Genomic DNA, 57,122 nt, shown 5'->3' on the forward strand with positions numbered 1-57,122 from the left:
GTCAAGGCGGCGGACCATCGGGACACGTTTCTCCTCGCTGGGTGGTTCGTGTTCGTCGCTCGCCCTCGGTCGGCATCAGCCGTTCAGGAGAGCACGGGCTGCGCGCAGCAGAACGCGGGGGCGGGCGAGGTCTCGTCGAGGGTGCCGTCGCATGTGGGCGATGTCCATGTAGAGGCGGTTGAGATCCCGGTCTCGGAGAGATGCCTCCGTGATCCTGTCCCCTGCCCATCGCAGGAGAGTGTAGCCGCGGGGTCGGGGGCCGGTTACATGAGGCTGGGCGAGGTCGGCTGTAGTGGAGAGCTGCCAGGCGGCGTCGACGACGGCTCGATCGAGCGCGGCGGAAGTAGCTCCAGGCCGGTTCACGAGGAGAGATGCCCGAGCGCAGATGCACGGCCAGGCAGGACGCCTGCAGTGTCGCGAGCGTCAAACCCTGCCCGTAGATGGAGTGGTTGCTCCATCTGCTCATCGTGCCTTGCTCCGAGGCCAGCCGCACTCAGGTATTCGAGCACGCAGCTCGCTCGAAGCCAGCCCCGGCTCATGTGTCGTAGTGGCGGACGTCGTCGAGGTATTCGCGCGCCCGCGCCTGGACCAGCGGGGGCAGTTCACCGGCGGCCAGATCGGCGAAGGTGGTCTTCTCCAGCACCTGCCGCAGACTCGCCCGCACCGCGCGCCACACGTCCGGGAGGACGGCCGCCGCTCCCGGGTACTCCAGACCGCTGAGGCTCACGTCCCGTACGTTGGCCAGCGGGCCGTCCATCGCGCGGATCGCGTCGGCGAGGGTGATCTCCTCCGCCGGACGCGCCAGCAGGTATCCCCCCTCCGGGCCCCGCACACTGCGCACCAGGTGTGCCAGGCGCAGCTCTCGCAGGATGCCGAAGAGGAAACGCAGCGGGATGTCCTGTCGGGTCGCCACCTGCTCGGCGGTCAGGGGGGCGCCCTCCGCGGCCGCCAGTTCGGCCATCGCCCGCACGGCGTATTCCGACTTGGCTGTGATCCGCACCCGGGCAACGTATCACGCACGTCCGTGTCATGAGCCGGGGCACAATACCACCGACTCGGGCGCGGGACCCGGCGTCGGCGAGCGCTCCCTGCTGTTTTCCCACCAGTTCAGTTTGTTCATTGAATCGGTGAACTTCCCTGAGTACGGTACCGCCTGCATGGGCGTCACATCGGCTCCGGGGGAGCCAGGAGGTATCGCATGGAATCGCCAGGGCCGTGTACACCGTCAGGGTCGGGTAAGTCAGGTACGTCGGGTGAGTCGGGTGAGAGGACCGTCGCCGTCGTGGGGGCGGGTGCCGCCGGTGCGCTGGTGGCGATCCAGCTCTGCGAGACCGCGGCACGCCGCCGTGTCCCGTTCGACCTCCTGCTGATCGACCCGGCACCGGAGGCGGGCCGTGGCACCGCCTATTCCACCCATGACCCGCGCCACCGCCTCAATGTCCCGGCGGGGAACATGAGCTGTTACCCCGACGATCCGGCACACTTCGTGCGGTGGCTGTGCCGCCATGGTGAACCGGGCGTGCGGAGCACCGACTTCGCGCAGCGCCACCGCTACGGCGCCTACCTCGCCGACACCCTCGGACGGGCGATCGTGGCGGCGCAGGGCGTCGTCACCGTGCGGCGACTGCGCACCCGGGCCACCGGCTGCCGCTGGACCACCCTGCCCGGCGGGGACACGTCGGCCCGGCTGGAACTCGCCGACGGCCGCACCGCCTACGCCCACCGCGTGGTGCTGGCGACCGGGCCGTTCCCCGCGAGCTCCCCGTGGGCGTCGGCCGCCCTGCGCGGCAACGACCGCTTCATCGCCGACCCTTGGACACCGGGCGCCCTGGACGCCACGCTCCGCCCGGGGAGCAAGGAGGACGTGCTCCTTGTCGGCACGGGGCTGACCTCGGTGGACATCGCCCTGCTGCTCGACCGTCCCGGCCGCACGGTGCACGCCGTGTCCCGTGGCGGAAGGCTGCCGCAGGCGCACGCGGTGGACCCGCTGCCCGCCGCCGCGTGCGCGACGCCGCTCCGCGGCTTGTCGCTGGCCGGGCTGCGAGCCGCGGTACGCCGGCACATCGGCCGGGTCATGCGTACCCACGGCGACTGGCGGCCCGCGGTGGACGGGCTGCGTCCGGTCACGGCGGAGATCTGGGCATCGATGTCCGCCATGGAGCGCACCGAGTTCGTGGAGCGGGACGGCTCCTTGTGGAACGCCCACCGCCACCGCATGCCCCCGGCCACCGCGGAGGCGGTGGGGCGACTGCGCCGCACCCGGCGGATGCGGACGTACCAGGGGCGGCTCGCCTCCGCCTCGACGCGGCCCGACGGGTCCTTGACGGTCTCCCTCACCACCGGCGACGGCCCGCGAACACTGTCCGTGGGCTGGGTGGTGGACTGTACGGGTCCTGGCCTGCGGCTGTCCGACACGGCCGACCCGCTGTGGCGAAGCCTGCTCGACCAAGGCGCCGCGGTGCACGGCCCGCTGAGCATGGGGGTCTCCACCGACGACGGACGGCTGCGCGGTGCCGACGGCCGCACCACGCGCGCGCTGTGGACTCTCGGCGCTCCCCGCCGCGGCGAGTTGTGGGAGACGACCGCCATCCCGGAGATCCGCGCACAGGCCGCCACCGTCGCCGAGTCCGTCCTCGATCCATGGGCCGCCACCGCGCCCCGCGTGAGCGATGGCTGACCCACCAGGGCCGGGGCGGGACACCCACCGCGCCCCCTTCTCCTGGGCGGGCGCTGCCCGTCACACCTCGGCGCCGGGGAAACCGGGGGTGCGCCAGACCTCGCCCGTCGTGGTGACGCCCAGCGCCTCGTAGCCGTTCAGCGCCTCGGCCCAGGCGCGGGCCCCGGTGCCCATGGCGAACGCGGCCGTGGCGTAGGCGTCGGTCCGGGTGAGGCCGCGACCGGTCAGGGTGAGGGAGGCCAGGGCGGTGACGGCCTCGCCGGTGTTCGGGTCCAGGATGTGCGGTCCGCGTTCGGCCGTGCCGGAGGTGGCGACGGCCAGGTCGCGCCCAGTGACAACGGCGACCAGTTCCCCGGGGCGGGTGGGGTGGGCGATGCCGATCCGCCAGGGTGTACCGGGGGCGACCTCGCCGCGCAGCTGGATGTCGCCGCCACCGTTCACACAGCTGTGGTGGGCGCCTGCCGCGTAGAGGAGGTCCGAGGCCCGTTCGATCGCCCAGCCCTTCACCATTCCGGACGGGTCGACCCGGCCGCTCGGGGTGTGGCTGAACCAGCCACCGGTGGCGGCCGCCGCCTCCTCGCACAGCGCGAACACCTCGGCCACCTCCGGCCCGTACCGCTCCGGCACCGGCTCGCCACGGCCGAGGCGGCTGACCGCGCTGTCCGGACGGTAGGTCGAGAACACCTCGTCGACATGGTGCAGCCAGGCCACGGCCTCCTTCAGGGCCCGGTGGACGGGCGGGGTGACCGGGTCGCGGAGGTCGAAGGAGAACACCGTGCCCATGGCGTGCTCGACGTGGCGCAGTCCGTGCGCGGGCGCGGACGCCTCAGACACCGGCCTCGTCCAGTGCGCTCTGCAGGGACCGGGTGTACCCCTCGCTGGTGTAGGTGGCTCCGGAGACCGCGTCGATGTGTGCGCTCTGGGCGCTCAGCACCTCCCGGGTGAGCTGCGGCACGGCGGAGGCGGCGATCTGCTGGGAGCGGGGGCGGTCGGACGGTGTGCGGAGCGCCTTGACCGTGGTGATCCTGCCGTGCGACAGCGTGACGGACACCTGGACCGGCCCGTACGAGGTGTTGATCACGCTGCCGGTGAAGGTGCCGGAGGTGCCGCCCGGGGCGTGGGTGGCGGACGGGGAGGACGACGCGGCTCCGGTACCGGACGAGGCCGCCGGTGACGGCGCCGCCGTGGCCGGGGCCGGGTTCTGGTGCGGTTTGAGGGAGAGCAGAAGGATCACTCCGGCCGCGGTGGCGGCGGTGGTCACGGCGGTCTTGCGCACGGCCTGGCTCCTGTTCGTGGGGGCGCGGGTCAGAACGAGAACGACTCGTGGTGGATGTGCCGGCGCGGCACCCCGGCTCCGCGCAGCGCCTCCTTCGCGGCTTCCGTCATGCCGGGCGGCCCGCACAGATAGACGTCACGTTCGGCGAGGTCGGGCACCAGGTGGCGGAGGGCGTCGGGGGTCAGCGGTGAGAAGTACGCGGCGGGCTCGTCGACGACGTAGTGGACGCGTGCCCCGCGCGTGGCGGCCAGCGCGTCCAGTTCGGCGCGCAGGGCCAGGTCCTCGGGGCGCCGGGCCCGGTAGATCAGGGTCACCTCTCCGGGCAGCGTCTCGAAGAGCGTGCGCAGCGGGGTGATGCCGACGCCGCCGCCGAGCAGCAGGGTTTTGCGGGTGCGCCGGCGGCGGGCGATGAGGGCGCCGTACGGGCCTTCGGCCAGCACCCGAGTGCCGGGCTTGAGCCGAGCGAGCTCCGAGCTGTGGCCGCCGGAGGCCTTCACGGTGATGCGCAGGTACGCCGGGTGCGGGGCCGCCGACAGGGAGTAAGGGTTGGCGGCCCACCACAGGCCGCGGGTCAGGAAGCGCCAGCGGAAGAACTGGCCCGGCTCGGCGCGCAGTTGCTCCAGCCCGCTGCCCGACAGGTACACCGACACCACCCCCGGCGCCTCGGGGCGGACCTCGGCGACGTACAGCCGGTGGCGCAGCGCCCGGCGTGCCGGGACGGCGAACCGGTACCAGGCCAGCAGCGCCGCCACCGTGATGTAGAGCGTGTACCAGGCGAGCCGGGCGGGGCGGTTTCCGGTGAAGTCGGCGCCGTTGGAGAGCTGGTGCCCGAAGGCCAGGAAGACCGCCAGGTAGGTCGCGAAGTGCAGGAAGTGCCAGGTCTCGTAGGCCACCCGGCGGCGCACCGCACGTGCGGAGATGACCGCGGTCATGAGGAACAGCAGGTAGCCGATGGTGCCCTTGAGCAGGTCCGGGTAGTGGAGGACCAGGGTGGTGGTCTGGTCCACGACGCCGGTGTGTGATTCCAGCGAGTAGCCCCAGATGATCAGCAGGACGTGGGCGGACGCGAGCGAGATCGTGTAGCGGCCGCCCATGGCGTGCCAGCGGGCCAGCCGGTCGGTGCCGACGGTGTGGTCCAGCAGGGGTACGCGCGCCATCAGCAGCAGGAGGACCGCACAGGCGTATCCGGCCAGCAGTCCGGTGATCCGTCCGGCGCCGGTGAGCCAGTCGGCGGCCCCGGTCACGGAGGCGGTGTCGCGCCACCACAGTGCCAGGACGGCGGCGGCCCCTCCCCAGATCAGCAGATGTGCCAGGGCCGGGACGGGGCTGGGCGGGCGCGGTGCCGACCGGGAGGGGCGGGTCGTGGCCGGGACCTGCGGAATCGTGCTGGTCATGGGGGTCTGGTCCTCTCGGTGTGCGGCCCGGCCAGCGTCACCGGCGAAGTTCTGAGGACCCTATGAACCGGGCCGGGCGCCTTCGGATTCAGAGGAAACTCAGAGGAAAGGCCTGACTCGGCACGGCGCGCCGAGAGGGATGCTGGATTCATCATGGATACGCACACCACCGGCCGTTTTCTGCTGCGGCCCGACGGCGCTCGGGTCCGCGTCCTCGTCGTCGACGACGAGCCCGATCTGACCGAGGTGCTGTCCGGGGCGCTGCGCTACGAGGGCTGGGAGGTCCGCACCGCCGCCGACGGCGCGGGCGCGCTGGCCACGGCGCGGGCGTTCCACCCGGACGCCGTACTGCTCGACTGGATGCTGCCGGACACCGACGGGCTCGCGGTGCTGCGCGCGCTGCGGGCCGAGCTGCCGGATGTGTGCGTGCTGTTCCTGACCGCGCGGGACGCGGTGGAGGACCGGATCGCGGGGATCACGGCGGGTGGCGACGACTATGTGACCAAGCCGTTCAGCCTGGAGGAGGTACTGGCCCGGCTGCGCGGGCTGCTGCGCCGGGCCGGGATGGCCCGGGAGCCCGGGGATGACCGGCTGGTGGTCGGGGACCTGGTGATGGACGAGCAGGCGCGTGAGGTGACCCGCGGGGGCGTGGCGGTGGAGCTGTCCCGTACCGAGTTCGAACTGCTGCGGTTCCTGATGCGCAATCCCCGGCGGGTGCTGTCCAAGACGCAGATCCTGGACCGGGTGTGGAGCTACGACTTCGGCGGCCGGGCCCATGTGGTCGAGCTGTACATCAGCTATCTACGCAAGAAGATCGACGCGGGGCGGGCGCCGCTGATCCACACCGTGCGCGGGGTCGGCTACGTCCTCAAGGCGGAGGCTCCGTGAGACGCCCACTCCTCGGAGGGCTGGCCCGGCGGCTTCCCCGTACGCTGCGCGCCCGGCTGACCGCCGGGCTGGTGGTCCTGCTGGCGGTGGCCAGTCTGGCGGTGGGGCTGACCACGGTGTTCGCGCTGGAGGGGTTTTTGGTGAGCCGTCTGGACCAGCAGCTCACGGCGACCGGCGGCCGGTTCCCGGCCAGTCTGGAGCACGGGGAGCGGCACCCGGACGCCGACAACCGGCCCGACACCCGCGGCCAGTCGGACCGCACCTTCGGAGCCCGGCTACTGCACGGCACCACCACCGACGCGGCCGTGGTGCGCGACCAGACCGACGCAGCCGTACCGCTGACCGGCGCCGACCGGCGGGTCCTGGCGGGGGTGCCGGTGGATGGCGACGGCCACAGCCTGCACCTGTCCACGCTCGGCGGCTACCGGGTGGTCGCGGTCCCGGGGGACGACGGCGACGTCCTGGTCACCGGGCTGCCGCTGCGTCCGGTGGAGGAGACCGTGCACCGGCTGGAGCTCGTGGAGGCGGTGGTCTTCGGGAGCGCGCTGCTGGTCACCGGGGTGGCCGGGGCGCTGTGGGTGCGGCTGTCGCTGCGGCCGCTGCGGCGGGTGACCACGACCGCCGCCGGAGTGGCCGAGCTACCGCTCGCCAGCGGAGAGGTGGCCATGCCCCCGCCTGTGCCGGATACCGATCCACGCACCGAGGTGGGGCAGATGGGCAACGCGCTCAACCGGATGCTCGGCCACGTCGGGGACGCGCTGGCCCGGCGTCAGGCGAGCGAGGAACGGCTGCGGCACTTCGCCGCGGACGCCAGCCACGAGCTGCGCACCCCGGTGGCCTCCGTACGCGGCCACGCCGAACTGGCGCTGCGCCACCCGGGTCCGGTGCCGGAGGAGGTGCGGCACGCGCTGGAGCGCATCCAGGCCGAGTCGGAACGCATGTCCACGCTTGTCGACGATCTGCTGCTGCTCGCCCGGCTCGACGCGGGCCGTCCCCTGGCGCGCCGGCCGGTGGACCTGACCCGGCTGGTTCTGGACGCGACGGGCGACGCGCGGGCCGCGGCGCCCGGCCACCGCTGGACGCTGGACCTGGCCGAGGAGCCGATCACGGTCACCGGCGACGAGTACCGGCTGCAGCAGGTGATCGGCAATCTGCTGGCCAACGCCCGTACCCACACGCCCGCCGGCACGCACGTCACCGTACGGCTCGCGGCGGACGGCGAGGACTGGGCGGAACTGACGGTGTCGGACGACGGCCCCGGTGTTCCCGGGGAGATCCAGGGCGAGGTGTTCGAGCGGTTCGCACGCGCCGACCCCGGACGGTCGCGGACGGCCGGTGGCACGGGGCTGGGTCTGGCGATCGTCCGCGCCGTGGTCGCTGCCCATGGCGGCACGATCACACTGGCCAGCAGGCCGGGCACCACGACGTTCCGGGCCAGGCTCCCGCTGGCGGTCCGCGCCCGTTGAGCACTACTCGCCGCGGCGGGGGCGACAGAGGCGTACTCGCCTTCCACTGGGTACGACGGCCAGGGGCGGGCGTAGGACGGCGGCTGGGCTCCGGGTGCGTCGAGGGCGGCGACCGGCATCCGCCGTGCGGCCTGTGCGAGTGCCGCGCCGGTGGTGTTGGCGTTGTGTCCGTGGGTCTGGACGGAGGCGCACCCGGCGTAGAAGGCGATCGGGATGGCCTGATGCCCGGTGAGCAGACAGGGCGGCCGTACGCCCAGGCGGTGCAGGTCGGCAGCGGCGCGAGCCCAGTCCCGATGGGCGGTGGTGGTGCGGTCCACGGTGTGCTCCAGCACCGCGTACTGCACCGCCAGATGCCCGGCGAGACCCGCCGAGACCAGTGCCACGGCCGCTGGTCGCCACCATCCTCTCGACGCGGTGACCAGGTGAGTGAGTGCGCAGGCGATCGGAATCGCCAGCAGCCCGTAGGCGGGCAGCAGGAAGCGTGGCGCGGCGTACCCGATCAGGAACAGGTACGGGAGCGCCGCTGTCGTGGCACAGGCCACGGTCAGGAGCGTGTCGGCCACGCGCCGGGCCCTGGCCGCGATCACCAGACCGAGGGCCGCCAGCAGAGGGAGGGCGAACCACCATGCGGTGATCACCGGGGACGGCATCGGTGTGGTGCAGGGGCGGCACAGGACGCGCCCGCCCAGGCTCCGCAGCTGGTCACCGACGGCGATGTGCCAGCCCAGTCCGCCCTGGACCCGGGAAGCGTCGGCGAGCCGTGCGCCCAGGCCGCCGTAGCCGACGTACGCCTCGACGATCCATTCCGCCGCCCCGGCCGCCAGCCCGACGCCGAGCGCGCCCCACAGCACGGGCCGCCGCCATCGGCGTACGCACACCAGGGCGGCGAACAGAGGCAGTGTCACCCAGACCGCGTCGGTGGGCCGCATCAACGCCATCAGGGCCGCACTCGCCGCCAGCCCCCACACCGCCGCCCGGTCGAGGCGATCCGCCTGGGCGCGCAGGAAGTTTCCCACGGCCGCGAGAGCGCCGATCGCGACCCAGAAGTTGGGCATCGCCTGCGGCCCGTAGAACACGGTCACCCACAGCGTCGCGAACAGCGCGCCGGCCAGCCCCAGCACATGTGCCGGGAACAGCCCCCGCCAGCTGCGCAGCGCCAGGAACAGGGCTAGTCCGGCCAGCACCGCCAGATAGATCCGCAGCAGCGGCGTGGACGACGACCACGAGGCGACCGGTGCCACCAGCAGCGAGATGCCGCGGGCGCGGGGCGCGCTGAAGAACGCCGCCGGAGCGTGGGAGCTGACCTGGCTGACGTACACCGTCTCGTCCCAGCCCAGCCCCATCCCGGGTTGTACGAGCGCCAGTTGGGCCAGCACGAACCCGCCTGCCACCACCGCGAGAACGTTCCTGCCCCGTGCGCCCCACGCCGCGCGAGTGCCCGGTGGCGGCGTGTGCCGCGTGGCGCTGGGCGGTGTGGTGTGCGGGCTCGGGGTCATTATCCACTCCTTAGCCCTACGGGATGTAGGGTCTCCCTTGTCCTACAGAGCGTAGGGTTAGCGGAGGAAGCGTGGGATAAAGGTGGATAAAACATTCTCTTTTGCCCGGGAATGCAGTGCGGAGGTCGAGCAGGTCTGGCCGCGCGACGGGCACGTAACCCTGCGCTTTGCGCTGGTCGGGGCCGAGGCTCGGCAGGCCACCGTCGTCCTGAGGGTCCGGGGCGAGGACGGCGGCGAACTGCGTCTGCCGGCCGACAGTACGGGCCAGGGGTACGAAGTCCGCATCCCGCTGCGCCTCCTGGCCGCCCGCCGAACCGCCGACGAGTGGTACTGGGATCTCTACCTCGACGTCGGCGCCGGAGGCGAGCCCTTGCGTCTGGGCACACATCTGGACGACATCACCGGCAAGAAGAAGATCTTCGTCTATCCGGCCCAGCACACGGCCGGCTTCCGGGCGGCGCCGTATTACACGATCAAGGACAACCTCTCCATCCGCTGCCGCCGGGAGGAGGGCCAGTGAACATCCGCTTCCTGCTCCTCAACGCCTACGCCGTCGGCGGCACCGTCCGCACCGTCGTCAATCAGGCCAACGCGCTCGCCGGCGCCGGCCACCGGGTGGAGATCATCAGCGTCCACCGGCACCGCGCCACCCCGGTCTTCCAGCTCCACCCGGACGTCCACCTGCGGGCCCTCGTGGACGCCACGTCCACCGCGCCCTGGGGGCTGCGCCACGTCGAGGCGTGGCAGGCGGCGCGGCCCAGCGCACTCGTGGAGCCCACAGAGGTGAGATACGACCGCTTCAACCGGCTCACCGACCGCCGCATCGTCCGGTACCTGCGCTCCCTCGACGGCGGCATCCTCGTCACCACCCGGCCCGCCCTCAATCTGCTCTCGGCCCGCTTCACCCCCGCGAACGTCGTCACGATCGGCCAGGAACACCTGCATTACACCCACCACAAGGCCGCCCTGGCCGCGCAGATAGACCACTGGTACCAGCGACTGGACGCCGTCACGACGCTGACCGAGGCCGACCGGCGGACGTACGCCTCGCGCCTGGGCCTCAGCACCGTCCGCGTCGAGCACATCCCCAACCCGCTGCCGGCCGCCACCGCCGATCGCTCCACGCTGGACCGGCCGCTGGTGCTCGGCGCCGGACGCCTCGTGAAATCCAAGGGCTTCGACACCCTCATCGAAGCGTTCGCGCCCATCGTCCGGGATCACCCCGACTGGCGGCTGCGGATATACGGCTCAGGTCCCGAACGCGACGGGCTGCGTGCCCTCATCCACGAACGACACCTGTACAACCACGTCTACCTCATGGGCAGTACGCCGCACCTGGAGGAGGAACTCGCCAAAGCGTCCGTCTTCGCGCTCGCCTCCCGCCACGAAGGGTTCGGCATGGTGTTGTCCGAGGCGATGAGCCACGGCGTCCCCCCGGTCAGCTTCGACTGCCCGCACGGGCCCCGCGAGATCATCACCGGCGACGACGGCCTGCTCATCACCCCTGGCGACACGGCCGCCCTGACCAAGGGCCTCACCTTGCTGATCGAACGGCCCGACGTACGCAGAGCGATGGGCGAGCATGCCCTGACCTCGTCCTCGCGGTACGCACCGGATCGCATCCGTACCCGCTGGGAAGCCCTGTTCGCCGAGCTGACGGCCGCCAAACAATGACTGGCTCCCGCCGCCCCTCGCACTCGCCCCTACGCGCTGTAAGGTGGCGAGCATGTCAGGAGAGGACCCCCGCAGGACGGTACGACGCAGCGCCGGTGAGCTGGAGAGCGAAGTCCTGGCCACGCTGTGGGCCACGGACCAGGCACTGACGCCCGCGGAGATCCAGCGGGAGATCGGCGGCGGCCTCGCCTACAACACCGTGCACACCATCCTCAAGCGCCTGTACGACAAGGGCCTGGTCCTGCGCGACGTGGACGGACGGCGCGGCGCGTACGGGCCCGTCAAGAACGCCGCCGAGCTCACCGCCGAAGCCATGCGCCAGGCGCTCGACCGCGGGCCCGACCCGATCGCCACCCTCCAGCAGTTCGTCACCGGTCTCAGCCCCGACGAGGAGCAGGCCCTGCGTGACTTCCTCGGAGGGGGCGCTCCATGAGAGTCGACGTCTACCTTCCCCTGGTCCTGGCGCTGCTGCTCGCGGCCGTCACCCCGCACGTGGGCCGCAGGATCTCACCGGCGCTGGCCGCCCGCGCCCTCACCACGGCCGCCGTTCTCACCTCGGCCGCCTCCACCTGGGCGCTGGTCCTGCTCGGCGCCACCCTGATCGACGAGGACCCTTCGGTGGCCTCCGAGGCCCGCGAGGGCGGGCGGCACCTGCCCGAGCCCGTCCCCGACGCGATCGCCATCGCGTCCCTCGTGCTGCTGGGGGTGATCGTCTACCGGGTCTGCCGGGCCGTCCGCAGCCACCAGGCCTCCCGCCGTGCGCTGCGCGGTCTGTGTGACGGACACCCGCCGGACAGCGAGCTGATCGTCGCGGCTTCCCCGATCCCCCGCGCCTTCGCCATTCCCGGCAGCCCCGGCAGCCCCGGGAGGATTCTGGTCACGGCGTCCATGCTCAGTGCCCTCGGGCCCGCGGAGCGCCGTGTCCTCCTCGCTCACGAGCGGGCCCATCTCACCCACCGCCATTCCGTGCTGTCGACCGCCGTCGGCCTCGCCGCGGCGGCCAACCCTCTTCTCGTACCGGTGCGTTCCACCGTGACGTTCCTCCTGGAGCGCTGGGCCGATGAGGACGCGGCGGGTGTCGTCGGCGACCGCCGGGTCACCGCATACGCTCTCGCCCGGGCCGCCCTCGTCTCCCAACGCACCCGGTCCCGGTGCGCCCTGCATTTCTCCGAGCACGCCGTGGCCCGCCGTATCGCCGCGCTCCAGACCCTGCCTCCCCCGCGGCTGTGGCCCATCGCCGTCGCCGTGCTCGGGCTCGGTGCCATCCCGGCCCTCGGGGCCGTCGACGCCACCGGCGACCTCCTCCACCTTCTCGCGGGTCCCCTGCTGGGGTGACTCTGCTGGGGTGACTCTGCTGGGGTGACTCTGCTGGGGTGACAGGGCCCGGTCAGGGCCTGCTTCCGTCCTGGCGGGGACGGTGCAGACGGCCGCGGGCGACGAGTTCGACCGTCACCCCGACCGCGACGGACTGGACCGCCATGAGGGCGATCAGGACGAACAGCTGTACCGCCGCGGCCATGACGGGGGTGGCTCCGCCCAGGAGCATGCCGACGAACGCGCCGGGGAGCGTGACAAGGCCGACGGTACGGGTCTGGTCGAGGCCGGGCAGCAGCGCGTCGGAGGCGGCGGGCCGGACGATTTCCAAGCGTGCGTCCCGGTCCGGGAACCCCAGTGCCATCGCGGCTTCCACCTCGCCGTGGCGCAGCGAGAGCGCGTCGAGGGAGCGGCGTCCGGCGAGTACGGTCGCGGTGAGCGCGCCGCCGATGAGGATGCCCGTGATCGGGATCAGGGTGATGCCTTTGAGCGGGACGAGCCCTGTCAGTTCGAGCGCCACGACGACAGGAACCACACCGGCGACGATGGGCGCGGCGGCCAGCCACCAGGACTCATCGCTGGTGATCCGCCGTCCGGCGGTTCTCACGGCGACCGTGAACATGACGGTCAGGAACACCACAAGGCCCAGCGGGGAGGTGACCGCCCAGGTGATCACGAGCGACACCAGAACGAGCTGGACCGCGGCCCGCACCCCGGCCGTCAGGACCTCCCGCCACCTGTTGGTCCGGGTGTCCGGTGCGAGGTGGAACCACGCGACAGCGCCCGCCGCCGATATCAGCAGGACGGCGAGCAGGACGCCCAGGGTGGCGTTGACCGGTACGAGAGATGCCGCGCTCAGATTCATGTGTCTCATCATGAGAACCGTCGGCCGACGATCCGGCTAGCCTCCCGCGCTCTCCCCCTGGGCGATCTCCACGCCGCGGTGGAGGTCGACCGCGCCGGTCATCGCTCCCAGCGCGGACGTGGTGGTGCACAGGAGCAGCAGTACGGCGACGGCTGGTGCGACGCGGTGGCGGCTCGGGGGCGTGCGCAGGAGGGCCGCGACGCGTCGCGGGACGGGGCCGGTCGTGGCGCCGGGCGCGAAGAACGGCCGTCCGGCGGCTGTGTCCTGGGAGGCGAGAGCGGCACGGCCGATCGCCAGGGCCGTCAGCCGCCGGTCACCGCTGGCCGCCGCCGCGGCCTCGTCGGCGGCACGTTCGGCGGCCAGCTGGATCGCAGGGCGGAGCTGCCGCAGGGCCGGATGGCAGTGGGCCGCGAGATCGGCGGCGGCGAGGAAGTAGTGATGGCGCCCGGCCAGATGGGCGCGCTCGTGTGCGAAGAGCACTTCGCGTTCCGCGGGGGCGAGGGCGCGCAGCATCCCGGTGGTGACCACGATCCTGCCCGGTTTCCCCGGCAGGGCGTAGGCATCGGCCTGAAGATCGTCGATGACGCTGAGGTCGCCCGCGACAGGACGGGCGTCCGCCCGCAGGCGCGCCGAGCGGAGCTGCCGGAGCCGTCGCAGGCCGGTACGCGACAGTGTCCAGGCGCAGACGGTGAGTGCGACCGCGGAGAGGGCCGCCGCCGGGTAGAGGAGGGCGCCGGGAGCCACGTGCAACGGGTGGATCAGCTCCCCCAGTCTGGCCAGGACGGGCAGCCTCAAGGCCCCGGCCAGCAGCAGCGCGCTCAGCGACGCCAGGGAGCCGAGCGCGAGCGCGACGGCTGCCGCCGTCAGTGCCCACAGGGCGACGACGGGGTTGCGCCGCTCCACCGTGCGGTGCGCGAGCAGCGGCACGGCGAACGGCACGAGCAGCGGGACGAGGAGCATCGTGATCATTGGCCACCGGCCTCCAGTACCTGCCGCAGCACCTGCTCGTCCTCGGCGCTGAGCTGGGATACGAAGCGGGCCAGGACCGTTTCGCGGTCGCTGTCCCTGTCCAGTTCGTGGTGCATGCGCAGGGCGGTCAGCCCGTGCGCGTCCTGGGTGGCGGAGTAGGCGTATCCGCGGCCCGACCGTTCCCGGCTGACGGTGCCCTTCTCGTGCAGACGGGAGAGGATCGTCGTCACCGTGGTCCGGGCCAGCGGCGCGGACAGGCTCTGCTGCACCTGACCGGCGGTCTGTGGAGTTCCGGCCGCCCAGAGCGCCGCCAGGACGCTCGCTTCCAGCTCTCCGGCCGGTCGGCGCTCGGCATTCGGCTCGGCCACGGAACTCTCCTCACGCCGCGATCGTCTACAGTGCGGTAGACCGTCTACGTGATTGTAGTCGAATGGGGGGTGTTTCCCGTACCCCGTTCTCTGATGAAAGGGCTCCCGACCATGGCGGCATCCAGGGTGTGGGCGGGCGCGCGCTGCCCACACGACGTGCTCGCCGGGCGCCGTCCCCCGTCCGGGCGCTCAGGTGGCGTAAAGGCGAGCCGTGCCAGCCTCGCGCCATGACGACAACAACGCAGCGTTCCGGTGCCGTGTCACAGCACCGCCAGATGCTGAACAAGGTTCCGGAAGTCACGGTCTACTTCTGGATCATCAAGATCCTCTGCACCACCGTGGGCGAGACCGCGGCGGACTACCTGATCGACAAGCTGGGCTGGGGCCTGACCAACACGACCTACGTCATGGGCGCGCTGCTGATCGCCACGCTGTGCTTCCAGTTCGCGGTCAAGAAGTACGTACCGGGGGTCTACTGGCTCTCGGTCGTCCTCATCAGCGTCGTCGGCACGCTCGTCACGGACAACCTGACGGACAACCTCGGCGTCGCCCTGGAGACCACCACCACCGTCTTCACGGTCGTGCTGGCAGCGACCTTCGCCGTCTGGTACTTGAGCGAGAAGACTCTCTCGATTCACACCATCCACACCGTCCGGCGGGAGGCCTTCTACTGGGCGGCCATCCTGTTCACCTTCGCCCTGGGCACCGCGGCGGGCGACCTCACGGCAGAGCGGCTGGCGCTGGGCTACTGGGTGTCGGCGCTCATGTTCGCCGTGCTGATCGCGGCCGTGGCCTTCGCGCACGTCGCGCTCAAGCTGAACGCCGTCCTGGCGTTCTGGATCGCCTACGTTCTCACCCGGCCGCTCGGCGCCTCGCTCGGCGACTACCTGTCGCAGCCCCGCGCCCACGGAGGGCTGGCGCTCGGCACGGTCGGGACCAGCGCACTCTTCCTGGTCACGATCCTGGGCCTGGTCGCCTACCTGACCGTTAGCAGGAAGGACGAGACCACCTGAACACGATCGCCACACACCGCATACTGGTCGTCGAGGACGATCACGGACTGCGCTCCGTGCTCGCCCGTGGCCTGCGGGAGGAGAGCTTCGATGTGCTGACCGCAGCCGACGGCGCGGCCGCCCTCCGTGCGGTCAGCGACCCGCGGCGGGTGGACGCCGTCGTACTGGACGTGGGCCTGCCGGACTCCGACGGCCGTGACGTGTGCCAGGCGATGCGCGCCCGAGGGCTGGACGCCCCGGTGCTGTTCCTCACGGCGCACGATGGCCTCGTCGACCGGCTGTCGGGCTTCTCCTCCGGCGGGGACGACTATCTGCCCAAGCCGTTCCACCTGGTGGAACTGGCCGCCCGGCTGCGAGCGGCACTGCGCCGGACGGGACGCCGGGCGGTGGCCGAAGTCGGCGGGGTCCAACTGGACCCGACCCGCCACCTGCTGGAGTGCGCGGGGCGCACCGCGTCGCTCACCCCGACCGAATTCCGGCTGCTCGCCTGCCTCATGGCCGAGCCGGGAGCCGTCGTACGGCGGCAGGCACTGGTGCGGGCGGCGTGGCCGGAGGGCGCGCTGGTGACGGACAACACGCTGGACCAGTACCTGATGCGGCTGCGCCGCAAGCTGCGCGACGTGGAAGGCGACCGCGTCATCGGCACCGTCCGCGGAGTGGGTTACCGATTCCAGTGAAGACCCTGCTCAGGGGGTGGCACGCGATCCGGCGCCAGAGTTGGCACCGGATACGCCCCGGCACCCTGCGCGGCCGTCTGGCGCTGCTCGCCCTGTTCACCACCGCGGTCTGGGTCGTCCTTCTCACCGTCGTCTTCAACGTGGCGCTCGCCGGACGGCTGCACGCCGAGGCCGACGACCTGCTGCGCACCCGGGCGACGGCGGTCGCGGCCACCGTGCAGGTACGCCCGGACCGGGCGCTCACCATCCGCGAACCGGCGGACGACCGCGCTCTGGACACCGGCATCTGGATCTATCAGGGGCGGCACGCCCTGGAGCGGCCCACCGCGCCCGGGCCCGCGCAGCACCTGGCCGACCGGCTGGCCGGACGGGCCGAGGTCTTCGACGAGACCGGCGGGAACGCCGCCACGCGCCTGTACGCCCTGCCGATCCGCCACGGCGGCCGCCAGGTGGGCACCGTGGTGACCGCGGTGGCGCTCGACCCGTACCGGCGCACGGCCGAATCGGCCCTGACGGGCTCGGTCGGCCTGGCACTGCTGCTGCTCGGCGGCGTCTACCTGGTGGCCCGGACCGTGATCGGCCGCGCGCTGCGGCCCGTCACCGCCATGAGCCGACAGGCGGCGCGATGGAGTGGCCACGACATCGGCCGCCGCTTCGGCACGGCGCAGCGGCCGGCGGAGTTGGAGGGGCTCGCCGCCAACCTCGACGAGCTGCTCGACCGGCTCGCCGCCGTACTCCGCCACGAACAGCAGCTGAGCGCGGAGCTCTCCCACGAGCTGCGGACCCCGCTGGCCCGGATCATCGCCGAGCTGGACTGGGCGCTGGCCCGGCCACGCGGGCCGGAGGAGCGGACCGCGGCCCTCGAAGCGATCGCCCAGGGAGCTGACCGGATGTGGACGATCTGCGAAACGCTGCTGACGGAGGCCCGCGCCCGCGGTTCCGAGGCCCCCGGCAGATGCGCGCTCGGCGCGCTCGTACGGGACGTGGCCACCCGCAGCGCACACGACCATCCTGCGGCGCCGCCGATCGATGTCCGCCTGGACGACGAGGAGTCCGCCCTGGTGGCGGGGGTCTCCCCGGCGGTCGCCGAGCGGATTCTCGCCCCCTTGCTGGACAACGCCCGTCGCTATGCCGTCGACGCCATCACCCTGGAGTGCGCGGCGCGGCCCGAGGGCGTGCGTGTGGTGGTGGCGGACGACGGGCCCGGCGTACCGGACCGCGACCGGGACGCCATCTTCGACCCGGGACACCGGGCGCACCCCACGGACGGCCACCACGGAGCGGGCCTGGGCCTGCCCCTGGCCCGCCGCCTGGCCCGGACATCGGGCGGCGACCTCACCCTCGGGCCCACCACATCCGGAGCCCGCTTCGTGGTCTCCCTCCCGGCAGGCTGAACGACCAGCGCGGATGAAGCGCGGCAATCACCGCCGTAGTTCCGGGGCAGCGTGGCCCGGGCCGTGCGCGGGTTGAGGCTGCCGAAGTCTCGTTTCCAGGAACGGCAACACGCCCCGTTCCAGCAGCGCTCGCTGCCATGCGTCGCGCGCCCGGGCCACCTTCTCGGCGTCCCCGGGTGGGTGGCCGTGCCGTGTCGTGGGGCGGTTGCGTGCCGCGGCGGCCAGCATCCAGCTCAGACCCGCCAGCGTAGACACGGCCGCGACGACTGCGGCGATCCAGCCCGCGACGATCAACTCGTCCGCGAGGCGTGGCAGGGAGTGGATGAACCGCAGGACGTACCCCAGGGCCAGGAAGATGGCCGCCGCCATGGATGCCAGGCCCGGCACCAGGACTCCCAGTGCCGCCAGCACACCCCGACCGCGCCCGGTACCGGCACCCTCGACGGGCTCCCGGACGGCGGGTGAACCGGGCCGGTCGGTCCGCAGGCGGAGGTAGGCGCGGTATTCGGCGGCCGCCGCAGCCGTGATGTCGTCGCTCGCCCGGAGAGCCTGCGCGAGTAGTTGCTCGGTGGTGATGTCTCCGGTGCTCTTCTGTATCGCCCGCGCGGCGTCCGGGGACCGGAGAGCCCTGCGCACCACGCGCTCAAAATCGGGCACATCCTCCGCCCGCAACTGGTCATGCCCGGTCATGTGCGCCCCCCTTCCCGGAGGGAGCGCGGACAGCCGCTGTTCTTTCTCGTATCCCCGTCGCACCACGAACGCATCAACCGATGTTCACGCCGTAATCGGCGGCGATACCGGCCAGGCCGGAGGCGTATCCCTGACCGACGGCACGGAACTTCCACTCCCCACCACGCCGGTACAGGGCACCGAAGACCATCGCGGTCTCCCCCACGGCGTCGTAGGACAGTTCGTAGCGGCACATCTCGCGACCGGTGAGATTGTCCATGACGCGGATATAAGCGTCGTCGACCTGGCCGAAATTCTGACCGCGGCGCTCGGCGTCGTGGATGGAGACCGTGAAGACGACCTGTCCGACCTTGTCGCCCAGGCGGTCGAGGTCGATCAGGAGCTGCTCGTCGTCGCCGTCGCCGTCGCCTGTGAGGTTGTCTCCGGTGTGCCGCACCGCTCCGTCGGGGCTGGTGAGGTTGTTGTAGAAGACGAAGTGCTGGTCGGAGACGACTTTCTGCCCGGGACCACAGATGACCGCGGAGGCGTCGAGGTCGACGTCCGCGCCGGCCGTCGGCAGGGCATCCCAGCCCAGCCCGACGGTGACGTCCGCGAGCGGGGCGCCGTCCTGATTCAAAACGACGTTCTGGCCCTTGCTGAGGCTGACGCCCATGTGCACTGGTTCCCCTCCTTGTGATGCGGCCGGATGCGGGCGCGCCCCGGCCGTCCTGACGTGGTGTCGGCAGGTGTATCCGGCTAAGCCGGTGACCTTGCCTACCGCGACACTTGCCATATTGCGCAACTGTACAACCAGTGGTCGCGCCCGGTCGCCCTCCCCCTGAAAAGCCGCGCGAGCAAGGGACGTCAATGACAGCAAGTCACAGGGCGACAGAGCCCTATACCGGGAGGAGCGGGCGTCGGCAGGATCAGGCCGTGTCGCCGGGGCGCCACACGGCGGCCCCGAGGACCGAGTCCGCCATGCCGTAGTAGAGGAACCAGGCGCCGCGGAAATGCACCAGCCCCTCGCTGAAGACGACGCGGTTGACCTGGCCGCCCTGCTCGTCGTCCGAGGTCGGGACGAGGAACGGCCGCTCCAGCCGGGCGACCGCCTTCGTCGGGTCGGCCGGGTCGATGAGGAGCTGCCCGCCCGAGTACTGGCCCTTGGGGTAGCCGCCCTTGCCATCCGAGCGGCCGTTGTACACCAGCAGGATGAGCCCGTCGTCGGTGAACAGCGGCGGCGGGCCCGGTTCGATCAGGGACCCTTCCCAGGGGAGCAGCGGCTTCGCCACCGGGTCGTCGTTGCCGACGGTCGTCCAGTGGATGAGGTCCTTGGACGTGGCCCAGAAGATATTCGACTCCCCGAAGTACATCCAGTACTTGCCGTCGATGGGCGTGGTGAGGATGGCGCCCGCCTTGTTCCAGGGCTTGTCGCCGTGGATCGGGTCGTGCAGCTCGGGGAAGAGGGGCCCGTGCTTCTTCCAGTGCACCAGATCCGTCGAGGTCGCCAGGCAGAGCAGCGCGCTCGTGCGGTCGTATGCGGTGTAGGTGAGGTAGTAGGTGTCGCCGACCCGCACCACGCGCGGGTCCTCGCAGCCGCCGGGTTTCTCGTAGGGCTCGGTCGGTGTGAGCACCGGCTCGGGCCTGCGCCGGAAGGTGATGCCGTCGTCGCTCCAGGCGAGCCCGATGCTGGAGGTCTTCTTCTCGTCCTGCGCCCGGTAGAGCAGCGCGACCCGGTTGCCCACGACGAGGGCGCACGGGTTGTAGAGGTACGCCGACTCCCACTCGTGCGCGAGGTCGGGGCGCAGGATCGGGTTCGCCTTGCTCTTGGTGAAGGGCCCTATGGGGAAGCGTGCGGCCCTGGGTGGCCGCCAATGCCCTGCCCCGGCGGGGGCGACGGACCCCGGGGCGGCCGCGGCGGCGGCCGGGGCGAGAGAGCCCGCGAGCGCCGTGCCGACCGCCACCGAGGCCTTGAGTATTCCGCGGCGCTTGGGCGCCTGCGGATCGTTGTACCGCATGTCTGGACATCCTTCCGAAGGATCGGGGCGTCTCTCAGCACACGGAGATCCGTACCACCCCGTCGTCCGCGTGCGGTGTGCCGTGCACCGTCACCGCGACATAGCGCGGGGAACCTGTGCGTATGAGCCGGCGTACGCGTTTGTTGCCGTCCAAGGCGCCCGCACGCCGGTAGCGCACGCCGTCCTCGCTGAACTCCACGTGCGCGGCCGGGGCCGCCTCGGTGGTCCACTCGACCTCCACCCACCGCACCGACCGCAGCCCCCCGAGGTCGACTACCATGCGGCCGTCGAGCCCCGGGCGCCACGCGGTGTCCGGGTGGCCATCCACGGCGGCCTCCGGCCGGGACATCCCGGGCGGCAGTGGAGCGGTGGGGAAGGTGTTCCGGCCCAGGGCATGGTCCTGGTGCGGGTAGGGCTGCGCGCCGTGCAGCGTGACACGTGTCCCGCGCCCGTTTCGTACGGTCGTCACGGTGCCGCGGCCCTGGGACTCGATCCGCAGTCGGCAACTGGGACCGGACAGGTGCAGGGTGGCTCCGTCTGTCACCCGCACCCGCAGTCCCGGCGGCAGCGTCCGGCCCGACAGCGAGGTGAGGGTGAACCGGGGAGGGAGCAGCAGCGCGGCAGCGGCGTCGAGGTCCGCCGTGTAGCCGAGGCCGTCCCGGGTCACCGTCTGCTCGCCCTCGTAGACGTGCCGGCGCCTGCCCTGCTGCGGCACCTCGACACGCGTGCCGACCGCCTGTGCGGACAGGTTGAACAGACTCAGGTACCCGTCCGTGAGCGCCGCACGGACCCGGTCGTCCGCGGCGACGGGTACGGGGTGACGTGCCAGTGCGCGCAGCATGGCGGGGGACGCGCCGCAATGGCCCTCGACCACGAGCGGCGCCTGCGCCCCGTCGGCCGGCACGATCATGTCGCCGTACACGGCCAGGGGGCGCCCGCTGTCGCGCACGACCAACCCCGCGCGACCGTCGATGTCGAGCCAGCCGCCGCGGGTGCGCACCGCCGGTGCCGGTCCGGTCACCAGGTCGGTCCACTGCTCGCCGTCGGACGACCCCTGCACACGGTAGACGCGCCCGGCGGCCGCCTCCCAGCGCAGTGTGACCCGGTCGAGCTCGTGCGGGGCACCGAGATCTACCGCCCACCAGCTGTCCGCCCGCTGCCTGTCGGCACGGGAGACGGCCCAGCGGGTCCCGGCGTCGCCGTCCACCGCCCGCCCCGGCGTCATATCCGGTGCGTGGGAGGAAGCGGTCGCGGTACGGCCTTGCGCCAGGTCCGGAGCACCGGTCCCGTCGCGGGCCTCGACGGCGTACAGCGAGTAGCCGTAACTCGGGTCGGGCCGCACGCCCAGCATCCGGATGTGTCGCACCGTCACCCGCGCGAAGGTCAGCTCGTCGACGCGCCCCGCGCTCTGGGAATCGGCGTCCTGCGCGCGGACCGTGGCGGAGCCCTCCGCGAAGCGGTAGGTACGGCTGCCGTCCAAGCCCGCCATACCCGGCATGGTGAGGTTGTGCACCTCGAGCCGCGTGCCGCCCGCCCCCGGCCCGTCGGAGGCGTAGACCACCGCGCCCGAGGGGAGCGTCGTGTAACCGGCGAAGCCGTCCCCCAGACGCAGCAACGTCGCACTGCCGTCGAATCCGTCCCGCACGGCCGTGTGCACGCGCACCGTCCGGCCGGTGATCTTGGCAGCGGTCGAGGGCAGGAACATCGGAGTGCTGCCGCTGACCCGGAACAGCCAGTCGTCGTGCCCGGGCTGCCAGGCGAACTTGACGAAGCCGGGTTTCGTCACCACGCCCGCCCAGGCCGCGGGGGACTGGTGGGAGACCAGACCGGGACCGGTCCCGAAATCGGTGACACCCGCCGCGTACGAGAACAGCTCCGCGCGCGACATCGGCCGCACGCGGCGGCCGGCGGTCGGCCACACGTGCAGCAGATAGCTGATGGCGAGTTCCGCGCGCGCCTCCGGCTCGTACTTGGGCTCGCCCGAGAACTTCGCGAGCCGGTACTCCGGCGGGTACTTCTGGTACGCCTCAAGACGCGCGGCGAGCTCCAGCTCCGCGCGGACCGCGGCCCGGTCCCCGGCCACCCGGGAGAGGAAGGCCAGCGGGATCACGTCCCTGCCGTACAAGTGCTCGCGGTCGTTCACCATGGGCATCAGCGGTTCGCCCGCGTCGGACATGACACCCAACAGCGTGCGCCACAACGGTCCCGCGTTGGGCTGCTCGGACAGGACCTGGGGCAGCGGCTGGCCGGCCGCGAGGAAGTGCGCCGCGTTGCGGCCCGAGGTACGCCATAACTCGGCTTGGTAGTGCGGCCCGAACGAGCCGTGATTCTCGACGATGAAGGTGTCATACGCGTTATGCGCGGTATTGCGCGAGATGGGCACGCCGTCCACCCGCGTGGGGTTGGCCAGGTCGGCGGACGGCAGGCCGGCCTCGTTGCGCGACCACGCCCCGTAGGCGGTGGCCCAGCCGGGGCGGCGCCGGTCGTCCGGTGCCCAGGCCAGCGCGGGGGCGAGGGTCTGCGCGTAAAGGCCCATCTCCTCCAGCTTGGTATCACCGACGTATCCGCCGTTTTGGCCGTTAGGAGTCCAGTCCCCGGAATCCGGATCATCGCCTGTACCCAGGGCGTGGGTGTACGCCGCCTGTTCGCGGGTGATGGTGTCGACCGCGGAGCGCGTACCGGCGTCCAGCTCGTCCCACAGCAGGCGCGCGGCGAGGATGAAGTACGACTGGAACGTGGTGTCGAAGAACAGCTTGCGGCCCCACTGGGTGCCGCCGGTGAGCCGGTTCGAGGAGGCGTAGTGGCGCAAGGTCGCGAGAGTCCGGCTCCTGAGCGTCTCCCGGTCGATGCCGGCCTGGCTCTCGTCGAAGCTCCCGTGCGTCAGCAGCACGGCGTGCCCGAGGACGACGGCGAAGCCGAAGTCCTTGTCTGTGTAAATACCCTTCGCCCTGTCCCACTGCGTCTCGGACCAGCGGGTGTGCCGAAGGAGTACCTGGTAGTACGTCGCGGCGACTTCGTCGGCCCGGTCCCCGGTCCGGCCGGAGGCAGCGGCTGCGGGGAAGCCCAGTGCCGACGGGAGGGCTGCCGCGGCCCCGCTCGCGCCGAGGAGTCGCAGAAGGCGCCGACGGCCGACAAGGAAGGACATAGGCCGCACTTGGTTCCCCTCACCCGAAGACAACGTTGTCACTCGCGGGCTCATTTTTGAACGGCCCTGAGGGTGTGTCAACGACAGTGCGTCTATCAATATGCGCCGAAGCGGCGCACCTCTGCGGACACCGGCCGGAAGCAGTGCGCGGTCCGGTGGGTGCGCGGCGCGGACCGCGAGCCCGTGGTGACGGGACCGCTGCTGCCGCGCAAGAGGGCGGTCGTCCCGCTCCGGTAGTCCGGAGAGCAGCGGAACCGTGTCCGCGCTCCGTCACCTCCGGTCGGTCGACCACGCCCCCCAGCAACGAACCGTGGGACCTGCCGAGAACGGTGTTCGGCGGCCCGCGCAGTCGGTGCCGTCGGGGCGGATGAGGATCAGTCCCGCCTCGGTGGCGGCGTCGAAACCGTCGTCGACGGCGACCACGTCGCGACCGGCGGCGTCCAGCAGGGAGGCGGCGATCGCCGCGCGCATGCCGGCGGCGCAGTGCACCCACACCGTCCCGGGCGGTACCTCGCCGATGCGGCCGTACAGCTCGTGGATCGGGATGTGGACCGAGCCGTCGATGAAGCCGCCCGCGCGCTCGGAGTCCCGGCGCACGTCCAGGACGACCACGTCGTCGCCGCGCTCACGGACGTCGGCGAGGTCGGCAAAGCGGGCGCGGGGGAAGGAAGCGAGCTGTTCGCCGGCGCGGACCCAGGTGGCCGGGTCGCCGGTGGCGGCGGCGGCCGGGCGGTCGATGCCCACCCGGGTCAGCTCTCGCTGTGCGTCGGTGATCTGCTCAGGGGTGTCGGCGAGCAGGGTGACGGGCTTGCCCCACGGGATCAGCCAGGCCACATAGGTGGCGAGCTTGCCCTCGCCCTCGAAGTTGAACGACCCGGTTACGTGCTCCTCGGCGAAGGCCATTCTGCTGCGCAGGTCCACCACCCACTCACCGGCGGCCAGCCGGGAGGCGATCTCCTCGGCGTCCGCACGCCCCGGCGGGGTGAGGTCGACCGGCGAGGGTCCCGCGGCGTTGGTCGGGCCCATGTGCGCGTAGTAGGCGGGCACGTCGTCCAGCCCTGCGATCATCTGTGCGATGAAGGTGTCCACGTCCAGGGTCAGCGCGTCGTTGGTGGCGCGTTCCCGGCCGATCGTGGTCGTGTCCCCTTCGGCTTGCGAGGAGGAGCAGAAGCTGCCGAAGCCGTGGGTGGGCAGCACCGGCACCTCGTCGTCCAGCTCATCGGCGAGGCGGTGGGCGGAGGCGTGCTGGGCACGGGCCAGCTGCTCGGTCAGCCGCGGCTCGACCAGATCGGGGCGGCCCACCGCGCCGATCAGCAGCGATCCGCCGGTGAACGCCGCCACGCCGCGCCCGTCCTCGGCGAGGACGTAGGAGGTGTGGTGCGGGGTGTGCCCGGGGGTGGCAAGCGCGCGCAGCACCAGACCCTCCTCCACCGTCACGGTGTCGCCGTCGGCCACCGGGGTTCGGGCGAAGGACACGTGCGCTGCGGCCGGCACCAGGTAGCGGGCCCCGGTCACCCGAGCCAGCTCCAGGCCGCCGGTGACGTAGTCGTTGTGCACGTGGGTCTCGGCCACGAAAGCAATGCGCACCCCGCGCCGGGCCGCTGCGGCGATGACCTGATCGATGTCACGCGGCGGATCGATGACCACCGCCGAACGGGGTCCTCCGACCAGGTAGCTGCGGTTGCCCAGGCCCTCGAATTCCAGGATGTCGACGAAGAACACGACTATGACTCCTCTTGAACGGTGTGCCCCGGGGGGTATTTCAGGGTCAACGGGCGTGACCGGGCGGCCTGGACGCTTGGTCCCGGAGCGCGTGAGGCGCGTTTGCCAGAAGCGGCGCTGCCGCCTGTCAGCGGGTCGGCACAGACGAGGTTGCGGTCTCCTCGCATATGGCAGGGCCCGGGGCGGTGCTGCTTCCGGGGCCCTGCCTCAGCCCGCCGACCGGCTGCTTGGCGGGAGCGGCCGCGATCAGGGCTGGTCGGGCGATCCGGACGACGGCATGGCTTCGTTGAGCGGTACGACGTTGAAGTATTCCTCGATGCGGTCGATGAGGCCGCCGTCGAACCGGAAGTACATCGCCGCGTGTACGTCACTGCGGGACCCGTCGGTCATGGTCAGGTGGAGTACTTGCTGCTGGAGCACTTCGTCGCCGTTCTGGAACTGGCGCACGATGTCGTACCGAAGTGTGTCGACGTCGGCGGCCAACTGCTTCAGCAGTTCCATGTTCTCGTCGATCGGCTGGTCGCCGCTTCCGTCGTTGTGCCACACGGTGGCGGTGTCGGTGCACAGGGATCGCATCGTGGTGTAGTCCCGCACCTCCCACTGCCGGAGGTAGTGCACCGCTGCCGCGCGAAGGTCCTGGTCGGGTGTCATTGTTTCTTCCTTTCGGGGTGCGCCGGTTGCGGCGGATGTCAGACGGCGGGGCCGGTGGTGGTGCCGACGGCCGCGTTCTCTTCGAAGACGGGGGCGCGCTCCCCCGCTTCGATGCGCAGGGGGAGGTGGTTCTCCCGGGGAGGCAGGGGGCAGGGGAAAGCCGCCGAGAAGATGTGGTGGGGAACAACGGCCTGGTTGAAGTCGATACGGGCCGTACCCGTGGCGTCCTTGGGGCGGGACAGGATCAGCCAACGGCCCATGCCGGGCGTGTCCGTGCCGCTGGTGGCGTCGGTGAATGTGATCAGCAGGGTGTCGCCGCCCACACCGAACGCCCGGAGCGTGTACCGCTCGCCTCGCAGATCGAAGACGAAGTCACCAGGGGCCGGGAGGGTGTCCCGCGTACTCGGGCTGGTCAGCCGGGTCACTTCCAGGAGACGTCCGGCATCCGCCGGACGGTATTCCGCCTCGACGATCCAGGCCGGGTCCCACTGCCACACCTCGATCCCGCGCAGGCCGACAAGAGTGGGCGCGGCCGCATCCCACACGGCCAGGACATGGGCTCCCCGCAGTTCCTCGATGGTGCCGCGCCGCCCGCCGGGGAAGGACAGGCGGCTGGCGCTGGTCAGTTCCACCGCGCCGTCCACGGCCCGGCCATCGACGGACACGCCCTCCCCATGGGTCGCGGTCAGCGTCAGGCTCCCCGAGAAGCCGGTGGACGTCCACCGTCCCGGAACCTCGGGGACTTCCTGACCCGGCTCCGTGATCAGCCGATAGGCGATGCGGCCCGCCTTCCCGTCCGGGCCCGCCATCTCCTCCCATCGGCTCTGGCGCCACTTGTCGTACTCGGTCAACGCGCCGTCGTCACCGAAACAATCGCTGGACACAGTGTTCTCCTCTCCAAGTGGCGGTCACCCGCGACCGCCGTCAGGACTCACCGCCGGCCGGAAACACGCCCGACCGTCACGGACCGACCGGTGGTATCGATGGCTTGGATGATCCACTCGGCCCGAGCAGATGAGCAAGACTGCTTGCCGTTACGGCAAACGCGGGAAGGACGCCGTGCTGGTGATCGCGCTCCGACATCTCCCTGGAGAACACGGCCTCCAGGGGCCGCGCGATGTGCTGAACCGGCCCGGAACCTTGTGGAGGAGGCCGAACACCCTGGCCACGGGGACAAGGACTCAGCAGGGCTCAGGGGAATTCACGGGATGTCGCACACCCCTGCTCCAAGCTCTCCTACGGCTGAGCGAAGTCCGCGTCCCCGCGTCGTTCGCAGGCTGCTCTGGCAGCCATCAGTCCCGCCGCGTACAGCGCGAGGACAGCGGCCAGCAGGAGGTAGTACGGAACCGCGAGGGTGGTCATGCCCAGGGACGGGGCGAGCGGGGAGAACGGCAGAAGAACTCCGGTCACGGCCAGCGCGGCCGCGGCCCAGCGGACCGGGCTCGGCGCACGGCTGCCAGCGGTGCGGCGGCCGGTGCGCAGAAGGAGCATCACCAGGGCCTGGGTGAGCAGGTTCTCGGTGAACCATCCGGAGTGGAACACCGCGGGGTCACCGGGGCCTTCGGAGGTGTGCAGGGCCAGCGCGAGGACGGCGAAGGTGGCCAGGTCGGCGGCGGCGTTGAGCAGGCCGAAGGCGGTGATGAAGCGGAGGAAGTCGCGGGGCCGCAACACGGTCGGCTTGTGCGAAAGGGCCTGTCGGGGCCGGTCATAGGCGAAGGCGAGCTGGGCCGCGTCGAAGCACAGGTTCTGCACCAGCACCTGGGACGGAAGCATGGGGAGGAAGGGCAGCAGGAGACCGGCGGCGAGCATCGCGATGACGTTGCCCAGGTTGGACGAGAGCGTGATGCGCAGATAGGTGGCGATGTTGCCGCTGCTGGCCCGGCCGGCGCTGATCGCGTGGTCGATGGCCGTGAGGTCTTTCTCCGCGAGCACCACGTCGGCACTTTCGCGAGCGACGGCGACGGCGTCCCGGGGGCAGATGCCCACGTCGGCGGCGTGCAGGGCGGGCAGGTCGTTGACTCCGTCGCCCAGGAAGCCCGTGGTGTGTCCGCCCGCGCGCAGCGCGGCGATGATGCGGGCCTTGTGTTCAGGAGTGCAGCGTGCGAAGACGGTGGTGCGACGGGCGGTGTCGGCGAGTTCCGCGTCGGTGAGGCCGTCGACGCGGTCGGCCGTGAGCACCTCGCCGGGGTCGAGGGCGAGGTCGCGGCAGGCGCGGGCCGCGGTGCCCGGGTGGTCGCCGGTGAGGATCTTGACGGTGACGCCGCGGTCGGCGAGGACGCCCAGGGCTTCCCCGGCGGTCGGGGCGAGTGCGTCGCGCAACGCGACGAAGCCGGTGAAGGTCAGGCCGCGTTCGTCGGCCGGGGTGTAGCCACGGTGGCGGGCCGGGCGTTCCACGGTGGCGACCGCGAGCAGCCGCAGTCCACCGGCCGTCTCGCGTTCGGCGAGAGCGAGGAGCCGTGCCGACTCGCCGTCGTCCAGCGCACAGCGCCGGAGTACGTCTTCCACGGCGCCCTTGACCACGAGGGTGTGGGTGCCCAGGCGGCCGGGTCGGCGTACGACGGCGGTGGCGAGGCGGCGTACCGGGTCGAAGGGGATCGCGGCGACACCGTCGTAGTGGAGGAGTTCGTCCTCGTCGACCGCGTTCAGGAGCGCCTCGTCGAGGGCGTCCGGGGCGGGCAGGTCCGCGAGTTGCAGCGTCCACCAGGCGTTGGTGGCGGCCAGGTGCAGTACGTCGGGGGCTTCCCGGCCATGGGCGTCCAGCGCCCGGTCGACCACCGGCCGGTCGAGGGTGAGGGTTCCCGTCTTGTCCAGGCAGAGCACGTCGACCGCGCCGAGATCGTGCAGCGCCGGCAGCCGTTTGACGATCACCCTGTGCTGGCGTGCGAGGAGGGACGCCCCGCGGGCGAGTGCGGTGGTGACGATGACCGGCAGCATCTCCGGGGTGAGCCCGACCGCGACCGCCACGGCGAACGGCAGGGTCTCCAGTCCGCGCCCGCGCAGTGCCGCGTTGGCCATGAGCACCAGGGGCGGGGTCAGCAGCATGAACCGGATGAGGACCCAGGAGATGCCCTGCACCGACCGGTCGAAGGCACTCGCCTCACGCCTGCCCGTGCGGCTGTGGGCCGTGGCGAACCGCGTGTGCGCCCCGGTGGCGACGACCACCGCGGTGCCGCTGCCGGAGGTGACGCTGCTGCCCTGGAAACACAGTTCGGGCTGTTCGAACAGGCCACGCTCGGGCGGGCCCGGCGCGTCGACCGCGTACTTGGCGACCGGCTCCGACTCGCCCGTCAGTGGCGCCTGATGGACGCGCAGACCGCTCGTGCGCAACAGCCGCACGTCGGCGGGGACCAGGTCACCCCGGCCGAGACGGATCACATCACCCGGCACCAACTGGTCGACCGGAATCTCGCGGGCCTGTGGCGGCTCGTCCTCATCGGCGCACCGCAGCACGGTCGCCGTGGTGGTGATCAGCTCTCGCAGCGCGGCCATGGACCGGTCGGCCCGGTGCTCCCCGGACGAGCGCAGCACACAGCTGACCGAGACCAGGAACAGGATCACGCAGGCGGTGCCCCATGCGGCCACGGCGGCCGACACCAGCCCGAGGCACAGCAGCACCGCGGTGAACGGATCGCGCAGACTCCGCACGAACCGGAGCGGCCAGGACGCGGTGCGCCAGGTCGGCACCGTGTTCTCGCCCCACCGGGCCAAGCGCTCGTCAGCCTCTGCTTCCGCGAGGCCACGTGGCCCGCTGTCGAGGTGGCGCAGCACCTGGAGCGAGGTGAAGGCGGTGGTGTTCGGGGATATGTCCCCCGGTGGGGCGTCGCCGCCGCCCGGGCCGGGCCGCTGTTCCCGGGAGGCGGTGGCACCGGCACCGGAAGCAGCGGCGGCTTCAGGCCCCGAGGCCACGGGAGCGTCGTGTCGGAGCATGCTCGGCCCGGTCGGTCAGTTGACCGACCATGAGCCGCATCACGGTCACCATGTCCGGGTCGTCGACGAAGTAGACCTGCCGACGGCCTTCGCGCCGCGCCCGTACCAGACCGGCGAGCTTCAGCTTGGTCAGATGCTGACTCACGGCGGGCAGCGCGCCACCCACCCGTTCCGCGAGGCTCGTCACATCGCACTCGCCCTGCCCCAACGCCCACATGATGTGCAGCCGCGCGGGCGACGCCAACAGCCCGAACGCCGCCGCCGCGTCGGCCAGCACCTGGGCAGGAGGGTCCTCGAAGCCGCCGACACCTGCCGTCACGATCGCTCTCCCGTCCGCCTGGATCACCTCTGCGCACCCGGTGCGCGCTCAGTCTAGGCGGTGCGTACCGCTCCCCCGCGCCCTGCGGTCAGGGTCCTGCCCCGCGGTGCGACCGCCACCGGCCGCGCCGCGTCCCCCATGTCATCTGTACAGTTGCGCAACCAAGCATGTACTACCGCTGGCCGGGCCTTCTTCACCCCCGGCGCAGCCAGATGAAGGGGATAACGACATGGGCATCATCGGCTGGATCGTCCTCGGACTGATCGCCGGCGCCATCGCGAAGGTGCTTCTTCCCGGACGCGACCCGGGCGGGCTGATCGGCACCACCCTGATCGGCGTCGCAGGAGCGTTCGTCGGCGGCTGGATTTCCGCCGAGTTCCTCGACCGGCCCGTGGAGAAGGAGTTCTTCGACCTGACCACCTGGGGCGCGGCGATCGGCGGCTCCTTCGTTCTGCTCGTGCTGTACCGCATCCTGTTCGGCCATTCGCGGGACTGAGGCTCGCTTCCTCATCGGTCGCAGTCCAGGGTGGCGAGGTCGACCGAGTCGGCCATCGCCTGCATGCCCTTGTCGTTGGGGTGGATGTGGTCCCCGCCGTCGAAGGCCGGAAGGACGCGCTCGTGGTCGTAGGGGCTGCGCAGAATCCGGTCGAAGTCCGTGACGGCGTCGAACACGCCGCTGTTCCTGATGAAGTCGTTGACCTCCAGGCGTACGGCCTCCCCCGCCGCGTCCCACTCGGACCAGCCCTTGAAGGGCGCGATCGTGGCACCGACCACGCACATTCCGGCCCCGTGTGCCCGGTCGACGATCTCCCGGTAACCCGCGATCAGGTCCTTCGCCGTGACGCCGGTGTGGGCCTTGATGTCATTGACGCCCTCGAACAGGAACACCGTGCGCACCCCGGGGTGCGACAGCACGTCCCGCTCCAGCCGCTTCAGCGCGCTCTGGCCCGCGCCGTCCGCCAGCACCTTGTTCCCGGAGATGCCTTCGTTGGCGACCCCCTTGACGGGAACGCCGTCCGCGTTCTGAAGTCTGCGGGAGAGGTAGTCGGGCCAGCGGCGGTTCCGGTCGCCGGTGGACTGCCAGCCGTCGGTGATGGAGTCGCCCAGGGCGACGACGGCGCCGGTGCGCGGCGTGGTCCGCACGCTGAGGGCGTCGAGGTAGAACCAGGAACCGGTGGCCTGGGTCCAGTTGGCCCCGTCCTCCTCGGCCGTGTGGTCGCCGGTGGTCGTGTAGGACGTCTGCATGGCCATGGAGTGTCCGGTCGCCGGGCCGCCGGCATCCGCCACGTACAGGCTCACCAGCAACGTGGCGGAGGCGGCCCACCGTCCGGGCAGCGGGTCGCTGTACGCGGCGTGTCCTGCGGCCACGGTGAGGGACCGCGAGCCGTCGAACGTCAGGCGGCGGTTGCTGCCGAGGACCGCGTCCGCACCGGTCCGCCGAACCCCGACGTAGGCGCTGCCGAACGTCAGGGGCCGGTCGCCGAACGCGTTGGACAGGCGTATCCGCAGACCGCTTCCGGCGGCGCTGGTGTGGACGACCAGCCGGTAGCCGCGGTCGGGGGCGGCGTCGCCGATACGGTCGGCGCTCGCTCCCCAGGTGATCACCTCGTGCGGGGCGTCCTGAAGGTGACGTGAGGTGTCCGCCGCCCTGGAGTGCGCGACCGCCGTCGCGGTCGCCGGGGCACACAGGACGGCGATCAGCACGGAGGCGACGGCGACGGCGAGGCGGCGAAGGCGGGTTCGGCTCGCGGACACCGTGGTCATCGGCCGAGCTCCCGCAGGGTGACCGATCGGCCCGGCTTCAGACTGATCCTCCGCGACACCGCGCCGTAGGACACGGTGGTGGTGCGCCCGCCGACGCTGCGCACCGTGACCTCGGTCGGCTTGCCGTCCCGCCAGCGCAGATCGACGGTGAAGCCACCGCGCACCGCCACTCCCGTGACCGAGCCGGACGAGGACCACGCCGAGGGGAGGGCGGGCAGGAGTTCGAGGTGTCCGGGCCGCGAGTACACCAGCATCTCCATCATGGCGGTGGGCGTTCCGAAGTTGCCGTCGATCTGGAAGACGCCGTGTCCCTGGTCCACCTGGTAGATGTCGAACAGGTTCGGGGCGGTGCCGTTGCCGCCGCCGGTCGACGGACGGAGGTTGTTCACCACCAGGTGGTAGGCCCGCTCCCCGTCCTTCAGCCGGGCCCAGCACAGGGCGCGCCAGGCGTTCGCCCATCCGAAGCTCTCCGTGCCGCGCGCGGTGAGCAGGGCGGTGGCGCCGTCGATGACCTCCCGCGGGGTGGAGCCGTCCGGGCGGAGTCGGTCTCCGGGGAAGAGCCCGACCAGCGGGGAGAGATGCCGGTGAGTGGTCTCCCCCAGGTTGTCCGGGGACATCCATTCCTCGAGCCAGCCGGTCTTCGGGCTGACCCGGGGAAGATACAGGCGCTCTTGGAGGGAGGCGATGGTGTCGCGGTATTCGGCATCCTTGTCCAGCACGGCGCACGCGGTGCGGTAGTTGCCGAACAGGGCCCACACCAGTTCCTGTGCGTAGGTGATGCCCTTCGCGTCGAGAGGTCCGTGTTCGGGCGACCAGTCGCTGTCGGCGATGAGTACCTGTCGGGACGTACCGGTCGCCGGGTCGGTGACCGATTCGGTGAGCAGCCGTGTCTGCCAGAACTCACACGCCCCCTTGAGCAGCGGGTAGATCCTGGCCAGGTAGGAGCGGCTCTGGGTGTACTCGTAGTGCTCCCAGAGGGAGTTGCACAGCCAGGCGTTCCCGGCGGGGTGCCACCACCAGCCCATCCCGCCGTGGATGTTGGTCGAGATGGCCACGGTCCACCCGGCGATCTCGCCGGTGGAGTTCCGGTACCGGTTGCGCGGGTCGTTGAAGAGGGTGTGGGTGAGCTCGGTCCAGGACGGGAGCTGCGCCAGACAGTAGTCCACGAGGGCGTCGAAGCAGCCGGAGAGGCCGGTGCGGTCGGCCATCCAGTAGTTCATCTGGAGGTTGATGTCGGTGTGGTAGTCGCCCATCCAGGCGGGTTCGTTGCCGTCCAGCCACAGCCCTTGGAGGCCCAGTGGCAGGCTGTCCCGGGACCCGGAAATCATCAGATAGCGGCCGAACTGGAGGTAGGCGGCTTCGAGTTCGGGGTCGGGTACGCCGTCCCTGGCGCGGGCGGTGATCCGCTCCCAGGTGTCCAGCTCGCGCTGCGCGGGGGACGAGGTGCCGAGCGAGATGTCCATGCTCTCGAACAGCGCGCGGTGGTCGGCGACATGGGTGCGCAGGAGGGTGCCGGGTGAGTGGGCCGCGGCGGCGAGCACCTTGTTCCGGGCCAGCCGCCGCGGGTCCAGCGAGGGGTCGCGATAGTGGGTGGCGGCGTCGGGCCGGTAGTTCGTGCCGCCGCTCACCACCACGGTGAGTTCCTCGCAGCCGGTGAAGGAGATCCTCGGCCCGTCCACCGTGACGGTCCCACCGGTGCCGTACGCCGTCACCGCGGCCCCGTAGGCCAGACCGTTCGGGAAGGCCGCGCCGAATGACGCGACCCGCCGCGAGCGCTCCGCGGTCGTGGTCTCGTCGTGGGTGCCCTCCAGGTTCACGGTGCCGGTGTAACGGCCGCCGCCGCGCTGGGTGAAGCGCAGGACGATGGCGTCATCGGGGTGGCTGGCGAAGATCTGCCGCCGGTAGGTCACGCCGGAGCGTACGTAGGAGGAGGTGACCACGCCCTGATGGAGGTCGAGACCGCGCCGGTAGCCGGAGACGGCCGACAGGTCGTGGTCGGGGATGTCGACCGTCAGGCGGGCCAGCAGGGTGAAGGTTCCGAAGTTCTGTGCGTCGTACGGGAATTGGCCGTCGCCATCGAGGATGTCGTTGATCCCGCCGGTCCACAGGGTCGCGTCGGTGATCAGGAGGAGTTCGCGGGACGGATCGTTGCCGGTGAGCGCGCCCAGCCGGCCGTTGCCGACCGGGAGGCCCCGCTCGATCATCGACTGGCCGGAGGCGGGCGCCTGCCACCACAGCTCGGTCTTCGGCGGCTCGTCCGGCCGCGGGGACCGGGCCGGTCGGCGCGGGGCCGCGGCGGCCGAGAAGGCGGGCAGACCGCCGAGGGCGGTGAGGGCTCCCACGGCTCCGGCGAGCGAGAGGAAGGTCCGCCGGTGGGCGGGAGGGCCAGGCGGGTCGGTGCGCTGGATGTCCACGGTGCACTCCATTCCGGTGTGACGGGCATGCGGGAGGGACGGCCGTACGCGGTCAGAAGCTTGGGGCCATGCGTGCCACCGCGCGGGGCTGTTGCGTGCCACCGCGCGGGTCCGGGCGTGTCGCCGCGCGGCGGGGCCGTGCGGGGTGTCGCCGCGCGCTCAGGGCAGCGTCGGGACGCCGATCCGGTCGATGTCCGGGGCGTAGCCGGTGCCGCTGTCGAAGGTGACGGAGTTGGCGCCCGCCGCGAGGGTGACGGGCAGGCTGACCGTCTCGGGCGTCCCCCAGTCGCCGGTGGAGGGGAACTTGAGGCTGGTGGCGCCATTGCCGTTCGCGGACACCTTCACGGAGCGCGGGTCACCGCTGACGTAGGCCACGTCGATCAGATAACGTCCGGCCTTCTTCACGGTGACGTCGTTGAACCGGAGCGTGCCGCCGCCGTAGAGGCTGCCGACCTTGTGGGCGCCCGAGCAGGCGCCGCAGTCGGCCACGGAGGCGTTGCCGCCGAGGGTATTGGCCGGGGATTCCGCCTCGTAACCGGTCGTGGGCCGGGCAGGGCCGCGCGGAGTGACGGTGAACAGGCGTGAGCCGTGCGCGGGCAGCGCCTGGGTCACCTTGTCCGGATGCGCGCCCAGGTTCTCGTGGTTCCACAGGTCCCGGACCGCGGCGTTGCCGGAGAACCCGAGGGACGACCAGTCCGCGGTGACCGCGGCGGGGTTGTCGCCGAGGTTGAACAGGGCGACGGTGTAGCTGCCGTCGGGCCGCTCGGCCGCCCACACCTGCTGGTCACCGGAGGGCGTGACCGGCCGGGCGGGCGGGGTGTCCGCCTGGTTGAGGGCGATCACCTCCCGGTTGGTGAGGAGGGAGAGCCCGTAGTCGTCGAGGCGAGTGAGGTCGTCGCCCGTGTAGAGCGGCGACTTGGCGATGGCCCACAGGGTCGCGTAGCTCTGCCGTTCGGCCTTGGTGAGACCGTCCATCTCGCCGTTGCCCACGTCCAGGGAGTCGAGGTCGCTCCACCCTCCCGGGCCGCCGTGACGGCTCCAGCCCGGTGCGTCGTCCCAGCGGTCGTCGACGGAGTTCTCCCAGCTCACCAGGGTGTTGCAGTAGCACTCGACGTCGGTGTCGATGCGCCAGCCGTTGGAGTACTTCTTCCAGTCGCCGACATGGCCGATGTCGAGGCCCCAGGAGATCTCGAGGTGGATCGGGCGGCCGGTCGCGGCGATGGCCCGCTGCCAGGCGGCGACATCCGCGACGTTGTCGTAGTTGTCACCGCTCTGGCCGGAACCGGGGCCGACACCGTCGAGCTTCAGGAAGTCATAGCCCCAGTCGGCGAACATGCGCGCCTGGGAGTCGACGTACTTCTGCGCACAGGGGCGGGAGAAGTCGAGCTTGTAGGCGCTGTCCCAGCCGTTGGTGGTCCGCAGGTCGTCATAGACGATGTCGGCGGTGGTGCAGTCCTCCGTGTTCCAGATCGGGACCTTTCCCGCGCCGTACGCCTCCTTCTCCAGACCGACGGGCAGATAGATCCCCGGCTTGAGGCCCTTGGCGTGGATGCGGTCGGCCACGCTCTTCATTCCGTGGGGGAAGCGGCCGGGGTCGGCCTCCTGCCGGCCGTACGGGTCGAACCGCGGTTTCCAGTCCGCGTCGCGCCACCATCCGGCGTCCAGGTTGACGTACGTGTAGCCGTATCGCTTGAGCCTGGACGCCATGGTGTCCGCCTGCCGCAGGACATTCGTCTCGGTGAGGTAGCTGTAGTCACCGTCGGGGTTGAGACCCGGGTACTTCGAGGACTGCATGCTCCAGCTGGACCAGCCCATGTACGGCTTCGCCGCCAGATCCGTGAGACCCGCGAGATCCGCGGTGGCGCGGGCGGCCGGGGCAGCGGGCGTGGCCGCCCGCGCTGCCGGGACGGCGGTGGCCAGTGTGGCGGTGAGGGCCAGGACGAGCAGGTGTCCCACGGCCCGGCGGCCGGAGCGAGGACGAACGTGGAAAGTGGCCGGGTAGATGGCCGGGTACGAGGATGACCGCATGGGTCGGGCCTCCTGTCTGCAGCGCCATCGCTGCTCCTCAAGCGTCTGATCCGATGAAGGACTGGATAGCGGTGGCCGCGGCCCCACGCGCCCACTCCTCGAAGGACAACGGACGTGTCTTCACATCGCATCGCGCGGCCGTTCCGAAGGCGGACGCGGCGAACGCGGCGCGGATCTGATCGGCGAAAAGGTGGTAGGCCGCCAGGCCCTCACCGGAGATGATCACGCGCTCGGAGCCCAGGAGATTGGCCACCGTCCCGATGGCCCGGCCGATCGCCGCCCCCGCACGCGCGTACACGTCGCGGGCCCCCGGGTCGCCCCGGTGGGCCAGTTCCAGGGCCTGTGCGGCATCGGCCACCTGAATACCCGTCGTGTCCCGGACACCGCGGACGAGGGCGGAGTCCGCGGCGATCGCCTCCACGCATCCACGGTTGCCGCAGTGGCACAACGGCCCCGCCGGGTCCACGGACAGATGCCCGATCTCGCCTGCCACGCCGTGCGCGCCCGAGACGACCCGCCCGTGCACGACGAGGCCGCAACCGATGCCCGCACCCACCGTCACCAGGGCGAAGTCGGACAGCCCCGCCCCTGCGCCGAACCATTGCTCGGCGACCGTCAGCGCTCTGACATCGTTGTCGACAGTGACCGGCAGTCCGGTCGCCATCCCGACCACCTCGGCGAGCGGGATGTCGCGCCACTCCAGGAAGGGCGAGTAGCGCACCACTCCCCCGGCACGGTCCACATCGCCGGAGACGGCGACGCCCACGCCCTGGACCCGGACGCCGAAGCCGTCCGCCTCCGTCAGCAGTTCCTGGACGAGCGCCGCGGTCGATGCCAGTACCGCCCGGGGGCCGGACGAGGTGAACCGCACGTGCCGGGCGATCCGGATACGGCAGCACAGATCGGCCAGGACGCCGATGATCTCGTCCCCCGTCACCTTGATGCCGATGAACAGCGCGCGGGCCCCTTCGACCCGCACCGGGTTGGCGGGGCGCCCGAGGGCGCTCCGCGCCTCCTCGTCCGTGTCTTCCACCAGGTATCCGGCCTCGATCAGAGGCCGGACCGCCTTGGTGATCGCGGGCGGAGACAGTCCGGCCCGCCGCGCGGTCTCCGCCCGGGTGAGAGGGCCGTGGCACAGGAGCGTGGTGAAGATCTGGGAAGCGGCGGGCGTATGCGCCGGGAACGTCTCGATGCCGGGGGACGAGAGCATGGCCGGAACCTAGAGTCGTTCTTTTCCGCTGTCAATGAAAGAAGCAAGGTTCCAAGGACGTGGCTGCGAACTCCTCGGCGCAGGCGGCCATTTCGACATCTTCTGAACTCAGGCCATGCTCCATGGGCGATATTTTGGGGAAGTTCTGGACACCACTCTTGACGCCCTGTTCACACACCTGAAGCATGCGTCGGCGAGAGAGCGCTCCCCCACATCCTGATCGTTCATATCCTGAACAAGGAGAGTCGCCCATGCCCACACCCCCCACCGATGGTGGCTCGGCCGCTCGCAGAACCGCGTTCCCACGCCGGAAGGCGCTCACCACGATGGCCATGGCGGCCTCCGCCCCGAGCCTGCTCGCCCTCGCCTCCCCGGCTTCGGCGGCGTCCGCGGCCAACGGCCGGTCCGCCACGGCGCTGCCCGGCGGCGGCGACCTCGGCCCCAACGTGCTGGTCTTCGACCCGGCCACGCCGGGCATCCAGGCCACGCTGGACGAGGTGTTCAAGCGGCAGGAGTCGGCCCAGTTCGGCACCGGCCGCTACGCACTGCTGTTCAAGCCGGGCACGTATCACGGCCTCAACGCCCAACTCGGCTTCTACACCTCCATCGCGGGCCTCGGCCTGTCCCCCGACGACACCACGATCAACGGGGATGTCACCGTCGACGCCGGGTGGTTCAACGGGAACGCCACGCAGAACTTCTGGCGCTCGGCGGAGAATCTCGCCCTCGTTCCGGTGAGCGGCACCAACCGGTGGGCCGTCGCGCAGGCCGCGCCGTTCCGGCGGATGCACATCAGGGGCGGGCTCAACCTCTCCCCCGACGGATACGGCTGGGCCAGTGGCGGCTATATCGCCGACAGCCGGATCGACGGCACGGTTGGCCCGTACTCGCAGCAGCAGTGGTACACCCGCGACAGCTCGGTGGGCGGCTGGCTGAACGCCGTGTGGAACATGGTGTTCTCAGGCGTCGAGGGCGCCCCCGCGCAGAGCTTCCCCAACCCCCCGTACACGACGCTGAACACCACCCCGGTCTCCCGCGAGAAGCCCTTCCTCTACCTCGACGGCAGCGATTACAAGGTCTTCCTGCCCGAGAAGCGCACCAACGCGCGCGGCACCACGTGGGGCAGCGGTACGCCCCGGGGCACCTCCGTGCCGCTGAGCCAGTTCTACGTGGCCAAACCGGGCGTCACGGCGGCGACGCTCAACGCCGCGCTCGACCAGGGCCTGCACCTGCTGCTCACGCCCGGGATCTACCACGTCGACGCGCCCGTCGAGGTGAAGCGCGCGGGCGCGGTCGTCCTCGGCCTCGGATACGCCACCCTCGTTCCGGACAACGGGGTGACGGCGCTGAAGGTGGCCGACGTCGACGGGGTGCGGCTCGCCGGATTCCTCATCGACGCCGGGACCGTCAACTCCACCACCCTCCTGGAGGTCGGCCCCCAAGGCGCCTCCGCGGACCACTCCGCCAACCCGACCACCGTCCAGGACGTCTTCATCCGCATCGGCGGCGCGGGCCCCGGCAAGGCCACCACCAGCATGGTGATCAACAGCCGCCACACCATCATCGACCACACCTGGGTGTGGCGCGCGGACCATGGCGACGGCGTGGGCTGGGACACCAATCGTGCCGACTACGGCATCCGGGTCAACGGCGACGACGTCCTGGCGACCGGCCTGTTCGTCGAACACTTCAACAAGTACGACGTCCAGTGGTACGGCCAGCGCGGCCGCACCATCTTCTTCCAGAACGAGAAGGCGTACGACGCCCCCGACCAGGCGGCCATCCAGAACGGCGCCACCAAGGGGTACGCCGCCTACAAGGTCGCCGACTCCGTGACCACGCACGAGGGCTGGGGCCTGGGCAGCTACTGCTTCTACAACGTCGATCCCACGATCCGCCAGGGCCACGGCTTCGCCGCGCCGAACAGCGCGGGGGTGAAGTTCCACAACCTGCTCGTCGTCTCGCTCGGCGGCAAGGGCCAGTACGAACACGTCATCAACACCACCGGAGCGGGCACCTCGGGCGACACGACGGTGCCGTCCACGGTGGTCTCCTACCCCTGACCGGAGATCCGCCGGTCCCACCACCACGGTGGGACCGGCCCCGGGGTGGCTGGCGCGCCGGACCGGGTGAAGGGGGTCAGGCCCGCGCGGTGGGTACGGGCGCAAGCGGCCAGGTGCTGGACCAGGTAGTCGGCGCGCTCGGGGTCATCGATGGTTCCGTCCGGGAGGACCACGTCGGGGTAGTCGGAGCCGTTCTCGGTGATGTACAGCTTGCGGGCTCCGTAGTCGTGGGTGAGGCGCAGCAGCGATTCGATGCCATGGGCGTCGACCTCCCAGTCCATGCCGGTGCGTGGCACACCCTCGTGCTCTGCTCCTCGATCCCTACCTCGCCCTCCGCCACCGCCCCGCCGACACGGCGGCCTGGCCGAGCCAGTACCACCGCGCCTGTGAGATCAGGCAGGGCATGGCGCCCGGGGCGGCGATGAGCGCCCCGGCCGCCGTCCGGACCCCGGACAGGTCTTACGGCCGCAGCACCAGCTTGCCGCGTACATGGCCGGACTCGCTCTCCGCGTGGGCCGCCGCCGCGTCCTGAAGCGGGAAGCTCCGCGCGACCGGTACCCGGAGCCCGCCCTCGTCCGCCGACCGGGCGTACCCGGCGAGAGCGTCGGCGTCGCGGTCGCCACCACTGGAGAAGGCGACACCGTACTCGGCGGCGGCCGGGTCCGCGATGGTGACGATGCGGTCCGGCGTGCCGCCGCGCAGCTCGATGGAGACGGGCAGCGCGCCCTTGCCCGCCGCGTCGAAGACCGCGTCCACTCCCTTCGGGGCCACCGCGCGGACGCGGTCGGCCAGCCCCTCCCCGTACGCGACCGGGATGGCGCCGAGCGAGCGCAGATAGTCGTGGTTGCGCGGGGACGCGGTGCCGATGACGGTGACACCGCGCGCGACGGCCAGTTGGACGGCGGCCGAGCCGACCGCCCCGGCGGCGCCGTGCAGCAGCAGGGTCTCGCCGTTCTGGACGGCGAGCTGGTCCAGGACGCGGTCCGCCGTCTCACCGGCCACCGGGAGCGCGGCCGCCTCCTCCCAGCCCAGTTCCTCGGGCTTGCGGGCCACGACGGAGGCCAGGGCGTACGCGGCGTAGGCGCCGGTCTCCATGAAGCCGAACGCCTCGTCGCCGACCGCGAGCCCTGTGACGCCCTCTCCCACCTCGTCGACCACTCCGGCCGCCTCGCTGCCGAGGATCGCGGGGAACTCGGTGGGGAACACCTCCCGCATTCCGCCGCCCCGGATCTTGTAGTCGAGCGGGTTCACACCGGCCGCCCTGACCCGCAGCCGTACCTGCCCGGGGCCCGCGTGGGGTTCGTCGGCCGTGGTGAGCCGCAGCACCTCGGGCCCGCCGTACTCCTCGAAGACGATCGCTTCCATCGGTCCCACCTACTCGTCTCGGTCTGTCGCCTCCTTCAAGCGTCGGCCATGGAGCCCACCGCGGCGAATGCCCGCGGTCGGTGCCGTGCGGCCTTGCCCCGCGGCATCGCGTTGAGGCACGCTCGGGCCTATCCGGCCTTCGCCCAGCCGGGAGGGAGAATGTCCGCTCGCAGGCCTTCACACATTGCCACGCCCCCGGATTCCAGCACCGTCCGCCGGGTGACGGTCGCCGCCTCGGTCGGGGTTTTCGTCGAGCTCTACGACTACGGCATCTACGGCTTTCTGGCCGGAACCCTGACCTCGGTGTTCTTTCCTCAGGCGAGCGGCCACGCGGCGCTGATGCTGAGCTTCCTGGTCTTCGGGATTCCGTTCTTCGTCCGTCCGCTGGGCGGCGTCGTCTGCGGCTATTTCGCCGACCGAGTGGGGCGGCAGCGGATGCTGGTCTTCGTCATCCTCCTGATGAGCGTCGCGACCGCCGCCATCGGCGTGCTGCCCGCCTATGCCGTTGTCGGTATCGCCGCTCCGGTCCTGCTGATGCTGCTGCGATTCACCCAGGGGTTCTCCCTGGGCGGCGAGGTGGCGGGCGCCATGAGTTTTCTCGCCGAATACGCTCCCGGAGAGCGCCGGGGCAGGGTCACCAGCTACGCCCAGCTCGCCTCCTTCGCCGCGCTGCTCGCCGGCACCGTGCTGGCCACCGCGCTGAACGCGGGCCTGAGCGACGGAGCCATGCAGGCCTGGGGCTGGCGGGTCCCCTTCCTCATCGCCTTCCCCATGGGCCTCATCGGCGTCTATATCCGCAAGCGAGTGGGTGAGACCCCGCGGTTCGAGCGGCTCAAGGAGCGGGACCGGCTCTCCGCCAGCCCCGTGCGGGAGGCGCTGTCCTCCCCCGAACACCGCAGGGCGATCCTTCTCATCCTGCCGGTCACGCTGCTCAACAGCTCCGGCTACTACGTGCTCTTCGTCTACATGCCGACATATCTCTCCGAGGAATTGCGCTTCACCACCGTGCGGGGACTTCTGGTGACGGCATGCACTCTGGTCGCGATCTGCATCGCCATTCCCTTCGCCGGGCGGCTCTCGGACCGTCTGGGCCGCCGTCCGGTCGTCTCCGGGTCCGCGCTGCTCATGGCCGTTCTGGGAATTCCCTGCTACCTCCTGATCGGTCAGGGATCGGTGCCGCTGGCCATCGTGGGCGGAGTTCTCCTGGCGGTTCTCTTCGCGGGCTACACAGGCGTCATCCATATCCTGCTCGTCGAGCTGTTCCCCACGCGCGTCCGCGTTTCCGCCTACGCCTTCGGATACAACATCGCCACCGCGGTGTTCGGCGGTTCCGCGCCTTTCCTGATGACCTGGCTCATCGGGCTGAGCGGTAACACCCAGTTCCCGGCCTACTACGTTGTCGCCACCGCCCTCGGATCGTTCGCCGCCGTGCTGAAAATCCGTGAGAGCGCCCATCTCCCGCTGCCCGACGAATGAGCCGGGCCAGGAAGTGACCTAAGCTCGGAAGAGAAACCCGGCGCACACTGGGGGCCGTTTCCTCATGTCATTCTCCGACTACCGGTCCGCGCTGGTGACCGGCGCGTCCGCGGGCATCGGCGCCGCCGTCGCCGAGCGCCTGGCGGAGCAGGGCCTCACGGTCCACGCGCTGGCCCGGGACGCCGGGCGGCTGGCGGACCTCGCGCGGCGTACGGGCTGTGTGCCGCACGCCGTGGACGTCTCCGACACCGAGGCCCTCACCGACGCCGTGTCCGGGTTCAAGATCGACATTCTGGTCAACAACGCCGGAGTCTCCCACGCCGGCACCATCCTCGCCGCGGACGAGTCCGCCGTCGACGAGCAGCTCGCCGTCAATCTGCGGGCCGTGCTCCACCTCGTACGGCTGCTCATGCCCGGCATGGTCGAGCGCGACCTGGGCCATGTCGTCAACATCGGCTCGATCGCCGGGGTGTACAACTTCCCTGGCAACACCGTGTACCACGCCACCAAGGCCGCCGTGCACGCCCTCTCCCGCCAGCTCCGGCTCGACGCCCGCGGCCGCCGCGTCCGGATCACCGAGATCTGCCCCGGCCGGGTGGAGACCGAGATCTTCGCCCGGCTGCTGGGCGACCGGGAGGGGGCCCGGCGCATCTACTACGACGGCTACGAGACGCTGCGTCCCGCGGACATCGCCGACGCCATCGAGTACGCCATCGGCGCGCCCCGCCACGTCAACATCGGGCACATCGAGATCCTGCCGACGTTCCAGGTGCCCGGGGGCCTCAGCTTCGAACGGCGCCTGGACGACTGAGGCCGCACCGGCGGCCGGTCGACCGCGCGGGCGGCCGGTCAGGCCGGGAGGGCCTGCTCCGCCCAGATGATCTTGCCGGTGGGCGTCTGCCGGGTGCCCCAGCGGCCGCTGAGCTGGGCGACGAGCAGCAGTCCCCGCCCGCCCTCGTCGAACACCCTCGCCCGGCGCATGTGCGGGGCGGTGGTGCTGGTGTCGGAGACCTCGCAGATGAGGGTGCGATCGCGGATCAGCCGCAGCTGGACGGGCCCCTGGCCGTGCAGGATGGCGTTGGTGAACAGCTCGCTGACGACCATCTCCGTGGTGAAGGTGAGCTCGGCGAGCCCCCAGGCCGCCAGCTGGGCGGCCGCCCGCTCGCGGGCCTCGGCGACCAGGGCGGGCTCGGCGGGCAGCTCCCAGGTGACGACCTGACCGGCGTCCAGGGCGCGGGCCCGGGCGACGAGCAGGGCGACATCGTCGGCCGGACGGTCGGAGAGCAGGGCCCGCAGCACGGTGTCGCAGGTGGCTTCCAGCGACACGGCGCCGCGGGACGGTTCGCCGAGCACCTCGCGCAGCCCGTCCATGCCCGAGCCGATATCGCGGTCGCGGGATTCGACCAGGCCATCGGTGTAGAGAACGAGCAGGGCGCCCTCCGGTATCCCGATCTCGGCGGACTCGAAGGGCAGGTCCCCCAGGCCCAGCGGTGGCCCCGCGGGCACCTCGCAGAATTCCACCGTGCCGTCGGGGGCGACCAGGGCGGGCGGCGGGTGCCCGGCGCGGGCCGCGCAGCACAGCCGGGAGACCGGGTCGTAGACCGCGTACAGGCAGCTGGCGCCGATCACGTCGTAGTCGACCGGCTCGGTGCCCTCGGAGGCGAGTCGGCCGACCACGTCGTCGAGGTGGGTGAGCAGCTCGTCCGGGGGGAGGTCGATGTCCGCGAGGGTACGGACGGCGGTGCGCAGCCGTCCCATGGTGGCGGACGCGTGGATGCCGTGGCCGACGACATCGCCCACGACCAGCGCGACCCGGGCGCCGGAGAGCGGGATGACGTCGAACCAGTCGCCGCCCACGCCGTAGCGGGAGTCGGCGGGCAGATAGCGGGTGGCGAACTCGACGGCCGACTGCGCGGGCAGGCCCTGCGGGAGCAGGCTGCGCTGGAGGGCGACGGCGGTGCCGCGCTCCCGTGTGTAGCGGCGGGCGTTGTCGATGCAGACGGCCGCTCTGGCCGCCAGCTGCTCGGCGAGGATCAGGTCGTCCTCGGTGAAGGTGTCCGGGTGGAGACGGCGGGAGAAGAGAGCCGCGCCGAGGGTGTTCCCGCGGGCGACCAGAGGTGCCGCCACGAGCGACTGGACCCCGAAGTCGGTGCGCTTGGCGTTCCGCTTGGGGTCCCGGTCCATCCACCGGAAGTAGTCGGTGTCCCAGGGCCCGGTCAGCACCGCCCGGCCAGTGGCCAGGCAGCGGGCGGGGGGCGAGAACTCCGGGTAGGTGTCCGTCTCGCCGATGCCCACGGCGGCCTCGGGAGCGTTCTTCGCGTGGGCGGACTCGTGCGCGACGCGGCGCAGCCGGACATCGCCGGAGACCGGGCCGGGGGTCGGCTCGTCGCCGCGCAGCACGGAGTCCAGCAGGTCGACGCTGATGAAGTCGGCGAAGCGCGGCAGCGGCATGCTCGCGAGCTCCTGGGCGGTGCGCGTGACGTCCAGGGTGGTGCCGATCTGGATGCTGGCCTCGTTCAGCAGGGCGAGCCGCTCGCGCGTCCGGTACAGCTCGCTGATGTCGAGCCCTGCCGCGGCGACCGCGCACACCCGGCCGGTCTCGTCCGTCAGGGGCGAGAGGGAGACGGCCCAGGCCTGGTCCCGGGTCTCGCCCGCCGCGCGGGTGAGGGTCTGGGCGTGCTCCGCCTCCCCCGTGCGGATCGCCTTCCGCATGGCCGTCTCGACCTGCTCGTTCACGGGGTTTCCGGCCAGGAAGCCGGACCGCCGCCCGCGCATCTCGTCCTCCGGGAGGCCGGTGACCCGGCACATCCGCGCGTTGGCGCGCAGCAGCCGCAGCTCCGTGTCGTGGATCGCCATCGGCCAGTCACCTTGGGTGAACGAGCGCTCCGTCACCGCGACGCCCCGGTGCGCGCCCTCCGGTGCGGTCATGGCCGCCAGCAGCCACTGGGCAGTGCCGTCGCTGTCCCGCAGCGGGCAGGCCAGCAGCTCCACCTCGAACGGGCCGCCGTCCCGGTGCCGCGCCCGTACATGGCCGCTCCACGGCTCCCGGCCCGCCAGCGACCGCCGGGCGGCGCCCGGCAGGGAGCCCTGACCGTCCCAGAGCAGCTCCGCGGCCGCCCGCCCCAGCACGTCGGCGGGCGAATAGCCCAGCAGCCACTCGGCGCCCGCGCTCCACCGCACGACGGCTCCCGCCGCGTCGAGAACCATCGTGGCCCACCGCGCGGTGTCCCGAGTGTCATCCATCGTCATCAGTCCGTTACGCGGCGATCGGCCGAAGGGGCCCCGTTCCGCGTAGCTTCCACCCAGAGTACATCTGTGCCCATATGGGAATTTTCTCCAGGGAGGCGGCCGCCCGCCGCAGGCGGCCCGGGCGCGAGGCCGTCATGGATCAGGAGGACGCGGGCAGCAGACTCGGCGCTCCGGTTGGCGCATACTGACAACAATGACAAAGCCACCTGTGTCCAAGCGCCATTTGCCCGCCAGCCCCTTCAAGGTGCAGGAACCGCCGCCTCCGAAGCATTTCGCCGTAGCGGACCGGGTTTCCCACGATGTGTACGGCCTCGGCCGGGTCATCGCGGTCGAGGAGGGGATCGCGGTCCTCGTCGACTTCGGTATGCGGCGGGAGCGGATCACGAGCCCGTACTCCAAGATGACCGTGCTGTAAGGCCGGGGTTCGGGTGGAGCGGAGCAGGCCCCGGACGCGGTGGGTTCAGGCGGCGAACTCGGTGAGGTCGATGGTGTGAACGCTCAGCGGGTAGCCGTGGACCGGGTGCGTCGTCTCGCGTTCAGGGGTCATGCCGAGCTTGCGCATGACGTTCCGGGACGCTTCGTTACCCACCCGGTCGATGCTGATGACGCGGTCCAGACCGCGGTCCTGGAGCGCGAACTCCAGCGTGGCGTGGGCGGCTTCCGAGGCGTATCCCTGGCCCCAGAACTGCCGCCCGAGCCGCCAGCTGATCTCCACGGCGGGCAGCACCTCGGGCAGGAAAGCGGGAACGGACAGACCGGCGAAACCGGCCAGTTCGCCCGAGGCCAGCAGCTCGACGGCGAAGAGGCCGAACCCTTCGTCGTCCCACTCCTCCTCCCAGCGCTCGATGTCCGCCGCCGTTTGGTCCAGGTCGAGGACCGAGCCGTCGCCGGTCCAGCGCATGACCTCCGGGTCCGCGTTGATGTCCGCCATGGGGGCGATGTCGTCGTCGTGCCACTGGCGCAGCAGGAGGCGGGGGGTGTGGATCTCGCTCATGGCATCCATCCTGTCGAAGACAGGGCCGCGGCGGTAATCGGCCCCCGCCCACGCCGCGACGCGCTGCCGGCCGTGGCGTCACCCCCGTGGGGGCCAATTGACGATCTTCTTGGGCCGGGGTGGTGCATAGGTCCGCACCTTGGAGGTGGACAGGCCGAGGCGGACGAGGGACTCGGCGATCGTCACCGCCGCCGTCACCCCGTCGACGACGGGGACCCCGGTACGGTCGACGACGCGTTCGGTGAGGCCGGACATGCCGCCGCAGCCCAGGCAGATCACCTCCGCCCGGTCGTCCTCCACGGCGCGGGCGGCCTGCTCGACAATGGCGTCGACGGCCGCGCTCTCGTCCCGTTCCAGATCGAGTACGGCGAGCCCGCTGGCGCGTACGGAGGCGCACCGGGCGCTCAGACCGGCGGAGTGGAGGCGTTCCTCGATCAGCGGGACCGTGCGGTCCAGGCTCGTGACGACGGAGTAGCTGCGGCCGAGGAACTGGGCGGTGCTCGCGGCCGCCTCGGTGATGTCGACCACCGGGACGTCGAGCAGTTCCTGCAGCCCTTCCCGGCCGTGTTCGCCGTATCCGGCCTGGATCACGGCGTCGAACGGCTCCGGGTAGGCGCGGACGGTTTCCATGACGGCGACGGCGGCGAGGTAGCTCTCATAGTTGCCCTCGACCGATTCCGCCCCGAAGGCGGGCGTCAGCGGAATGATCTCGGTACCGGGCGATGCCACACCGGCCGCCTGCTCGCCGATGGAGTCGGTGATGGACGCCGTGGTGTTGACGTTCACGACGAGGATGCGCATGGTCGAGCCTCCTGCTGGGTGGTTCATTCGGCGGCGACGGCGATGGCTTCACCGTCCACGTCGCGGTACCGGGCGGTGCGGTCCGCGATGGCCGCGTACAGCCCCGCGGCGAGGATGGCGCCGATGAACCAGGAGAATCCGGCCACGGCGTGGAACATGGGCGCCAGGGCCATGGTGACGGCGATCGCGGCGCTGGGGGCGAAGGCCCAGATGGCGCGCGGGTTGTAGCCGCGGCGGTAGTGGTATTCGCCCTGGGCGTCGTCGGTGTAGAGGTCGGGCACGTTCACGCGGGACTTCCGCAGCAGCCAGTAGTCCGCCATGATCACGCCGAACAGCGGTCCGAGCAGGGCGCCGAGCCCGCCGAGGAAGTAGTTCACCACGACCGGGCTGTTGTAAAGGTTCCACGGCAGGATCACCAGACCGATGGCCGCGCTCACCAGACCGGCCCGGCGGAAGTTCAGCCGACGGGGGAAGAGATCGATCAGCGCGTAGATCGGTGCCACGAAGTTGGCCAGCAGGTTCACCGCGATCGTCAGGGTGATGAGGGCGAGTGAGGCCACGGCCAGCAGGAACTCGTTCGGGAGCGTCCGGACGATGTCCGTGGGGCTGGTGATGACGTGCCCGTCGAGCTTGAACTGCGCCCCGCTGAGGACGACGACGATGACGGCGAAGAAGAGCATGTTCACCGGGATGCCGATCACGTTTCCGCGGACGATGGAGGCGCGGCTCTTCGCGGACCGGGTGAAGTCGCAGAAGTTGAGCACGAACGTTCCGTAGATCACCACCCACAGCGCGGCGCCCTGCAGGATCTGCAGCCACATCTCGGCGCCGATGAGCGGCCTGTCGATGGACATCGAGATCGAACCGTCCGCGCGCACGAACATCCAGACCGCGAGGGCGCACATGGTGATCAGGGTGGTGGGCGCCGCGAAGGCCATGTAGCGCCGGATCATCTGCATCCCGTAGCTCACGATGAGGACTTGGAGGGTCCACAGGGCCAGGAAGGTGATCCAGCCGAGCGTCGACTGGCCGAGCAGGGAGTTTTTGTCCATGGTGCGAAGTCCGGGGAACATCGCGACGAGAAGGGCGCTGAGGACCGAAGAGGCGAGGTAGGTCTGGATACCGAACCAGGCGATGGCGACGGCGCCCCGGACGATGGCCGGTATCTTCGCCCCTTTTATGCCGAACGCCATACGGCCCATGACCGGGAACGGGACGCCCGTCTTGTGCCCCATGAAGCCGGACAGCGTCAGCAGGAGAAAGAGCAGCAGGGAGGCGAGCGCGAAGGCCGCCAGAATGCCCCAGACGTTGAGCCCGAGCGCGAAGAGGCCGATGGCGAACGCGTAATTCCCGAGGCTGTGCACGTCGTTGGCCCAGAGCGTGAAGACGTTATAGGCACCCCAACGGCGCCCCTCCTTCTTCGTCGGGGCGAGATCGTAGGTATACAGACCGGAACTCACGGCTCCGTCGGTTTCGGCACACGATCGGTCTTCTACAGCTGTCATACGGCGCTCCAGAGGGGAGGTAAGTGGCGCACGCCTGGAGGTTTCCACAAAGTGGAAGTTGCCTTCCGTTCAGCGAAACGTAGTTTTCGTCACCTGCGCCGGTCAAGGGGTCGGAAGCAGCGACTTCACCCGGGTGTCAGAAGCCGACGTCGGCTGGGCGGTAGGCCGGCGGTCGGCGTACCCGGTCGGCTTGCTCGTAGGCGTGGGCGAGGCGGAGCAGGGTCGGCTCGCTCCATGCCGTGCCCATGAAGGTCAGGCCGACCGGCAGGCCGAAGGCGAAGCCGGCCGGGACGCTGATCGCGGGGTATCCGGCGAGTGCGGCGGGGGTCGACGCGCCGCCGCCGTAGCTGTCCCCGCGGATCAGGTCGATCTTGGCCGGTGGTCCGGTGGTCGGCATCACCAGTGCGTCCAGGCGGTACCGGCGCAGCACCGCGTCGATGCCTTCGGTGCGTGAGAGCCGGTGGTTGGTGGCCAGGGCCTGACGGTACTCGCGTTCGGTGTAGTCCAGTTGGTGGACCGCCTCCAGCCCGTCCTGCCGCACATAGCGGAGCTCGCGGTCGGCGTGGGCGCGGTTGAAGGCGATCAGCTCCGCCAGGCTGCGCGGGTGGTCGCCGGGGGCGCCGGCCAGGTAGGCGTTCAGCGCGCTCTTGATCTCGTATGCCTGGACCACCATCGAGCTGGGCAGGTCTTCGAGCTGCCCGGCTGTCGGGATGTCGGCCGGGTCGACCACGGTTGCCCCGGCCTCGCGCAGTGTGGCGATCGCCCGCTCCGCGATCTCGTCGGCGTGGTGGCTGTAGCCGAAGTACACCGCTCGCGGTACGCCGATGCGCGCCCCGCGCAGCCCGTCGGCGTCCAGGAAGCGGGTGTAGTCGCGGTGGAATCGGCCGCGACTCGCCCCGGTCGCCGGATCGCGGTCGTCGATCCCGACGAGGGTGCCGAGCAGGATCGCGGCGTCCCGGACCGTGCGGGCGATCGGGCCGACGCTGTCCTGGCTCGGTACACCGGGGATCACGCCGCCGCGCCCGACCAGTCCGACGGTCGGTTTCACCCCGACGACGCAGTTCGCCGAGGCCGGGTCGATGATCGAGCCGTTGGTCTCGGTGCCGATTCCGGCGACGCACAGGTTGGCCGCGACGGCGACCGCGGTGCCGGAGCTGGACTCGTTCGGTGACCGGTCCAGCTTGTACGGGTTGCGGGTCTGCCCACCGCGGGCGCTCCAGCCCGCATGGTGGGTGAGCGACATCCCGCCTGCCCACTCACTCAGATTGGTCTTGCCGAGGATGACGGCACCGGCCGCGCGCAGCCTGGCGGCGACCGTGGCGTCCGCCGACGGCCGCAGGCCCCGCAGGGCGAGCGATCCGGCCGTGGTGTGCATCCGGTCCCCGGTCTCCACCAGATCCTTCAGCAGGACGGGCATACCGTGCAGCGGTCTGCCGCGCTCCCCCTCGGCGTCCAGGCGCCGGGCCTCGCGCAGCGCGTCGGGATTGACCTCGATCACCGCGCGCAGGAGCGGGTCGACGCGTTCGACGCGCTCCAGGTAGTGACGGGTGAGCCGTTCGGCGTCGAGCTGCCCGTCGGCCATCCGCCGACGGAGCTCGGTGACGCCCAGCTCGTCCAGTGCTGTGGGCTCGGGCGTGGCGTGGGCCGTGGCATGGGCTTCGGCGGGGGTCGCGCCGAAGCATGATGCAGCGGCCGCGGTGGTGCCGAGGGTGAGTACGGTGCGGCGTGAGGTGTTGATCCGGTCCATGGGTGCGGCTCCAGCGGTGAGGTGGATACCAGCACGCTAGAAGCGCGGCCGCGGTTTCCCGCTCCGGCAGGCTCCCGGATCTGTGGTGGAAACAGCCCCCTCCGTCGCGGGGGGCCAGCCGGAATGCCACACGCTCGCCGGTCGCCGGTCAGCGTCGCGCCCGGCCCCCGGCGCCGCCCGTACCGGATCGTACGGTCAGCAGGCCCCTGCCAGGTTCTGTTCTATGGCGCCGACGGTTCGGAGCAGGACGCGGCCCACGCTGCGCAGGTCCATGTTGTTCGCCGTGTCGGCCACCACGATCGCCGCCACCGGGCCGGCCTTCCCGAGGTGGACGGGGGCGGCCACCTCGACGAGTCCGGGGATGTACTCGCTCCTGGCCCAGGACAGTCGCGTGCTCTTCGCGATCAGGAGCCTGCCCGCCGCCGAGCTCTGCGCCGGGAAGGGGTGCCGCAGCGCCATCGCGAGCCGGGCGTGCTCCTGGCGGTAGAGGGTGCCGACGTGGTGCACGTTCGTACCCGACAGCATGCCCACGCTGACGATCTTGTGGGTGAGCTGGAACAGCTCGATCAGGAAGGGGGTGATCGGGTAACTGAGGTTCTGCGCCCTGGCCGCGCCGCTCGTGGCCGCCATCTGGAACAGGTAGTCCCCGACCTCGTAGTACTTCGACTCCCGCCGGATGGCCAGACGGAGGTCGGTCAGCACCCGCATGGTGCGGTGCAGCGTCGACTTCGGCTGGCCGACCAGCCGGGACAGCTCCGAGAGGGTCAGCGGCCGCGACGCCCCGGCCAGTGCCTCAAGGACGGCGAGCGCCTTCCGCAGCGGGCCTCCCGCGGCTTCGGGCACGTCCATCTCAGCCACCTCGTCCGCGGCTGCTCCACGGCGCAGCGTCCGAGATTTCCGTCCAGCGTTCACCGTGATGCTCCCGTCGCCGAAGCGCACAACTTCCCTATGGCTACCTGCACCCGGGTGGCGGATTCAAGATCGTCGAGGGCTGTTGTCCCGTGGGAACACGCGATCGGGCCCTTTGTGGCAGCGACCGTTCTGGAAAGTGGAAACGCTCGTTGATCGGAGGACATCGCCTTCCTAGTCTCCGGAGCATGGCTTACGTGAGCTCGGACGAGCATGAGGAGAACGGCGTCGCACGTCGCGTACTGCTGGCCGGCCCCCGGTCATTCTGCGCCGGTGTCGAGCGGGCCATCGAGATCGTCGAGGGAGCACTGGAATCACGCGAAACCCCGGTCTACGTCCGCAAGGAGATCGTCCACAACGCCTCCGTCGTCGGCGACCTCGCTCAGCGGGGCGCCATCTTCGTCGACGAACTGGACCAGGTGCCCAACGGCTCGACGGTGGTGTTCTCCGCGCACGGGGTCTCCCCCGCCGTGCGTGAGGAGGCGGACCGTCGCGACCTCGAGGTCATCGACGGAACCTGCCCGCTGGTCGCCAAGGTCCATGCCAAGGCCCGCCGCTTCGCGGGCCGTGGCGACACGGTCGTGCTCGTCGGTCACGAGGGGCACGAGGAGGTCGAGGGAACCCTCGGTGAGGCGCCGGATTCCACGGTGCTGGTCGAGACCGTCGAAGACGTGGAGAAGCTGTCACCGGCCGATGCCGGGCGGATCTCCTACCTCACCCAGACCACCCTCGCGGTCGATGAGACCGCCGAGGTCGTCGGCGCCCTGCGGAAGCGGTTCCCGCTGCTGCACGAGCCGTCGTCCGAAGACATCTGCTACGCCACCACGAACCGGCAGAAGGCCCTCAACGCCATCGTCGCGGAGTCCGACCTCTGCCTGGTCGTCGGCTCGACGAACTCCTCCAACTCGGTCCGCCTGGTGGAACTCTCACGCCGCCAGGGCACCCCGGCCCAACTGATCGACCGGGCCGCCGACATCCGGCCCGAATGGCTTGAAGGAGTACGCACGATCGCCCTCACGGCCGGCGCTTCGGCCCCGCACCACCTGGTCACGGAGGTCGTGACCGCGCTGGGCGAGTACGGTCCTGTCTCCGTCGAGGAACGTGAGATCACTCGCGAGACCGTACGCTTCGAACTTCCCTCGGGGCTGCGCGGCGATACAGAGCAGCCGACAGACAGCCGCACGAGTTGAACGGGGGAACCATGTCATCCACTTCGCCCACTTCGCCCGCTTCACCCACTGTGCTCAGCAGTGTTCTCGGCCCCCAGCAGCTCAAGGAGTTGCCCCCGGATCAGCTCCCCGCGCTGGCGAGCGAGATCAGGGACTTCCTCATCGAGCATGTCTGCGCCACCGGCGGCCACCTCGGCCCGAACCTCGGCGTGGTCGAACTGACCATCGCGCTGCACCGCGTGTTCGACTCACCGACCGACCGCATTGTCTTCGACACCGGTCACCAGTCCTACGTCCACAAGATCCTCACCGGCAGGCAGGCCGCCTTCAGCACCCTCCGCGCGGCGGGCGGGCTGTCCGGCTATCCGATGCGCGAGGAATCGCCGCACGATCACGTGGAGAACTCGCACGCCGCCACGGCGCTGTCCTACGCCGATGGCATGGCCAGGGCCCAGCGGCTGGCCGGTGAGGACCACCGCCATGTGGTCCCGGTGATCGGCGACGGCGCGCTGACCGGTGGCCTGGCCTGGGAGTCCATGAACAACCTCGCCCGGAGCGAGGGCCGGGTGGTGGCGATCCTCAACGACAACGGCCGCTCATACGACCCCACGGTCGGCGGTCTGGCCGACCACCTGACCGCGCTGCGCAACGGCCGCCACCGGGGCCCGAACCTGTTCGAGAACCTCGGATTCGCCTACCTCGGTCCGGTGGACGGGCACGACATCGCCGCCGTCGAGGAGGCATGCCGCCTCGCGGCGGGGCTGGACCGCCCGGTCGTGGTCCACTGCGTCACCCAGAAGGGGCTCGGCTACGCCCCGGCCGAGCAGGACGAGGCAGACCGCATGCACGGCATCGGTGTCATCGACCCGGCGACGGGGCGTCCGCGCTCCGGTGGCTCACCCAGCTGGACCGGTACGTTCGGCGAGGAACTGGTGAACATCGCCGCCGAACGGCCCGAGGTCGTCGCGCTGACCGCCGCGATGCTGCGCCCGGTCGGCCTCCACCGGTTCTCCCAGCGGTTCCCCGACCGCGTCTTCGACGTCGGAATCGCCGAGCAGCACGCGGTCACCAGCGCCGCGGGGCTGGCCATGGGGGGTCTGCACCCGGTGGTCTGCCTGTACGCCACGTTCCTGGGCCGCGCCGCCGACCAGGTCATGATGGACGTGGCCCTGCACGGCCTGCCGGTGACCTTCGTCCTGGACCGTGCGGGTGTCACCGGCCCCGACGGCGCCAGCCACCACGGCATGTGGGATCTCTCCCTGCTGGGCGGGGTGCCGGGCATGCGGGTCGCGTCACCGCGCGACACCGTCCAGCTCGCCGAACTGCTGCGCGAGGCGGTGGACACCCACGACGGTCCCACGGCGCTGCGGTTCCCCAAGGGGAGCGCGGGTCCCGAGGTCCCCGCCCTCACCCGCATGGACGGCCTGGACGTCCTGCACCGCAGCCGGTCCCAGCCGCTCGATGTCCTCCTCGTCTCCTCCGGCGTTCTCGCCTCCCCCGCCCTCCAGGCGGCGGAGCTGCTGGCCGACCACGGCATCGGGGTGACCGTGGTGGACCCGCGCTGGCTGCTGCCGGTCAACCCGACCCTGGTGCACCTGGCGTCCCGGCACCGGCTGGTGATCTCTCTCGAGGACGGTACGCGAGCCGGGGGTGTGGGGTCGGCGCTGGCACAGGCGTGCACCGACGCCCGGGTGTGGACACCGGTGCACACCATGGGGCTGCCCCATGAGTTCCTGAGCCACGGGGAGCGGCCGGCCATCCTCGCCGAGCACGGCCTCACCGGGGAATCCATCGCCGAAACCGCGCTCTCGCTGCACGGTGCCCTGGCGACACCACACGCCAACCACGTGGAAAGGACACCGCGGTGACCCAGGTCGCGCTCGGTATACCCGCACTGCCGCCTCCGGTGCTCGGAGAGCGCCGCAAGACCCGTCAGCTCCAGGTCGGTCCGGTCGGGGTCGGCAGTGACCACCCGGTCTCGGTGCAGTCGATGACCACGACCCTCACGTCCGACGTCAACGCCACTCTGCAGCAGATCGCCGAACTCACCGCGGCCGGCTGTGACATCGTCCGCGTCGCCTGCCCGAGCGCCGACGACGCCGAGGCGCTGCCCGCGATCGCCAGGAAGTCCCAGATCCCGGTCATCGCCGACATCCACTTCCAGCCCAAGTACGTGTTCGCCGCCATCGAGGCCGGATGCGCCGCGGTCCGCGTGAACCCCGGCAACATCAAGAAGTTCGACGACCGGGTCGCCGACATCGCCCGTGCGGCCAAGGACCACGGCACCCCGATCCGCATCGGGGTCAACGCGGGTTCGCTGGACAAGCGCCTGATGGAGAAGTACGGCAAGGCCACGCCCGAGGCGCTCGCCGAGTCGGCGCTGTGGGAGGCCTCGCTCTTCGCCGAGCATGACTTCCACGACCTCAAGATCTCGGTCAAGCACAACGACCCCGTGGTCATGGTGCGCGCCTACGAGATCCTCGCCGAGAGCTGCGACTACCCGCTGCACCTGGGCGTCACCGAGGCGGGGCCGGCGTTCCAGGGCACCGTCAAGTCGGCCGTCGCGTTCGGCGCGCTGCTGCGCCAGGGCATCGGCGACACGATCCGGGTGTCCCTCTCGGCTCCGCCGGTGGAGGAGATCAAGGTCGGCGTGCAGATCCTGCAGTCGCTGAACCTGCGGCCGCGCAAGCTGGAGATCGTGTCCTGCCCGTCGTGCGGGCGCGCCCAGGTGGACGTCTACAAGCTCGCCGAGGAGGTCACCGCGGGGCTGGACGGCATGGAGGTGCCGCTGCGGGTCGCCGTGATGGGGTGCGTGGTGAACGGCCCCGGCGAGGCGCGCGAGGCCGACCTCGGCGTGGCCTCCGGCAACGGCAAGGGACAGATCTTCGTCAAGGGCGAGGTCGTCAAGACCGTCCCCGAGTCGAAGATCGTCGAGACCCTCATCGAGGAGGCCCTGCGCATCGCCGAGGACATGGAGCCCGTCGACGACGCCTCGCCGACGGTTCAGATCCTTAACGGAGCCTCAGCGTCCGGAAATTGATTCCTGAACAATCTCAACCCCCGCACGACGACGAGGACGGCCGCATCACATGGGATGCGGCCGTCCTTCGTCATGCAGGCGAGGGGTTTCCCCTGTTTAAAACCGGAAAAAGCCGCAACTCGTCGACCCGGCCAACAGGGCCACTGTATGGTCCTTGCAGTCGTTCCGGCTCGGGAAAACCTTCTCAGCCCACTCGGGAAGTCAGAGGGTATTGCCGAGGCGCAACGAGTCCCCTGCATAGAGCAGCTAAAACACTCTTGGCGAGCATACGGTGAATTCCTTGGGAGCGTGTCGTGGGTAATAGGACTACGGCAAACCTGGTACGAGCGCTGGTGCGGGCACCCGATCCTTTAACGCATAGGGCGGTGAGCAGTCACCTCGATTCCACCCCGTATATCGAGGTTGTTTCCGCCGAGCACCGCGCTTCGGTAGATGTCGCCGTGATCGTCGCGGAGAAGATAACCGTCGAGATGGCATCGTCATTGCGCAGGATGAAGGAAACCCTGGGCGTGCCGGTCGTCCTGATCGCTTGTGAGGTCGACCGGGCCGATCTGCTCACCGTGGTGGAGTGCAACGTCGTCGCGGTACTGCTGCGCACGGCGGCCACCAGCGAGCGCATCGAGGAGGCGGTGCGGACCGCCGCGTCCGGCGGAGGTGTGCTCCCCTCGAAGATGCTCGGCGAACTGCTCAGACAGGTGGAGCGGGTCCAGCGCGAGGTCCTCTCGCCGCGCGGCCTGCACCTCTCCGGACTGACCCCGCGCGAGATCGATGTCCTGCGGCTGATGTCGGAAGGCCTGAACACCGCCGAGATCGCCGAGAAACTGAGTTTCTCGGAGCGGGCCGTGAAACGCGTCGTCTTCGAGGTCACCCGGCGTCTCAACCTCAAAAACCGGCCTCACGCCGTCGCGTACGCGCTACGCAGTGGCGTCATCTGACCGTGACCGGACACCCCCGCCCGGCGAGAGCACCGGCTCGGGGCCGTATTCCGCCCGCGGCGCGGCGGGCGCCGCCGACGGGCGCCACGCCCACAGCGGTCGTCCCTCCGCCCGCATCGTCCGGCGCAGCATCACCAGGTAGGCGATGTCCAGGCCGACATAGGTCGGAACCAGCATCAGGAACAGCAGATGGGACGGGTAGACGATAAAGGCGGTCAACCCGGCGAATACCGATCCGACGAACTTCGCGACGGCGATGTACATGGACTGACCCACGCTGGACCCGCGCCGTTTGAGCATCAGGAGGAACGAGGCGCTCAGCGGAACCTGGATGATCATTCCGGTGTACATTCCGTCGCGGTCGTGGAACTCGTTGGCGCCCGCCATCACCATCAGCGCCGCCCATATGAACACTCCGACGAGCGACCAGGTGAAGGCCCGCGGCGACAGCGCGGAATGGTCGCGCCGCCCGTACCGGAACGCCTGGTACAGCAGGACGACGTTGAAAACCACCCAGAAGAGGTTGATCTGCCG

The 57,122-nt window shown here is 71.0% G+C and carries 46 protein-coding genes and 3 pseudogenes (1 of these 49 running past the window's edge); 19 read left to right on the forward strand and 30 right to left on the reverse strand.

Annotation, left to right across the window (positions count from 1 at the left end; translation table 11 throughout):
* Positions 1 to 535 precede the first annotated feature (535 nt).
* Entirely contained in the window at positions 536 to 1,000 is a 465-nt protein-coding gene (locus tag ABZ370_RS37780; protein WP_358630937.1) for an Rrf2 family transcriptional regulator, read from the reverse strand.
* 198 nt (positions 1,001 to 1,198) lie between these two features.
* Here ABZ370_RS37780 and ABZ370_RS37785 point away from each other — a divergent pair.
* Positions 1,199 to 2,647: pseudogene (locus tag ABZ370_RS37785) on the forward strand (FAD/NAD(P)-binding protein); the annotation flags it as partial.
* A 90-nt stretch (positions 2,648 to 2,737) separates the two neighbouring features.
* On the opposite strand, the gene ABZ370_RS37790 reads toward ABZ370_RS37785, so the two are convergent.
* From ABZ370_RS37790 to ABZ370_RS37800, 3 genes are read right to left on the reverse strand one after another with little or no spacing between them, the layout of a single operon-like run.
* Positions 2,738 to 3,460 carry an FAD:protein FMN transferase gene (locus ABZ370_RS37790; RefSeq protein ID WP_358631163.1) on the reverse strand — a complete coding sequence of 241 codons (723 nt, stop codon included), beginning with the start codon at positions 3,458 to 3,460 and terminating at the stop codon, positions 2,738 to 2,740.
* 43 nt (positions 3,461 to 3,503) lie between these two features.
* Positions 3,504 to 3,953, reverse strand: coding sequence for an FMN-binding protein (locus ABZ370_RS37795; protein ID WP_358630940.1), 450 nt, complete (start codon positions 3,951 to 3,953; stop codon positions 3,504 to 3,506).
* Between the two features lie 29 nt (positions 3,954 to 3,982).
* A complete protein-coding gene (locus ABZ370_RS37800) occupies positions 3,983 to 5,347 on the reverse strand; it encodes a ferric reductase-like transmembrane domain-containing protein (protein ID WP_358630943.1) in 1,365 nt (454 codons plus the stop codon).
* 153 nt (positions 5,348 to 5,500) lie between these two features.
* On the opposite strand from ABZ370_RS37800, the gene ABZ370_RS37805 reads away from it, so the two are divergent.
* Entirely contained in the window at positions 5,501 to 6,235 is a 735-nt protein-coding gene (locus tag ABZ370_RS37805; RefSeq protein WP_358630946.1) for a response regulator transcription factor, read from the forward strand.
* A 20-nt stretch (positions 6,236 to 6,255) separates the two neighbouring features.
* Positions 6,256 to 7,701, forward strand: coding sequence for a HAMP domain-containing sensor histidine kinase (locus ABZ370_RS37810; RefSeq protein ID WP_358631166.1), 1,446 nt, complete (start codon positions 6,256 to 6,258; stop codon positions 7,699 to 7,701).
* 44 nt (positions 7,702 to 7,745) lie between these two features.
* Here ABZ370_RS37810 and ABZ370_RS37815 read toward each other — a convergent pair.
* Positions 7,746 to 9,044 (reverse strand): annotated as a pseudogene (locus ABZ370_RS37815) (hypothetical protein); the annotation flags it as partial.
* A 235-nt stretch (positions 9,045 to 9,279) separates the two neighbouring features.
* On the opposite strand from ABZ370_RS37815, the gene ABZ370_RS37820 reads away from it, so the two are divergent.
* Genes ABZ370_RS37820 through ABZ370_RS37835 form a run of 4 tightly spaced genes read left to right on the forward strand, consistent with a single transcriptional unit; the run spans position 9,280 to position 12,206 of the window.
* On the forward strand, positions 9,280 to 9,717 hold the full coding sequence (locus ABZ370_RS37820) for a hypothetical protein (protein ID WP_358630949.1): 438 nt from the start codon (positions 9,280 to 9,282) through the stop codon (positions 9,715 to 9,717).
* The gene (locus ABZ370_RS37825; RefSeq protein WP_358630952.1) at positions 9,714 to 10,871 is read left to right on the forward strand and encodes a glycosyltransferase family 4 protein; all 1,158 of its coding nucleotides are present in this window, start codon (positions 9,714 to 9,716) and stop codon (positions 10,869 to 10,871) included. The genes ABZ370_RS37820 and ABZ370_RS37825 overlap by 4 nt, the downstream gene beginning before the upstream one ends.
* Positions 10,872 to 10,923: 52 nt before the next feature.
* Positions 10,924 to 11,304 carry a BlaI/MecI/CopY family transcriptional regulator gene (locus ABZ370_RS37830; protein WP_358630955.1) on the forward strand — a complete coding sequence of 127 codons (381 nt, stop codon included), beginning with the start codon at positions 10,924 to 10,926 and terminating at the stop codon, positions 11,302 to 11,304.
* Entirely contained in the window at positions 11,301 to 12,206 is a 906-nt protein-coding gene (locus ABZ370_RS37835) for a M56 family metallopeptidase (RefSeq protein WP_358630958.1), read from the forward strand. The genes ABZ370_RS37830 and ABZ370_RS37835 overlap by 4 nt, the downstream gene beginning before the upstream one ends.
* Before the next feature lie 52 nt (positions 12,207 to 12,258).
* Here the strand turns inward: ABZ370_RS37835 and ABZ370_RS37840 are convergent, their stop codons facing one another.
* Genes ABZ370_RS37840 through ABZ370_RS37850 form a run of 3 tightly spaced genes read right to left on the reverse strand, consistent with a single transcriptional unit; the run spans position 12,259 to position 14,387 of the window.
* A complete protein-coding gene (locus tag ABZ370_RS37840; RefSeq protein WP_358630961.1) occupies positions 12,259 to 13,050 on the reverse strand; it encodes an ABC transporter permease in 792 nt (263 codons plus the stop codon).
* 36 nt (positions 13,051 to 13,086) lie between these two features.
* The gene (locus ABZ370_RS37845) at positions 13,087 to 14,019 is read right to left on the reverse strand and encodes a M48 family metalloprotease (protein WP_358630964.1); all 933 of its coding nucleotides are present in this window, start codon (positions 14,017 to 14,019) and stop codon (positions 13,087 to 13,089) included.
* Positions 14,016 to 14,387 (reverse strand): BlaI/MecI/CopY family transcriptional regulator, encoded by a 372-nt coding sequence (locus tag ABZ370_RS37850; RefSeq protein WP_358630967.1) that lies wholly within the window; start codon positions 14,385 to 14,387, stop codon positions 14,016 to 14,018. The genes ABZ370_RS37845 and ABZ370_RS37850 overlap by 4 nt, the downstream gene beginning before the upstream one ends.
* Before the next feature lie 227 nt (positions 14,388 to 14,614).
* Between ABZ370_RS37850 and ABZ370_RS37855 the strand changes: the two genes are divergently transcribed.
* From ABZ370_RS37855 to ABZ370_RS37865, 3 genes are read left to right on the forward strand one after another with little or no spacing between them, the layout of a single operon-like run.
* Positions 14,615 to 15,400, forward strand: coding sequence for a hypothetical protein (locus ABZ370_RS37855; protein WP_358630970.1), 786 nt, complete (start codon positions 14,615 to 14,617; stop codon positions 15,398 to 15,400).
* Positions 15,401 to 15,405: 5 nt separating this feature from the next.
* Positions 15,406 to 16,077, forward strand: coding sequence for a response regulator transcription factor (locus ABZ370_RS37860; protein ID WP_358631169.1), 672 nt, complete (start codon positions 15,406 to 15,408; stop codon positions 16,075 to 16,077).
* Positions 16,074 to 17,471 (forward strand): HAMP domain-containing sensor histidine kinase, encoded by a 1,398-nt coding sequence (locus ABZ370_RS37865; protein WP_358630972.1) that lies wholly within the window; start codon positions 16,074 to 16,076, stop codon positions 17,469 to 17,471. Before ABZ370_RS37860 ends, ABZ370_RS37865 begins: the two co-directional genes overlap by 4 nt.
* Before the next feature lie 27 nt (positions 17,472 to 17,498).
* Here the strand turns inward: ABZ370_RS37865 and ABZ370_RS37870 are convergent, their stop codons facing one another.
* From ABZ370_RS37870 to ABZ370_RS37910, 9 genes are all read right to left on the reverse strand, one after another.
* The gene (locus ABZ370_RS37870; RefSeq protein WP_358630975.1) at positions 17,499 to 18,161 is read right to left on the reverse strand and encodes a hypothetical protein; all 663 of its coding nucleotides are present in this window, start codon (positions 18,159 to 18,161) and stop codon (positions 17,499 to 17,501) included.
* A 73-nt stretch (positions 18,162 to 18,234) separates the two neighbouring features.
* The gene (locus ABZ370_RS37875; RefSeq protein WP_358630977.1) at positions 18,235 to 18,813 is read right to left on the reverse strand and encodes a TerD family protein; all 579 of its coding nucleotides are present in this window, start codon (positions 18,811 to 18,813) and stop codon (positions 18,235 to 18,237) included.
* 253 nt (positions 18,814 to 19,066) lie between these two features.
* Positions 19,067 to 20,155 (reverse strand): glycoside hydrolase family 130 protein, encoded by a 1,089-nt coding sequence (locus ABZ370_RS37880; RefSeq protein ID WP_358630980.1) that lies wholly within the window; start codon positions 20,153 to 20,155, stop codon positions 19,067 to 19,069.
* A gap of 34 nt (positions 20,156 to 20,189) precedes the next feature.
* Positions 20,190 to 23,300, reverse strand: a complete 3,111-nt coding sequence (locus ABZ370_RS37885) for a discoidin domain-containing protein (RefSeq protein WP_358630983.1) — start codon at positions 23,298 to 23,300, stop codon at positions 20,190 to 20,192.
* Positions 23,301 to 23,570: 270 nt separating this feature from the next.
* Positions 23,571 to 25,022, reverse strand: a complete 1,452-nt coding sequence (locus ABZ370_RS37890) for an MBL fold metallo-hydrolase (protein ID WP_358630986.1) — start codon at positions 25,020 to 25,022, stop codon at positions 23,571 to 23,573.
* A gap of 246 nt (positions 25,023 to 25,268) precedes the next feature.
* Positions 25,269 to 25,673, reverse strand: a complete 405-nt coding sequence (locus ABZ370_RS37895) for a nuclear transport factor 2 family protein (protein ID WP_358630989.1) — start codon at positions 25,671 to 25,673, stop codon at positions 25,269 to 25,271.
* Positions 25,674 to 25,711: 38 nt separating this feature from the next.
* Entirely contained in the window at positions 25,712 to 26,557 is an 846-nt protein-coding gene (locus tag ABZ370_RS37900) for a DUF1684 domain-containing protein (protein WP_358630992.1), read from the reverse strand.
* 352 nt (positions 26,558 to 26,909) lie between these two features.
* Positions 26,910 to 29,579, reverse strand: a complete 2,670-nt coding sequence (mgtA, locus tag ABZ370_RS37905) for a magnesium-translocating P-type ATPase (protein WP_358630995.1) — start codon at positions 29,577 to 29,579, stop codon at positions 26,910 to 26,912.
* A complete protein-coding gene (locus ABZ370_RS37910; protein WP_358631171.1) occupies positions 29,563 to 29,922 on the reverse strand; it encodes a metalloregulator ArsR/SmtB family transcription factor in 360 nt (119 codons plus the stop codon). The genes mgtA and ABZ370_RS37910 overlap by 17 nt, the downstream gene beginning before the upstream one ends.
* 226 nt (positions 29,923 to 30,148) lie before the next feature.
* Between ABZ370_RS37910 and ABZ370_RS37915 the strand changes: the two genes are divergently transcribed.
* Positions 30,149 to 30,415 carry a GlsB/YeaQ/YmgE family stress response membrane protein gene (locus ABZ370_RS37915; protein ID WP_358630998.1) on the forward strand — a complete coding sequence of 89 codons (267 nt, stop codon included), beginning with the start codon at positions 30,149 to 30,151 and terminating at the stop codon, positions 30,413 to 30,415.
* 11 nt (positions 30,416 to 30,426) lie between these two features.
* Here the strand turns inward: ABZ370_RS37915 and ABZ370_RS37920 are convergent, their stop codons facing one another.
* The 4 genes from ABZ370_RS37920 to ABZ370_RS37935 all read right to left on the reverse strand — a co-directional run bounded on the left by ABZ370_RS37920 (position 30,427) and on the right by ABZ370_RS37935 (position 37,335).
* Positions 30,427 to 31,683, reverse strand: a complete 1,257-nt coding sequence (locus tag ABZ370_RS37920) for an SGNH/GDSL hydrolase family protein (protein ID WP_358631001.1) — start codon at positions 31,681 to 31,683, stop codon at positions 30,427 to 30,429.
* Positions 31,680 to 34,097: a glycoside hydrolase N-terminal domain-containing protein gene (locus tag ABZ370_RS37925; RefSeq protein ID WP_358631004.1), complete on the reverse strand. Its 2,418-nt coding sequence runs from the start codon at positions 34,095 to 34,097 to the stop codon at positions 31,680 to 31,682. Before ABZ370_RS37925 ends, ABZ370_RS37920 begins: the two co-directional genes overlap by 4 nt.
* Positions 34,098 to 34,256: 159 nt before the next feature.
* On the reverse strand, positions 34,257 to 36,125 hold the full coding sequence (locus ABZ370_RS37930) for a carbohydrate-binding protein (protein ID WP_358631007.1): 1,869 nt from the start codon (positions 36,123 to 36,125) through the stop codon (positions 34,257 to 34,259).
* 37 nt (positions 36,126 to 36,162) lie between these two features.
* A complete protein-coding gene (locus tag ABZ370_RS37935; protein ID WP_358631010.1) occupies positions 36,163 to 37,335 on the reverse strand; it encodes an ROK family transcriptional regulator in 1,173 nt (390 codons plus the stop codon).
* Positions 37,336 to 37,661: 326 nt separating this feature from the next.
* On the opposite strand from ABZ370_RS37935, the gene ABZ370_RS37940 reads away from it, so the two are divergent.
* On the forward strand, positions 37,662 to 39,398 hold the full coding sequence (locus ABZ370_RS37940; RefSeq protein ID WP_358631173.1) for a coagulation factor 5/8 type domain-containing protein: 1,737 nt from the start codon (positions 37,662 to 37,664) through the stop codon (positions 39,396 to 39,398).
* On the opposite strand, the pseudogene ABZ370_RS37945 reads toward ABZ370_RS37940, so the two are convergent.
* A pseudogene (locus ABZ370_RS37945) lies at positions 39,389 to 39,697 on the reverse strand (family 1 glycosylhydrolase); the annotation flags it as partial. The gene ABZ370_RS37940 and the pseudogene ABZ370_RS37945 sit on opposite strands and share 10 nt — an antisense overlap.
* A gap of 160 nt (positions 39,698 to 39,857) precedes the next feature.
* Positions 39,858 to 40,763 (reverse strand): NADP-dependent oxidoreductase, encoded by a 906-nt coding sequence (locus ABZ370_RS37950; protein ID WP_358631013.1) that lies wholly within the window; start codon positions 40,761 to 40,763, stop codon positions 39,858 to 39,860.
* 219 nt (positions 40,764 to 40,982) lie between these two features.
* Here ABZ370_RS37950 and ABZ370_RS37955 point away from each other — a divergent pair, with 219 nt between their 5' ends.
* The gene (locus tag ABZ370_RS37955; RefSeq protein ID WP_358631016.1) at positions 40,983 to 42,239 is read left to right on the forward strand and encodes an MFS transporter; all 1,257 of its coding nucleotides are present in this window, start codon (positions 40,983 to 40,985) and stop codon (positions 42,237 to 42,239) included.
* A 64-nt stretch (positions 42,240 to 42,303) separates the two neighbouring features.
* Complete coding sequence (locus ABZ370_RS37960; protein WP_358631019.1) at positions 42,304 to 43,050, forward strand: SDR family oxidoreductase; 747 nt, start codon at positions 42,304 to 42,306, stop codon at positions 43,048 to 43,050.
* A gap of 38 nt (positions 43,051 to 43,088) precedes the next feature.
* Here the strand turns inward: ABZ370_RS37960 and ABZ370_RS37965 are convergent, their stop codons facing one another.
* Positions 43,089 to 45,482 carry a SpoIIE family protein phosphatase gene (locus ABZ370_RS37965; RefSeq protein ID WP_358631022.1) on the reverse strand — a complete coding sequence of 798 codons (2,394 nt, stop codon included), beginning with the start codon at positions 45,480 to 45,482 and terminating at the stop codon, positions 43,089 to 43,091.
* Between the two features lie 199 nt (positions 45,483 to 45,681).
* Here ABZ370_RS37965 and ABZ370_RS37970 point away from each other — a divergent pair, with 199 nt between their 5' ends.
* The gene (locus ABZ370_RS37970) at positions 45,682 to 45,903 is read left to right on the forward strand and encodes a hypothetical protein (protein ID WP_358631025.1); all 222 of its coding nucleotides are present in this window, start codon (positions 45,682 to 45,684) and stop codon (positions 45,901 to 45,903) included.
* A gap of 45 nt (positions 45,904 to 45,948) precedes the next feature.
* Here the strand turns inward: ABZ370_RS37970 and ABZ370_RS37975 are convergent, their stop codons facing one another.
* The 5 genes from ABZ370_RS37975 to ABZ370_RS37995 form a co-directional block, all read right to left on the reverse strand.
* Entirely contained in the window at positions 45,949 to 46,482 is a 534-nt protein-coding gene (locus ABZ370_RS37975) for a GNAT family N-acetyltransferase (RefSeq protein ID WP_358631028.1), read from the reverse strand.
* Between the two features lie 78 nt (positions 46,483 to 46,560).
* Positions 46,561 to 47,283 (reverse strand): aspartate/glutamate racemase family protein, encoded by a 723-nt coding sequence (locus ABZ370_RS37980; protein WP_358631030.1) that lies wholly within the window; start codon positions 47,281 to 47,283, stop codon positions 46,561 to 46,563.
* Positions 47,284 to 47,306: 23 nt separating this feature from the next.
* Entirely contained in the window at positions 47,307 to 48,788 is a 1,482-nt protein-coding gene (locus tag ABZ370_RS37985; RefSeq protein WP_358631033.1) for an NCS1 family nucleobase:cation symporter-1, read from the reverse strand.
* A gap of 136 nt (positions 48,789 to 48,924) precedes the next feature.
* The gene (locus ABZ370_RS37990) at positions 48,925 to 50,535 is read right to left on the reverse strand and encodes an amidase (protein ID WP_358631036.1); all 1,611 of its coding nucleotides are present in this window, start codon (positions 50,533 to 50,535) and stop codon (positions 48,925 to 48,927) included.
* Positions 50,536 to 50,730: 195 nt separating this feature from the next.
* Positions 50,731 to 51,384, reverse strand: a complete 654-nt coding sequence (locus ABZ370_RS37995) for a helix-turn-helix domain-containing protein (RefSeq protein ID WP_358631039.1) — start codon at positions 51,382 to 51,384, stop codon at positions 50,731 to 50,733.
* Between the two features lie 248 nt (positions 51,385 to 51,632).
* Here ABZ370_RS37995 and ispH point away from each other — a divergent pair, with 248 nt between their 5' ends.
* From ispH to ABZ370_RS38015, 4 genes are all read left to right on the forward strand, one after another.
* Positions 51,633 to 52,634: a 4-hydroxy-3-methylbut-2-enyl diphosphate reductase gene (ispH, locus tag ABZ370_RS38000; protein WP_358631042.1), complete on the forward strand. Its 1,002-nt coding sequence runs from the start codon at positions 51,633 to 51,635 to the stop codon at positions 52,632 to 52,634.
* 11 nt (positions 52,635 to 52,645) lie between these two features.
* Entirely contained in the window at positions 52,646 to 54,481 is a 1,836-nt protein-coding gene (locus tag ABZ370_RS38005) for a 1-deoxy-D-xylulose-5-phosphate synthase (RefSeq protein WP_358631045.1), read from the forward strand.
* Entirely contained in the window at positions 54,478 to 55,653 is a 1,176-nt protein-coding gene (gene ispG / locus ABZ370_RS38010; protein WP_358631048.1) for a flavodoxin-dependent (E)-4-hydroxy-3-methylbut-2-enyl-diphosphate synthase, read from the forward strand. The genes ABZ370_RS38005 and ispG overlap by 4 nt, the downstream gene beginning before the upstream one ends.
* Positions 55,654 to 56,018: 365 nt before the next feature.
* Complete coding sequence (locus ABZ370_RS38015; protein WP_358631051.1) at positions 56,019 to 56,588, forward strand: LuxR C-terminal-related transcriptional regulator; 570 nt, start codon at positions 56,019 to 56,021, stop codon at positions 56,586 to 56,588.
* Here ABZ370_RS38015 and ABZ370_RS38020 read toward each other — a convergent pair.
* Positions 56,568 to 57,122, reverse strand: partial view of a hypothetical protein gene (locus ABZ370_RS38020; protein ID WP_358631054.1) — the 3' portion only. The gene runs 252 nt beyond the window's last position; only the last 555 of its 807 coding nucleotides appear in the window; its start codon lies off the right edge, out of view; its stop codon occupies positions 56,568 to 56,570. The two genes, ABZ370_RS38015 and ABZ370_RS38020, sit on opposite strands and share 21 nt — an antisense overlap.

Source organism: Streptomyces sp. NPDC005962 (genome assembly GCF_040629205.1).
In the GTDB taxonomy this organism is placed as follows: domain Bacteria; phylum Actinomycetota; class Actinomycetes; order Streptomycetales; family Streptomycetaceae; genus Streptomyces.

What these genes read in the sequence shown, in the direction of transcription:
- ABZ370_RS37940 (WP_358631173.1), top strand. Translation starts at nt 37,662, where the DNA reads ATGGCCATGGCGGCCTCCGCCCCGAGCCTGCTCGCCCTCGCCTCCCCG.
- ABZ370_RS37830 (WP_358630955.1), top strand. Translation starts at nt 10,924, where the DNA reads ATGTCAGGAGAGGACCCCCGCAGGACGGTACGACGCAGCGCCGGTGAG.
- ABZ370_RS37885 (WP_358630983.1), bottom strand. Translation starts at nt 23,300, where the DNA reads ATGTCCTTCCTTGTCGGCCGTCGGCGCCTTCTGCGACTCCTCGGCGCG.
- ABZ370_RS37880 (WP_358630980.1), bottom strand. Translation starts at nt 20,155, where the DNA reads ATGCGGTACAACGATCCGCAGGCGCCCAAGCGCCGCGGAATACTCAAG.
- ABZ370_RS37840 (WP_358630961.1), bottom strand. Translation starts at nt 13,050, where the DNA reads ATGAATCTGAGCGCGGCATCTCTCGTACCGGTCAACGCCACCCTGGGC.
- ABZ370_RS37980 (WP_358631030.1), bottom strand. Translation starts at nt 47,283, where the DNA reads ATGCGCATCCTCGTCGTGAACGTCAACACCACGGCGTCCATCACCGAC.
- ABZ370_RS38005 (WP_358631045.1), top strand. Translation starts at nt 52,646, where the DNA reads ATGTCATCCACTTCGCCCACTTCGCCCGCTTCACCCACTGTGCTCAGC.
- ABZ370_RS37920 (WP_358631001.1), bottom strand. Translation starts at nt 31,683, where the DNA reads ATGACCACGGTGTCCGCGAGCCGAACCCGCCTTCGCCGCCTCGCCGTC.
- ABZ370_RS37960 (WP_358631019.1), top strand. Translation starts at nt 42,304, where the DNA reads ATGTCATTCTCCGACTACCGGTCCGCGCTGGTGACCGGCGCGTCCGCG.
- ABZ370_RS37895 (WP_358630989.1), bottom strand. Translation starts at nt 25,673, where the DNA reads ATGACACCCGACCAGGACCTTCGCGCGGCAGCGGTGCACTACCTCCGG.
- ABZ370_RS37875 (WP_358630977.1), bottom strand. Translation starts at nt 18,813, where the DNA reads ATGGGCGTCAGCCTCAGCAAGGGCCAGAACGTCGTTTTGAATCAGGAC.
- ABZ370_RS37800 (WP_358630943.1), bottom strand. Translation starts at nt 5,347, where the DNA reads ATGACCAGCACGATTCCGCAGGTCCCGGCCACGACCCGCCCCTCCCGG.
- ABZ370_RS37995 (WP_358631039.1), bottom strand. Translation starts at nt 51,384, where the DNA reads ATGGACGTGCCCGAAGCCGCGGGAGGCCCGCTGCGGAAGGCGCTCGCC.
- ABZ370_RS37950 (WP_358631013.1), bottom strand. Translation starts at nt 40,763, where the DNA reads ATGGAAGCGATCGTCTTCGAGGAGTACGGCGGGCCCGAGGTGCTGCGG.
- ABZ370_RS37975 (WP_358631028.1), bottom strand. Translation starts at nt 46,482, where the DNA reads ATGAGCGAGATCCACACCCCCCGCCTCCTGCTGCGCCAGTGGCACGAC.
- ABZ370_RS37970 (WP_358631025.1), top strand. Translation starts at nt 45,682, where the DNA reads ATGACAAAGCCACCTGTGTCCAAGCGCCATTTGCCCGCCAGCCCCTTC.
- ABZ370_RS37805 (WP_358630946.1), top strand. Translation starts at nt 5,501, where the DNA reads ATGGATACGCACACCACCGGCCGTTTTCTGCTGCGGCCCGACGGCGCT.
- ABZ370_RS37835 (WP_358630958.1), top strand. Translation starts at nt 11,301, where the DNA reads ATGAGAGTCGACGTCTACCTTCCCCTGGTCCTGGCGCTGCTGCTCGCG.
- ABZ370_RS37935 (WP_358631010.1), bottom strand. Translation starts at nt 37,335, where the DNA reads ATGCTCTCGTCCCCCGGCATCGAGACGTTCCCGGCGCATACGCCCGCC.
- ABZ370_RS37870 (WP_358630975.1), bottom strand. Translation starts at nt 18,161, where the DNA reads ATGACCGGGCATGACCAGTTGCGGGCGGAGGATGTGCCCGATTTTGAG.
- ABZ370_RS37985 (WP_358631033.1), bottom strand. Translation starts at nt 48,788, where the DNA reads ATGACAGCTGTAGAAGACCGATCGTGTGCCGAAACCGACGGAGCCGTG.
- ABZ370_RS37790 (WP_358631163.1), bottom strand. Translation starts at nt 3,460, where the DNA reads ATGGGCACGGTGTTCTCCTTCGACCTCCGCGACCCGGTCACCCCGCCC.
- ABZ370_RS37990 (WP_358631036.1), bottom strand. Translation starts at nt 50,535, where the DNA reads ATGGACCGGATCAACACCTCACGCCGCACCGTACTCACCCTCGGCACC.
- ABZ370_RS37915 (WP_358630998.1), top strand. Translation starts at nt 30,149, where the DNA reads ATGGGCATCATCGGCTGGATCGTCCTCGGACTGATCGCCGGCGCCATC.
- ABZ370_RS37965 (WP_358631022.1), bottom strand. Translation starts at nt 45,482, where the DNA reads ATGGATGACACTCGGGACACCGCGCGGTGGGCCACGATGGTTCTCGAC.
- ABZ370_RS37930 (WP_358631007.1), bottom strand. Translation starts at nt 36,125, where the DNA reads ATGCGGTCATCCTCGTACCCGGCCATCTACCCGGCCACTTTCCACGTT.
- ABZ370_RS37845 (WP_358630964.1), bottom strand. Translation starts at nt 14,019, where the DNA reads ATGATCACGATGCTCCTCGTCCCGCTGCTCGTGCCGTTCGCCGTGCCG.
- ABZ370_RS37855 (WP_358630970.1), top strand. Translation starts at nt 14,615, where the DNA reads ATGACGACAACAACGCAGCGTTCCGGTGCCGTGTCACAGCACCGCCAG.
- ispH (WP_358631042.1), top strand. Translation starts at nt 51,633, where the DNA reads ATGGCTTACGTGAGCTCGGACGAGCATGAGGAGAACGGCGTCGCACGT.